We start from the raw sequence: 57,671 nt of genomic DNA on the forward strand, positions 1-57,671 counted from the left end.
CGCCTGGCCACCTGAGCGCAATCGGCCCTGCTGGTGCGGTTCGGGCCGCAAGTACAAGAAGTGCTGCGGATCCCCTTCCGCGCGCTGACCGGTCGACCCCGCCGCCATGGGCGCAAGCGGGCCGGTGCCGGTGAGCGGAGCGTCCCGTCGGACGGGGGTGACCTGGTCCAGGGGCCGGCCTCGCGGCCGTCGACCCGGGCAAAACCCGGGTATAGGTTCGCGTGATTCGTGGGGCTCATGCGTCAGCCGACTCACCATCGGGTAGCGGAGCGTGTGCGACGCAACCGAAAGTCATGGGCTGTAGCCGTGTGTCATATCGACGCGCGTCGGCAACCCGTACGCGTGAGGGAGAGCCATGGCCAAGGAAACCAACCCGATCAAGGCGGCGGTCGACAGGATCTCGGAGGCGGTCTCGGAGGAGAAGGACCCCGCCGCGGACATCCCCGGCCGCCCGACCGAGCAGCCTCCGCCCCTGGAGGAGCCGACCGAACCGCGGGCGCCCCTGCCGCCCAAACCCGACCAGGACAAGCCGGCCTCGTACACGGCGACGGGCCGCCCGGTGGAGGGTCTGGCCGACTCGCGCTCCCAGGAGAGCGCCTACCTGACCAATGCCCAGGGCACACGGCTGCCCGACTCCGACCACTCGCTCAAGGCGGGCCCCCGCGGTCCGGTGCTCCTGCAGGACCACCACCTGCGGGAGAAGATCATGCACTTCGACCACGAGCGCATCCCCGAACGCGTGGTGCACGCCCGTGGAGCGGGCGCCCACGGTGTGTTCAAGGGGTACGGCACGGCCGAAAGCGTCACCAAGGCCGCCTTCCTGCGCAAGGACGTGGAGACGCCGACGTTCACGCGGTTCTCCACGGTGGCCGGCTCCCGGGGGTCGATGGACACCGCACGCGACACCCGCGGCTTCGCCACCAAGTTCTACACCTCCGAGGGCGTCTACGACCTGGTCGGCAACAACATCCCGGTGTTCTTCATCCAGGACGCCATCAAGTTCCCCGACGTCGTCCACTCGGTCAAGCCGCACCCGGACCGGGAGATCCCCCAGGCCCAGAGCGCGCACGACAGCTTTTGGGACTTCCTGTCCCTGCACACCGAGGCGCTGCACCACACCATCTGGTTCATGGCCGACCGCGGCATCCCGCGCTCGTACCGGACCATGGAGGGCTTCGGCGTCCACACGTGGCGGTTGGTCAACGACGGTGGCGAGACCACCCTGGTCAAGTTCCACTGGAAGCCCAAGGCGGGTGTGCACTCCCTGGTCTGGGAGGAGGCACAGCTCGTCGCCGGCGCCGACCCCGACTTCCACCGCAGGGACCTGGCCGACGCGATCGAGGCGGGCGCCTACCCGGAGTGGGAGCTGGGCATCCAGACCTTCCCGGACACGCCCGACCAGACCTTCGAGGGCATCGACCTGCTGGACCCGACCAAGATCGTTCCCGAGGAGCTGGCGCCGGTCCAGCCGATCGGCCTGCTCACGCTGAACGCCAACCCGTCCAACTACTTCGCCGAGACCGAGCAGGTCGCCTTCCACCCGGGCCACCTGGTGCCCGGCATCGACGTCACCGACGACCCGCTGCTGGCCGGGCGCCTGTTCTCCTACCTGGACACCCAGCTCACCCGACTGGGCGGGCCCAACTTCGCGCAGGTGCCGATCAACCGTACGCACGCGCCCGTCAACGACATGCTGCGCGATGGCATGCACCAGACGGCGGTGCACGAGGGGGTCGCTCCGTACAAGCCCAACAGCCTGGACGGCGGCTGCCCCTTCTTCGCCGGCGCCGAAGAGGGCGGGTACGTCGAGGTCCCCGCCCGGGTGGAGGCCTCCCGGCGGGTCCGAGAGGCGCCGGAATCGTTCGCCGACCACTTCAGCCAGCCTCGCCTCTTCTGGTTGAGCCTGTCGTCGGTCGAGCGCGAGCACACCATCTCCGCGTTCACCTTCGAACTCGGCAAGTGCTACGAGGACGCGATCAAGGAACGCACCCTACGCGCGCTCGCCGAGGTCGACCCCTACCTGTGCGAGCAGGTGGCGGGCGGACTCGGACTCCCGGCGCCCAAGGCCACCCGGGAACTCGAATCGCCCGCGCCCAGTCCCGCGCTCTCACAGCTGGGCGGCACGTGGCCGACCAAGGGGCGGGTGATCGGCGTCATCGCCGACGATGGATCGGACCTGGACGTGGTCCGCGCACTCAGGGACGAGATCTTCGACGGTGGCATGGTGCCGCTCGTGGTCGGCCCCACCGGTGGGACGCTCGGCGCCTCGGGCGATGACCCGATCACCGTGCAGCGCAGCTTCGCCACCGCCCGGTCCATCGAGTTCGACGCGTTGATCGTGGCGGGGCTCCCCGCCGCGGGGGACGACGCCAACCCGTCCCGTGACGGCAAGGCGTGGACCGGAGGCGCCGACACCGCCGTCGATCCGCGGGTGTCGCTCATGCTCAACGAGGCCTACCGGCACGCCAAGGCGCTGGGCGCCCTGACCGTGGCCCGGCCGGCGCTCGACGCGGCGGGGGTTCCCGTGGAGTCGCTCGGTGTGGTCGTTGGGGACCAGGGCGGGACCATCCTGCGAGAGGTCGTCGACCTGCTCGGACGGCACCGGGTCTGGGACCGGTTCCCCACCCACGCCTGACCGGGGGTGGACGCTGTGGTCCCCGTGGAGTGAACGCTCCGCGGGGACCACAGTCCTGGTGGCCCTATCTGGCAACGAGCTCGTACGGGGCTTGGGGCACAGGGCCCGCCGATCACGGACGGTTCCTGCGATATCGTCGCAGGTGAATTCGGTGCCGGATTTCTTTTGGCGGCGGGTTCACAAAACCCTGGTGCGAGAAGACCGAATGGCGAACGCCAGGCTCTCGTGGCGCACCTCCTCCCGTCTCCTCACGGGGGCGAGAGCAAAGGAGCACGTGCACGGGTGCACTTCGTGCTCTCAGTCGCGCAGGCGGTCCAGTTCGGATCGCAGTTCGTCGACGAGGGACAGCGCTCGCTCCAACCCCGTGTCCGTGTCCGTGCCCGTGTCCAGGGTCTGGGCACGGCCCCGGTCGGGGCGGGTCAGGGACGGCCCCGGCGCGATGTTCACCTGTTCGGTGGACCCTGCGGCCTCGATGTCGAAGACCACCCGGTCCGACCGGTGCCAACTCTCGAACCACTCCAGCGGGGTACCGGACCGGTCGAAGGTACCGCCCTCCAGGAGCAGCAGCGGGGAGTTCTCGGCCACACCGAGTTCCCGGGCGATCCCCGGGTCGGCCGGGACCGCCCGGATCTGGCGTCGGCCACCGGAGGGCACCACGCCGAAGTGCGACTCCATGAGCCGGTGCAGCGAGGAGTCGGTGAGCATCTCGGCGTCCAGCCCGGCGAACCGGTCCGCGGGCAGCCAGGTGCGCACGTAGGACAGGGGGTCCCCGTCCACCGAACGCACCCGCTCCAGGCGGAGCAGGGAACGCGTGCCCAAGTGTTCCTCGGCCGAGGGCACCCCCGAACGCACCGGGTCGAGGGAGACCACCTTCGTGGAGAGGGCGAGCCCCTCGGCGGAGAACTGGTCGAACAGGCCGGTCACCCGCTGCACGAGACGGTGGTGTTCGGCGCGTACCGCGGCGACCGCCGCCCGACCGTGCGGGCGACGGACCACACCCTCGTCCTCCAGGGTCGACAGCGCCTGACGCACGACGCTGCGCGAGACACCGAAGCGTTCGCGCAGGGCGGCCTCGCTGGGCAGGGTCTCCCCGGGGGCGATCGTATGGTCCTGGATCTGCGCGCGCAGCACGTCCGACACCTGGGAGTGCAGTGGGCGCGGGTCGGAGCGGTCGACAGGCATGACGGCCATTCTAGGCAGTGCGCAGAGGCCACCAGCTCGCTGAACGGGTGGCCTCTGCGACGGGACGCGGAGCGCGGTGCGGCCCCGGGGTCAGGCCTCGGAGCGCGTGGCCCGCCAGACGTGGCCCCAGCCCGGGGCGAGTTCGGCGGCCCGACGCAGCGCCAACACCAGGCTCGCCTCACGGGCGATCCCCCGCCCGGCGATGTCGAAGGCGGTGCCGTGGTCCACCGACACCCGCACCACGGGCAGCCCCGCGGTGATGTTGACCCCGTCGTCGCCGTAGACCGCCTTGAACGGCGCGTGTCCCTGGTCGTGGTAGCAGACCGCCACCAGCTTCCAGTTTCCGCGAACCGCCGCCGGGATGAGGGCGTCGGCGGGGATCGGTCCGTGCGCGTTGATGCCCTCGGCGCGGGCGAGCTCGATCGCCGGCGCGAGGACGTCGGCGTCCTCGTCGCCGAACAGCCGGTTCTCGCCCGCGTGCGGGTTGAGTCCGGCCACGCCGATGGGTTCGTCCGGGGAGCCCTGCGCGCGGGCGAAGGCGTTCATCAGCCGCAGCACCTCAAGGGTGCGCTCCGGGGTGACGTCCTCGATGGCCCGTCGCAGCGACACGTGCGTGGTCAGGTGGAAGAAGGACAGCTCCCCGGCGGACAGCACGAGGCTGTAGTCGCGCACCCCGAACTCGTGGGCGAGCAGTTCGGTGTGACCCGGCCAGTCGTGCCCGCCCAGGTGCATGGCGGCCTTGTTCAACGGCGGGGTGACGATGCCCTCGACCAGGCCGCGCTTGGCCAGGTCGACCGCCTCGATCACGAACCGGGCGGCCCCGTCGCCGGCCTCGGCGCTCAGCTCACCGGTCGGGACGTGGCCCAGGGAGGGGCCGGTCTGCACGATGTCGATCACCGAGGGGTCGTCGGCCGCGTCGGCGGGAGACTCGACCGGGTTGACCGCCAAGGGGTCGCCGCCCACCGCGGTGACGGCGTTGCGCAGCGCGTCGACGTCACCGACGACCACCGGTCGGGAGTACTCGCGGACCTCCGGGTGGTGCAGGAGTGCCTTGGCGGTGATCTCCGGACCGATTCCGGCGACGTCGCCGAGGGTGACCGCGAGGGTGGGGCGGTGGCTCATGCGTGGGTGCCTTTCGTGTGGCGGACCGCGTCGGCGGCCTCGATGAGGGCGTTGGGACTACCGAAGCCCCCGGCCTTGGTGACGATGGAGTGCCCCTCGTGAGGGCCTCCGGTGAGGGTGCCCAGCGGGATACCGGGGGCGACCTCTCCGGTCAGGGTGATGGAACGTGCCCGCAGCGCCTCGGTGAGGGCTCGGGCGCCGTCGCCTCCTGTGACGACGAAACCGGACAGTGGGTGCCGCTCGGCCACGCGCGCCGCCAGCTCGCCGAACCGGCGGGCCACCAGAGCGGGGGACAGACCACCGTCACGGTCGTCGGGCGCGACCAGCGCGGTGTGCGGGCAGGCGGGATCGAACCCGGCCACGACCTTGTCGGACCAGGCCCGCCACGCCTGGTCGTCGCCCAGGTCTGTGGTCGTGGGCTGCTCCACCCGGGTCCACTCGTCCACGACCAACTCGTGCACCTGACCGCGTGCGGCCTGGTGCAGCGAGGTGACCACCACCAGTGCGGGTGCGGGCTCGCGGACCGGACGCCAGGACTCGGCGAGCCGTGTCGCCAGACCGGCCGAACCGACCGGGACGACCCGGTCGCCCAGGAGCGTGATGGCCGCGGCGATCCGGGCGAGGTCCTCGTCGCTTTCGGCGTCGACCACCGCGACCGGTCCGGCGGCGCGCAGCCGTTCGGCGTCCTGCTCGGGGTCGGTCCCGGTCAGGCGCACGTGCCGAGCACCCAACAGTTCGGCGACGCGGCTCTCGGTCACCGGGGAGACGGGGTCGGTGCCCACGGCGGTGCGGTGCACCTCCACACCGTCCACCAACAGGACCCCGTCACGGACGATACGACCGTTGGCGGGGAACGCCGTGCAGACCACCGCGACCGAACCCGGGTGCCAGGCCGCCAGGACGCCGTCGATCTCGGCCCGGATGGGGCCGCGCAGCGTGGAGTCGACCTTCTTGTAGAGCAGCCTCGTACCGGCCTCGCGCAGTCGACGAACCTCGGCGGAGGCCGTCGCCGCCGCCTGCTCGTCGGGCAGGGCCCGGGAGTCGGTGGTCACGGCGACGACGTCGGCGGTGGCGTGGGCCGCGGCCAACTGGAGTTCGGTGCGCCAACCGGCGCGCACGAACTGCACGGCGGTGTCGCCCGCGCCGGTGAGGTCGTCGGCGACCACGGCGATGTGCGGCGCGGATGACGCGTCGTGAGCGGTGGCGCTCATGACCGGTCCCCCTTCGTGACGGTGTCCGTGGGACTCTCGGCCCCGTCGAGTGCGGCCTGTTCGGCCCGCTCGGCCTCGGCGGGCCGGGCGCCGGCGCGGCGCAGTGCCCAGGTGGTGACCAGCGGCGCGAGCAGGGCGGTCACCAGCACGCTCGCGGCGACCTGGGAGGTGGCGGTGCCGACGTAGGCGGCGAAGGACGGGTCGGCGGCGGCGACGATGGCCGGGGTGGCCACGGCGTTGCCCGAGGTGGTCCCGGCGGCGAACCCGACGCCGGACTCACCACCGCGACGCAGCAGGAAGCGGTACCCCAGGTAGACCAGTCCGCCGGTGAACAGGACGATCACCACGCCCATGACGATGCCGCCGAGACCGCCGCGGACGACGTCGCCCAGGTCGATACCGGTGCCCAGGGCGAAGGCGAAGAACGGGATGACAATGCCGGGCACGGGCTTGAGCACCTCGCGCCACTTGGCGTCCACGTTGCCGATCACCACGCCCAGCAGGAACGGCAGGATCGCGGCGAGCAGGGTCATGAAGGGGATCTGACCGAGCCCGGAGGCGCCGATGAACAGCAGCGCGAAGAACGGGCCGTCGTTGACCGCGCCGGCGATGTAGGCGCCGCGGTCCTTGGTGCGCCCGTACTGGCCGGTGATGGCCAGCCACAGGCCGCCGTTGGCGTTGGTGGCGGCGGCGATCATCGCCAGGATCGACACACCGAGGATCCCCTCGGGGCCGGTGGCCATGGCCAGGGCGATGATGAGCAGGCCGGGCACGACGCTCTTGCCCAAGAGGACCACACCGGTGGTGGCCAGGACGGGGCCACTGGTGCGGAGGGTGACCTGGGTGCCGGTCGCGAAGATCAGCAGGGCGATGAGCGGCATGGCGCTGTCCTTGAACAGCGCGGTGGTGAAGCTGCCGATGTCGAGCGCGCCCGGGGCGAAGGTGCCCAGGATCGATCCCAACACCAGCGGGACCAGCATGGTTCCGCCGGGGATCTTGTTCAGCCAGTGGTAGAGGGGAACCACCGACCCGTGGTCGTCACGCATGAGTGTCCGTTCGAAAGGGCCCCTCGGGCGGCGAGTCTCGGGGCCGGGTCACATATTGTCCGTACAGAGTGTACGTACAATTTTGTTCCGCGCCACCCCCTACTCACATCCGGGCACGCCGAAGAGGGCCCTCCGACGCTCGGATCCCCGATGGGAAGGGCATTTCGAACAATGTGAATCGGACGGATCCGTCCGCGGCGCCCGGCCATCGGAAGGCGGACGGGCCTGCCGGCGTGGTTCGGGGCGCGAGTACGGGAAGTGCTGCGGTTCCCCTGCGGCGCGCTGAAGGTTTCCGGTGGACTCAGCGGGCGCGAAGGCGCGGCATGGGCGGGATGGGACGGTCTGGATGGAGAGGGCGTCCCGCCTGTCGGGGCGCCCTCCCTTCGCGGACACAGTCCAGAACCTCACCGGCGGCACACCGCCCCGCCTGCTCGAAACCCCACCGATTGGAGTCGACGTCGTGCCAGACGGCGTCACGCAACAGGACGCGCACGGTGTACGGAGGCGTTCCGCGTCCGCGCAGTCGCCACCCCTCCCGGAACCCGTTCTCGAACGCCGTGACGAATTCGCTGGGGATCGGGGCATCGGTACGCCGACGGGCTTCGTGGCACTCGGTGGGCAGGTCGTCGACGAACGCCACGGAGCCGGGAGCCGGGACATCCTCGGGAAGTGGTTCGGCGTCCAGCCACACCAGGGCGAAATGACCTGGACAGGCGGTCTGGACGATCTGCCGGACGAACACGCCGGTGACGGGTCGGGGGAGTGGGAGTGGTTCGACGGGCACGGGTCGCTCCGCTCCTTCGCGCGTTGGGTGGGAAACGTGACCCAAGGGTGCCTGAGATCCCCGCCCCGGGCCGGATGAGTTCGCTTCTCCCCGAAACGGCTGACGAGTGAATGAAAGAATCCCTGACCCCACGGGCCTCCGTTGCCCCGGTATGGCGGCCCTGCTCGAACCTATCGGTACGGCACTACCAGGGTCGTGATCAGAACCGGTCGTCCCCGACCGCACGAAAGGAATAGGCGCTCCCCACGAAACGGCCGTGGACACCGTTGTACTCCGGTTCGGGACCGGCGGACAGGATCGCGTACACCTCGCCGTCCTCACCGAGGAGAGCGCGCGCGAACACCTGGAAGGGACCATGCACGTCGTGCTCGTAGCGGTAGGAGAGCACCTCGTCCACCTCCTGGCCCTCTTCCGTGTCCTGGTCCTCCCGATCGAACTCGGGACGGGACCCCGCCTCGTGCTCCAACCGGTCCAGCGCCCGCCCGGGTGAGGTGACGTCGGGTCCGAAGGACCTGACCTGGATGAAGTGACGTCGAGCGTCCGGGGTGAAGAAGACCTTGAAGACGCCATCCTCGGGCGGCTCCTCCTCACGGCTCCAACGCTCGGGCACGTGCAGGAGGAAACCCTGATGGTCCTCCCAAACGCTGTAGCCGTCGGGTGCGGGATCCTCCTCGCCCCCACCTTCGTCCGCGCCTTCGTCCGCGCCCAGGGTGGGCACGTCATCGGGAGGGGAGGGCGGGGGGTTCTCCTCGGGTTCGGAGGTCCCGGCGGAGACGCTCTGCTCGTCCTTGTCGTCCTCGTCATCGTCGTCGGGGAGGACGAATATCGCGGTCAGCATCAGGACGATCAAGAACCCAAGGACCGTGAACGATCGGACCGGATAGGCGGACACCGACCGAACGGAGACTGCTCCACCCGAGGGCTCTGGGAAGGAGACCCAACGTTGCCGTTCGGCGTCCCAACGCAGGTTCTTCGACATCGGTCCTTCCTCAAGTCAGTAGACGTCGCGCCATGTCCGCCAGTGTGACCGCGGAGGCCAGGGCGCCCAGAGCCGTGTTCCCCGGGGCCAACCGCTCCCACAGTCGGCGCAACAGCCCTTGGTCGGCGCTGCCGCTCTGGGTGATCGCGAGCTCGGCCTCGGCCAGTTCGGCGTCGACCACGGTCACTTCGGAGGTGTCGGCGAGCAGGGGCAGTTGCCCGCGCAACAACCGGATCTGCTCCAGGAGCTCCTGGAACCGCTCGTCGTCGGGCGTGACGTCGGTTCGCGCCGTACTGTTCTCACCGGTGGCGATGGACACGCCCTCGGCGTCGCCGCCGATGACCACCGAACCGGCGGAGTGGTCCCCGGTCGGCGCGGGAGCGACCCGCCGGTCGGGTCGAGGCCGCGCGTCGTCTCGCCCCACCGGAACCGAGGTTCGGGCGTCGCCTCCGGTGCCGGTGGAGAACGCTCCACCACGCACCGACCCTCCGATGAAGACCGAGCCCGAGCCGGTCCGGTCGTTGTCGTCGTTGGTACTGGTCATCTCTACTCCTGGTCCGTGTGAGGGGGCGCGTCGGCGGTGTTGGCCCGGGCTCCGCTTCCGGTGGCGATCGATCCGGCCATGGACCCACCGACGAACACGCCACCGCCACCGACGTTGACCACCTGTTGTTGGAACTCGTCGGTCATGTAGCCGGCCTCTGCGAGGGCCTGGTGGGTACCGGAGGTGATGCGGTCCTGAATGGTGGTGACGTAGCGGTTGATGTCCATCTCCTGGAACATCGACCAGGTCTCGCGCGCCCCCACCTCCCGGATGCTGACCCGGGGCCCCTCCAGGGGAAGGTGGGAGGTGGCACGCCACCCTTCGCGCGTCCAGGAACGCAGGGCGTTGAACCCGGAGAACAGGGTGGCGACCGTCACCGCAGGGCCGGCCGCCAGAGTCGACATCCGTAGCCGGATCGAACGTTCGGTGAGGTCGTCCACCTGGTGGAAACTCGACCGCGGTGGGGCCAGCACGTAGGGCAGTACCTCCAGCACGAGGAGGTCGCCCTGGGTGTGCACGCGCAAGAAGACGGTGGTGACGACCTCCTCCTGCCAGCCGCCCACTCGGATGCGCAGGAAGTGCCGTCGCTGTTCGGCGCCTTCCCCGGTGGCCTCCGCCAGGTGCGCGTGCACGTCGGTGGCCCGGTAGGGCAGGGTGGCGCGGCGCAGATCCTCGGGCAGGTCGCTCGGCAGGAAGACGCACTCCCGCAGTTCCAGTTCGTTGAGCCGGTCCTGGCTGGTGCGAGTGGTGCGTTCGGTGAGTTCGGCCAGCCGGGGGATGATGAGGTCGAGCACCCGGCGGCCGGACAGGCGCCCGGGGGCGGTCGCCTGGCCGGGCCGCGGCCTCAGTTCCAGGGTCAGGGACCAGGGTTTGCGCGGCACCCCGGCGCCCAGGAACGGCTCGTCCGCGTTGTACAGGGCCAGGGGAGAGAACTGCTCGGTCTCGATCGCCGCCAGGATCCTCGCGCGTCGGGAGGCGAACGGCGTATGGGAGGTGTCCGGGGGGAACCCGGTGAACCGGTCGCGGGACAGCTCCGTCCACAAGATCCTGGAGATCGCGCTTCGGTGCCAGGCCCCCACCAGGAGCAGCAGCGCCGGTAGGGACAGGACCACCAGGCCCTCGACGATCTTCTCCGTGACGAAGGTCGACAGGATCACGTACGCCGAGAGGGCCATCAAGAACCAGGTGGAGAGGGGCAGGATCCCGAAGCGGAACCTGGCGAATCGTCCGGTCGGTGGATTGCCCGAGCCGTCGACCACCAGGGCGGACCGGCCCTGTCCGTACGGGGAGCGTCGGGCCAAGGAGAGCAGGCTCGCCACGGTGAAGAGCATCAGCGAGATCAGCAGGGCGCCGCCCAGGCCGGGCCCGGCCTGGTCCGGGTCCAGGCTCAGGTTCCAGTTCGTGACCGGGAGACTCAGCGTGATGATCGTCAGGCCGGTCACCCAGATCAGCAGGATCAGGACGGCGCTCCCCAGATCCAGGTTCCGGGCCCGCAGGGCGTGTCCGAGGACGGTCGAGGCGTCGTAGCCCAGGGAGGGCGGAACCAATCGTTCGGGGTGCTCGACCAGCTCGGTGATGACGGTGTCCCGGAACGCGGGGTCGAGGTAGGTGCCCGCGCTGAGCAATCGGGTGGCCTCACTGCGACGGTGCGGAGCGGTGTCGACGGGAGGAAAGGGGGAGGACGGTGCTTCCGGGGTGGGGGAGGCGTCATGGCCGTGGAGGGTCTGGTTCGGTGCTTCCATTCTTCCCTTCGTCCAGAGAAGTTTTCTTCCGCGGGAATGAACCAGAATTATAGGGCGCGGATTGGGGGATCGGACATCGAACGGAGTAATTCTCTGGGGCGAAAATCGAAATGTGTATGTTTGCCTTTTTGGGGAACTTGAGTGGATTCATGGTGTTCTTCGTCCGCCCTTCGGGTGCCGATGGTCCTGGTGAGTGCTCATGTGGGTGAAGCGGTTCTTCTTCGGGTGGGGGTGCGTGCGGGGCGCGTGTTCGATCAGGGGTGAAGGGGGGAATTCAGCGGGGGAATCCTTTGGTGGCCGGGATGGGACATCGCCTATTCCAGCCCGACCACGTGCTCGGATCACCTCAGTCGCGCAATCGGGAAAGGAGACTCGGCAGTTCTCGGTCGTGGGCCACGGTCAACCGGCGGGTGGCGCGGGTGACGGCCACGTACAGGTCGTTGGCGCCGCGGGGCCCGTGGAGCACCTCCTCGGGGCGCACCACGATCACCGAGTCGAACTCCAACCCCTTGGACTCGGTGGCCGACAGCACCACCACGGGCGCCGCCTCCTCGTCCCGACGCCGTTGGGGGCGGCCCGCTCCGGGCAGGGCCTCGGCCACCTCCACGAGGGAGGCCTCGGAGGTGATGACGGCGACCCGTCCCTCCACGATCGCCTCGGTCTCCTCGGCCACCAGGGCGGGCAGCCCGGACAGGTCCTCGGTGAGCCGCACGGCCCGGGGTGGGTCCCCGTCCTCGCGCACCGACTCGGGCACCTCCTGGTCCGGGGCGGCCACGCGCAGCACGTCGGCGGCGACCGCCATGATCGGCGCGGGCGTTCGGTAGTTGACCCGCAGCGTCTCCACGTGCACCTTGTCGCGGGCGTACGGTTCGAGCGCGGCGGTCCACGAGGAGGTGCCCGCGGCGCTGCCGGTCTGGGCCACGTCACCCACCACCGTCAGGGAACGGGTGGGGACCCGGCGCATGATCGACCGCCAGGCCATGGACGACAACTCCTGGGCCTCGTCGACGATGACGTGTCCGTAGGTCCAGGCCCGGTCCGCCCCGGCCCGGTCCGCGGTGGTCGTCGCCGGCCCCGAAGCCCGGTGACGGTCGGCCAGGGACGCGGCGTCCAGCCCCAAGAGTTCCTGTTCGGCCAGGCCGGTGAACTCCAGCACCCCCTGGGCGTAGCGTTCGGCCTCGGCGCGCTCGGCCTCCTCCCGCCGATCGCGAGCGCGTTCGGCGCTGTCGTCGTGGCCCAGGAGCTCGGCGGCCTCGTCCAGCAGGGGGACGTCCTCCACCGTCCACGGGGACCCGTTAGGGCGGTACAGGGTGGTGGCATCGGGCACCTTGGACGCGGTCGCCACCCGGGCCAGGGCCTCGTGGTCGGCGAACAACTCACCGAGCAGCCGCCCCGGGGTCAGGTCCGGCCACAGGGCGTCCAACGCCCACCGGACGGGGTCCTCGTGCCAGAGGCGTTCGCCGATGAAGGGCAGGTCCTCCTCGACCACCGGGCGGCCCAGCAGGGTGGCCTCGGCGCGGGCGAGTTCGGTGAGCAGGGTGGTGACCACGTACTTGCGGGCCACGTTGTGCGACAGCCGCAGGCCCCGGGCGGTGGTCAGGACCCCCTCGCACACCGGCCCGGGGACCACGAGGTCGCCGGCGTCGGTCCTCACCCGCAGGTCCTCCTCGCCGAACGCCCGCGATGGGGTGCGCCGTCGGTCGTCGATCGCGGCGCGCACGAAGTCCGCCATGGCCACGGACCCCTTGATCGCGGCGACGTCGTGGCCCTCGCGCGCGGTGGCCTCCACCCCGGGCAGGAGTTCGCCCACGGTGCGCATCACCACGTCGGTCTCGCCCAGGGAGGGCAGCACGTCGCCGATGTAGCGCAGGAACGCCGGGTTGGGGCCCACCACCAGCACACCGCGCCGTTCCAGGACCGCGCGGTGGGTGTAGAGCAGGTAGGCGGCTCGGTGCAGGGCCGCCACGGTCTTGCCGGTGCCCGGCCCGCCCTGGACCACCAACACCCCGGACAGGGCGGAGCGGATGACCCGGTCCTGTTCGGCCTGGATGGTGGCGACGATGTCGCCCATCCGACCGGTCCGGCCGCGATCGAGCGAGGCCAACAGCGCGGCCTCGCCGACCAGTTGCCGCCGGTCGCCATCGCTGAGACCGTCGGGGTCGAACACCTCGTCGTCCAGGCCGATCACCGTGCGGCGACGGATCCGCAGGTGGCGGCGGCGGGTGATCCCCTCGGGCGCGCCCGGGGTGGCGGCGTAGAAGGGGCGGGCGGCCGGGGCGCGCCAGTCCACGAGGATGGTCTCGTACTCGCCGTCGCGCAGGCCGATCCGGCCCACGTACCGGGCCTCGGTGTCCCCGTCGGAGTGGGCGAGGTCGATCCGGCCGAAGCACAGGCCCTCCTCCACCGCGTTCAGCTGTGCGCCGCGCAGGGCCTGTTCCTGGGCACGCGTCTCCCGTTCCACGATCGCGGCGTAGCCGGAGCGGTCCTCCTGGAGATGGACGGCGGCCAACCGCTCGCCGGCCCGGGCGCGCAGCACGTCCAGGCGCTCGTACATCGTGGTGACGCGTTCCTGCTCGGTGGCGATCGCCGCGGCCTCCGTCGCCGTGACGGAAGGACCATCTTGACGGTCTTTGTTCAAGCTGCTATCCTTGCGGTGAGAAGTTAGCGAATAGCTCTATTTTTGCGGATGGATAGAGAACTCTAACAGAGGCGCTCCCTCCTCGGCCACCCCTTCGCGCACGCCACCCTCACCCATCACGGGCGAGGGTTTTTTCGTGTCCCCGTCCCACCGGCTCGTCACAGCCGCTACACTCGGCCCCATGCGAACCGAACCGATCAACGGACAGTGGTGGCGCCGCACCTAGGCGGCGCACCGATCAGTTCGCATTCAACGAACAGCGACCGCCCGGACCGGCGGTCGTTTTCTGCTTTCGAGGCGACCCCGGCCGGTGATGACCACCCGACCGTAGAGCGCCCCGAAGGACCGGCCGTGAAGCCCAGCGACGCCCAGAACAGCACTTACAGCACCCCCGCCGGGGTGAGGGTCCACCGCGGCGCCACCCCGTGCGACCCCGAGATCCTCACCGAACTCGTCAGCTCCGTCGAGTTCCGCCGAGGCGGTGTGCTCTCCTCGGGAATGGAGTACCCCGGCCGCTACGACCGCTGGCACCTGGGCTACGTCGACCCCTGTCTGGAGGTCGCCACCCGAGGGCGACGGGTCACCGCCACCGCCCTCAACGAGCGGGGCCGCGTCCTGCTCCCCGTCGTGGACCAGGCGCTGCGCACCGCCGGCGAGGCCGTGGCCGCCGGCCCCGACCAGGTCACCGTGACCGTGCCCGAAGCCGACCCGGGGGAGTTCTTCACCGAGGAGGAACGCAGCCGCCGGCCCAGCGTCTTCACCGCCGTGCGCGCCCTCCTGGACGCCCTGCGCAGCCCCGAGGACACCAACCTCGGCCTCTACGGCGCCTTCGGGTACGACCTCGCCTTCCAGTTCGAACACATCGAACGGCACATCGACCGCGACCCCGGCGACCGCGACCTGGTCCTGCACCTGCCCGACGCCATCGTGGTCCGCGACCGCAAGCGCGAGACCTGCGTGCGCTACACCTACGAGTTCACCGTCCCGGCCCAGGGCGATCGGCCCGAGGCCACCACCGAGGGCCTGCCCCGGACCACCGAACCCACCCCGCCGGTGGTGGCCACCGAGGTGCCCGCGGGGCCCGAACCCGGCTCCTACGCCGAGATCGTGGCCGAGGCCAAGAAGCGCTTCCGTCGCGGCGACCTGTTCGAGGTGGTGCCAGGACACCGGACCTACGCCCGCTGCTCCTCCCCGGCCCGCTTCTACGAGAACCTGCGCGAGCGCAACCCCGCCCCCTACGAGTTCTTCTTCAACCTGGGGGAGGGCGAATACCTGGTGGGCGCCTCCCCTGAGATGTTCGTACGGGTCAGCGGCGAACCCGGAACCGGTCAGCGGGTGGAGACCTGCCCCATCTCCGGCACCATCCGCCGCGGCGATGACGCCCTGGGTGACGCCGAGAACATCCAGGAACTGCTCTCCTCGGTCAAGGAGAAGTCCGAGCTGACCATGTGCACCGACGTGGACCGCAACGACAAGTCACGGGTGTGCGAGCCGGGCAGCGTCAAGGTGATCGGCCGGCGGCAGATCGAGATGTACTCACGCCTGATCCACACCGTCGACCACATCGAGGGCACCCTGCGCAAGGAGTTCGACGCACTGGACGCCTTCCTCACCCACATGTGGGCGGTCACCGTCACCGGCGCGCCCAAGACCTGGGCGATGCGCTTCATCGAACAGCACGAGACCAGCCCTCGCCGCTGGTACGGCGGGGCCGTCGGCGTGCTCAACTTCGACGGTTCGATGAACACCGGGCTCACCCTGCGCACCGCCCACATCCGTGACGGGGTGGCTGCGGTGCGGGTCGGCGCGACCCTGCTGTACGACTCCGACCCCGAGGCCGAGGAAAAGGAGACCTTCCTCAAGGCCCGCGCCCTGATGGAGACCCTCGCCCAGGGTGAGGAGCAGCACGCCCGGGAATCGCAGCCGTCGCCGGTCGTCGAGGAACCCGAGCCCGCTCCGCTGCCGGGCGCCGGCATGCGTGTTCTGCTGGTCGACCACGAGGACTCCTTCGTCAACACCCTGGCCGACTACGTGCGCCGCCACGGCGCCGAGGTCACCACCGTCCGCTACGGGTTCGACCACGCCCTGCTGGACCGGTTCGCCCCCGACCTGGTCGTCCTCTCGCCCGGGCCCGGTCTGCCCGTGGACTTCGCCATGAGCGACCTGCTCGACGCCCTGGCGACCCGCGGACTGCCCGTGTTCGGTGTGTGCCTGGGTCTGCAGGGCATGGTCGAACACGCCGGCGGTGAGCTGAGCACCTTGGACGCCCCCGTGCACGGCAAGCCCGGCCGGGTCGAGGTCTTGGGCGGGGACCTGTTGGCCGGCCAAGGTGAGGACGGCCGATTCCAGGCGGCCCGCTACCACTCGACCTACACGGTGCCCGAGGCGGTGAAGCACTTCGAGGTGACCGCCGTTCTGGACGGGGAGGAGGGGGAGCCCCCGGTCGTCATGGCGATCGAGGACCGTGCGGCGCGCTGGTACGCCGTGCAGTTCCACCCCGAGTCCATCCTCACCGCGGCGGTCGGCGAGGGCATCGTCTCCCGCGCCCTGGAACTCGCCCGTGAGGCGGGTTGAGGCCTTCAACGGTTGAGACACGGGCGTTCGCGTGGGACGGATCTCGTCCCACGCGGGCCTTCTCACCTGGGACGACTTGAAGAAGTGAAATGCAACCCCCGTGGGGCTGGTTTGATCAAACTGTTACCGGACAGGGGGTTGGTATGAGTATTTTGCTGCTGATCCTCGGAATCATCCTCATCGTCGCCGGCGTGATGGGCCTCCTGCGCGGGCAGCTCCTCTGGGGCATCGTTCTCATCGTCGTCGGAGTGATCCTCTCGCCCGGCGGTTTCGTCCTCGGCCTCTAACGAGCGACCGAACCCTTCCAGCGAGCACTGTTCCACGATGAAACCGGCCAAGGGATCGGGTGTCCGACACGCGCACGAGCGTGGTCGGACACCCGATCCCTCGGCCGTGTCCACACCCTCGCACGGGAGGCAGGTCCTACCCCCGGGTCGGACGTGTACCCTCGTGGGAGGCCGAATCGGCCCAACCCCATCGCGTGTACCGTTCCCCGATCAGATCCCCGGGTGACGGGATCGAAGCGTGCCATGGGTCGGGGGAGTTGCTAGGAGAGGGTGCTGTGAAGAAGGTCGATCCCCAGGTCCGCCTGGTCGCACGTCCGCAGGTGGACTACGACGCCATCACCGACTACCTCAAGGAGGTCGGAGGAGAGGCGTGGATCGAGCGGTTCGACCGGGGTGAACTCGATGCACACCTCAACGACTCCCAGAACCTCGCCGAGTTCGCCGGGCGACTGTGCTATCGCTCCTGGGAGCCGGGGCTCAACCCCAACGTCACCCGGGTGCGCAAGGACCAGGACCAGTACCTGGGCAACCTGTTGGCCAGCCTGCACGGTTCGGTGCTCGAACACATCAGCTTCAGCTTCGTGCTGCACAACGTCTCGCGTGTGCTCACCCACGAACTCATCCGTCACCGCCCCGGCGTCGCCGTCTCCCAGGAGTCGCTGCGCTTCGTGCGCCTGACCGACCTGCCGTTCTGGTTCCCGGACTGGGCCGAGGAGGACCCGGAGCTGATGGAGCGCGCCACGGCGATGCTCCAGCAGATGGAGGAGTTCCAGTTCTGGATGGCCGAACACTTCGGTCTGGACGACGAGGGCGTGAAGTTCGCCGAGAAGAAGCACAAGACGTCGTTCATGCGTCGCTTCGCCCCCGAGGGCGTGGCCACCGGTCTGGTGTGGACCGCCAACGTGCGCACCCTGCGGCACACCCTGGAGGCCCGCACCGCTCCCGGTGCGGAAGAGGAGATTCGCCTGCTTTTCCACCTCATCGGTGAGACACTGAAGGAGGAGGCCCCCGCGCTGTTCGGCGACTACGTCGTCGAGGACGGCGCCTGGGTGCCCCAGTGGCGCAAGGTCTGACCGACCTCCCATGACCGCCCGCCCCGGCCTCTGCCCGGGGCGGGCTCCTTTGTGCCCATCAGGCGTCCAGGCCGGCCATCCTGCGGTGATCTTGCTACCAGAAGCGAAAAAGGCACCTTTTTCGCTTCTGGTAGCAAGATCACCGCTTTTCGGTGCCGGTCCGTGTCCACTTCGTCCCGAAAGGGTCAAGGGGGCCTCGGGAATGGGCCAATGATTCCCGGGCCGCGCCAATAGCGAGCACGGATTCGGTTGGATCTCGCATAAGTCCTGGTGGGAGCATTCGTAGGGGTGTCCGGCGTGGGTAGGAGGCGAGGGCGAACGGAAGGCGAACAGCCCCGCCTCCCACGAACCAGGAAGGGGTTGCGCAGTGACCAGCGAACTTGTACCGGAGAACCTCATCGGGCACCAAGTACTCGACCCCGAAGGCAACAACATCGGGAAGATCAAGCAGGTCTTCCTGGACGACCGCACGGGAGAACCCAGTTGGGTCTCGGTCCACACCGGACTCTTCGGAATGAAGGAGACCCTGGTGCCGCTCCAGGGGGCCCGACCGATGGCCGAGGACATCCAGATCCCCTACGACAAGGCGACGGTCAAGGACGCTCCGCAGGTGGAGGCCGACCGTCACGTCGAGCCCGAGGACGAGGCCATCGTCCGCGACTACTTCGCCAAGCACGGTGGTGTGCCCCGACAGAGCGGGGGAGAGACCGACGACATGACCGGGACGCCGCCCATGGGTGAGAGGCGCCACGGGACCGACGAGGCCATGGGCCGGGAGACCGACTCCTGGACCGAGGAGGGTGACACGGTCGGCCGTGCCCGTTCGGGCGAACGCCTCGGTGGTCCGGTCGACCCCGAGGCCGAGGACGTCTCGCTGATCCGGCACGAGGAGCAGGTGGAAATCGGCGTCGAACGCCGAGAGAGCGGACAGGCGCGGATGCGCCGACACGTGGACGTCGAGCGCTTCGACGAGACCGTCCCGGTGCACCACGACGAGTTGGAGGTGGAGCGCCGGCCGATCACCGACCCCTCCCAGGTGACCGACGAAGGCGACCTGGAGGAGGGTGAGCAGACCTTCACGCTCTACGAGGAGCGTCCGGTGGTCTCCAAGCAGAACGTGCCGGTGGAGGAGATCCACGTTCGAAAGCGCGACGTCACCCGCGAGGAGCACGTCGAGGGCGAGCTTCGCAAGGAGCGGTTCGAGATCGAGGGTGAGGACGAGGACGGCACTTCGCCCTCCGGCCCCAGGTGATCGCGAGCGCCATCGTGCGCCGGGTGCCTTCGGGCGCCCGGCGCACCCTTTTCGTGCGGGGCCCGGTACCGGAGGGACGAAAGGAAACCGAAAGCCTTGCGCACTAGGTTTTCTGAACGAGGGGTGTCGGGGACGGACGACACCTCCTGGTCAGTCCTTCCCTGAGGCCCGCCGCCTCGGGGAGGGGGTACCTCTCGAACGGTGGCCGGTGGAGAGCGCCGGCCACCGTCACCCCTTCACCGATCGCCCACCCGAGCCCTGTCGGGGTGTCCTCCCAGGTCGGAGCCGGACGTGAGCTTAGGCTCGCATCTGTCGGCCGCCGACAGGAGCAGGGGGAACACGATGACCGAGGACGTGAACGGGGAGAGCGCCCGAGAAGAGGTCACCGGCGAGGAGACGGCCGGGCGCGACGCCGAACCCGAGCCGCGTGGTCGTGACGCCGAACCCGGCCGCGGACACACCCTCGTCCTGGGGGCCGGCATGTCCGGACTGGCGGCCGCCGACCGACTCGCCGAACAGGGGGAGCGGGTCACCGTACTGGAGGCCCGTGCCCGCACCGGCGGACGGATCCACTCCGTGCGCACCTGGGGCGGAGCGACCCTGGACGTCGGCGCCTCCTGGATGCGGGGGGAGGAGAACAATCCGCTCTCCCGCCTGGTCCGGGAGGCCGGCGCGCGTACGGCGACCTTCAACCGTGCCACCGAGACCGCCTACGACCCCAAGGGGCGCCGCCTCCTCTTCGACCGACACCGGCGCAACATGGAGGACGTCAACCTCCTCCACGAGCACATGTACTGGACCACGGTCGGCGCCGGCCGGGAGGAGTCCATGGAGCAGGGCATCGACCACGCCCTCTACGACGTCAACCTGGTCCGCGCGCGCGCCCGCGACGCAGCGGAGATCGTGCACCGCATCGCCGAGGCCGAACACGGGGCCGACGCCGAGGAGATCGCCTTCACGGCGGTCTCCGCCGCTCACGAGTTCAGCGGTGACGACGTCGTCTTCCCCGACGGGATGGGCCGACTCACCGACCACCTGGCCCGAGGGTTGGACGTGCGCTTCGAGCACGTCGTGTCGTCGGTGGACCACGGCGAGGACGGCGTCCGGGTCCGGGTGGACACCCCCGGCGGAGAGGAGACCCTCACCGCCGACCGCGTCCTGGTGACCCTGCCGCTGGGGGTCCTGCAGGCCGGCCAGGTCGACTTCGAGCCGCCACTGCCCCAGGACAAGCGCGAGTCGTTGGAGAGCCTGGGCAACGGCCGCTTGGAGAAGCTGTTCCTGCGCTTCGACGAGGTCTTCTGGGGCGACGCCGAGGTGATCGTGCACCTGGGGACCGAGGAGGGAACCTGGTTCCACTGGTACTCGGGACAGAACGTGTTCGGCGTGCCGGTCCTGGTCTGTCGCAACGGCGGCAACGCGGCGCGCTTCCTGGCCGGCAAGGACGACGCCGAGGTGGTCGAGCACGCCATGGAGTCGCTGCGGGGCATGTTCAAGAAGGCGCCGGACCCGGTGGACCACTACCTGACGCACTGGATGGACGACCCGTTCGCGCGAGGAGGGTTCTCCTTCACCGCGGTCGGCTCCGGTGACCAGGACCGGATCGCGTTGAGCGACCCGATCGGGGAACGCGTGTTCTTCGCGGGGGAGGCCACCGTCGTCGAGCACAGCGCCACGGTGCACGGCGCGTTGCTGTCGGGGCTGCGGGAGGCCGAGCGCATCCTGTCCCTGGACTGATCCCCTCGGCGGGAGGTTGTGCCCGGTGACGGGCGGGTAGTGCGTTTTCACGGGCCGCGCACCCCTTTGACCAGGGAAGTCGTGTGTGCGGGGTCGGCGGTGTCATTCATCGAACAGGAAACGGGGAGCCACGATGGGGACCGAACACGGTGTCGAGGGTCTGAAGACGATTCTGGGCCAGGTGCCCTTTCCCGCGGACAAGGAACGGATCCTGGACCGGGCTGCTTCTCTGGGGGCCGACGACGAGATCATGAGGGCATTGAGGGCGATGCCTCCGGTCGACTACGACCGACCCGACGACGTCCTGCGGTCGGTGCCCATGGACGAGTCCGACACGGACGCGCGCAAGGAGTCCGATCGGGCCCAGCAGCGGCGGGAACACACCAAACCCGGTCTTTCCGAGACGATGAAGGACACCGGGCCGGTGAACCCGATCGAAGAGGAGACCGGGGAGAACCGTAAGTCCTGAGCGGGCCGGGGCGGCGGGGCCGCCGCCGCACCCGCTGACGCGTTCGCCGGGAGAAGAGCCCGAACCGGAAGGTGGGTCCGTACAGGCTACGATTGGCGGGCGGCCGTTTCGCCGGGTCACGGGACATCGACGGAGCGCGCTGCGGTGGGAACGGAAGATCCCGCCCGTTATCGTGGTCGCCATGGGGCGATCCGCGCAAGAAGGCAGACACGAGGCGGGGGGCAGTGTGGCCGGCCCGGTGGTCACCGACCGCATCTGGACGGTTCCCAACCTGTTGAGCATGCTCCGGTTGTTGGGTGTTCCGCTGTTCCTGTGGCTCATCCTGGGACCCGAGGCCGACTGGTGGGCACTGCTCGTGCTCGCCTTCGCCGGGCTCAGCGACTGGCTGGACGGCAAGATCGCCCGAGCCTGGAACCAGGCCTCCAAGTTGGGTCAGTTCCTCGACCCGGCCGCCGACCGGCTCTACATCTTCGCGGCGCTGCTGGGACTGGTCATCCGTGGGATCGTGCCGTGGTGGCTGATGGCCATCCTGGTCCTGCGAGACGTCCTCATCCTCGGCGCCCTGCCGCTGCTGCGCCACTTCGGCTACGGGCCGCTTCCGGTGAACTTCGCGGGCAAGGCCGCCACCCTGTGCCTGTTGTACTCGTTCCCGTTGTTGTTCGTGGCCGAGTACGCGTCCATCGTGGGAGATGTGGCCAAAATTGTAGGTTGGGCGTTCGCGCTCTGGGGAACGGCTCTTTATTGGTGGGCCGGATTGCTCTACGCCGTACAGGGACTACGCCTGATCGGACAGTCCCGCCGTGCCGAACGCGCTGATCACGAGGGTGTGAGAACGGGAGACCCGGACAGCGACGAGGGGCACGGCAGGTTCACGGAACGGTAACGGGGCCTGATCCGTGACACCGACGGGCCGGCTCACCTGAGTCCTGTCGGATCGAAAGGGAGTGTCGTCTCCGTCATGAGAACATGTCCCACCGCGCGCGCCGGTGCGCGCTCCGAAGAACGCACATCCCCCATCGCCCCCCACGGCCAAGCCGTTCGGGGGGATCGGGGATGACCACACCCAACGAAGGGCCCGGGACCACCACGCCTCCGATGAAGGCCGTCGTGATGGCGGGCGGCGAGGGCACTCGCCTGCGCCCGATGACGGCCAACCAACCCAAACCGCTCCTACCGGTGGTCAACAAGCCCATCATGGAGCACGTGCTGCGCCTACTGCGCAAGCACGGATTCACCGAGACGGTCGTCACCGTCCAGTTCCTGGCCACGCTCATCCGCAACTACTTCGGTGACGGCGAAGAGCTCGGCATGAAGCTCCACTACGTCGCCGAGGAGGTCCCCCTCGGGACCGCCGGCAGCGTCAAGAACGCCGAGGAACACCTGCGCGGCGAGCCGTTCATCGTCATCTCCGGTGACGCGCTCACCGACATCGACCTCACCGACATGCTCCGCTTCCACCGTGAACGCGGCGCCAAGCTCACCATCGCCCTGAAGCGGGTCCCCAACCCGCTGGAGTTCGGCATCATCATCGTCGACGAGCAGGGCCGCATCCAGCGTTTCCTGGAAAAACCTACCTGGGGACAGGTCTTCTCCGACACCGTCAACACCGGCATCTACATCATGGAACCGGAGGTGTTGGAGAGAGTCGCCACCGGAGAGGTGGTCGACTGGTCCGGTGACGTGTTCCCCGAACTCCTGGCCGAGGGCGAACCCATCTACGGGTACGTCGCCGACGGCTACTGGGAGGACGTGGGCACCCACGAGAGCTACCTGAGCGCCCAGGCCGACGTGCTCTCGGGCAAGGTGGACGTCGACATCGACGGCTTCGAGGTCTCCCCGGGCGTGTGGGTGGGCGAGGGCTCCGAGGTCAGCTCCGAGGCCGTACTCAAGGGACCGCTCTACATCGGCGACTACGCCAAGGTCGAGGCCGGCGCGGAACTGCGCGAGTACACCGTGGTCGGCAGCAACGCCGTGGTCCGCGCGGAGGCCTTCGCCCACCGCACCGTGCTCCACGACAACGTGTTCATCGGCCGCGGCGCCAACCTGCGCGGCACCGTGATCGGCAAGAACACCGACGTCATGGCGGCGGTGCGGATCGAGGAGGGCGCGGTCATCGGTGAGGACTGCGTCATCGAGTCCGAGGCCTACCTGCACAACGACGTCAAGGTCTACCCGTTCAAGACCATCGAGGCCGGGGCGGTGGTCAGCACCAACGTCGTCTGGGAGTCACGGGGGCAACGCTCCCTGTTCGGTCCCCGTGGTGTGTCCGGCCTGATCAACGTCGAGATCACCCCCGAACTCGCGGTCCGGTTGGCCAACGCCTACGCCACCACCCTGAAGAAGGGTGCGATGGTCACGACCTCCCGCGACGTCTCGCGCGCCGCGCGCACGCTCAAGAGGGCCATCATCAGCGCGCTCACCGCGACCGCCATCGAGGTGCGCGACCTGGAGGTGGTGCCGCTGCCGGTGGCGCGCTTCCACACCTCCCAGAGCGGCGTCAGCGGCGGCATCGTCGTGCGCACCAGTCCGGGCGACCCCGAGTCGGTCGACATCATCTTCCTGGACGGTGAGGGGGCCGACCTGTCGCCGGGCGCCCAGCGCAAACTCGACCGGGTCTTCTCCCGAGCCGAGTACCGGCGCGCGTTCCCCGGGGAGATCGGCGAGCTGACCTTCGCCGCCCGCAACATCGAGAACTACTCCCACGACCTCCTACGGTCCGTGGACACCTCCGGGGTGGCCGAGGCGGAGCTGAAGGTGGTCGTGGACTGCGCGGGCGGCACGGGTTCGCTCATCCTGCCCTCGCTGCTGGGACGGATCGGCGTGGACGTGCTCACCGTCAACAACCGCCTGGACGAGGCCTCGCCCACCGACACGGTCGCCAGGAAGATGCGCGACCTGGAACGTCTGGGCGAGTTGGTGTCGGGTTCGGGGGCGGACTTCGGTGTGCGTTTCGACCCGGTCGCCGAACGCCTGTCCATCGTGGACGAGAACGGCGAGCTGATCGACGACGACCGCGCGTTGTTGGTGGTGCTGGACCTGGTGGCCGCCGAACGCGGTGCGGGCAAGGTGGCGCTGCCGGTGACCACCACCAGGGTGGCCGAGCGCGTGGCCGGTGCCCACGGTGTCGAGGTGCGTTGGACGGCCACCGCCACCCACGAGCTCACCAAGGCGGTCCGTGCCGAGGGTGACGCCATCATCTTCGCCGGTGACGGCCGGGGCGGGTTCGTCCTCCCCGAGTTCAGCTCCACCAGTGACGGCATCGCCGCGTTCGTGCGGCTGCTGGGTCTGGTGGCGCGGACCCGTCGCCCGATCGTGGAGATCGATCGGGCGATCCCTCAGGCGCACCTGTTGCGCCGTTCGGTGCCCACCCCATGGGCGGTCAAGGGCAGCGTCATGCGCGCGGTCGTGGAGGCCGCGCAGGACCGGGAACTGGACACCACCGACGGCGTGCGCGTGATCGAGTCGGACGGAAGCTGGGCGCTGGTCCTCCCGGACACCGCCGAAGCCGTCACCCATCTTTGGGCCGAAGGTCCTGATTCGGACAAGGCTCAGGCTCTGTTGGACGAATGGGCCTCCGTCGTGGAGCGTGCGGAGGGCTGAAATGGCAGGTCGTGGGCGTGGGCGGCGGTGGCCGTCCACGCCCACGTGCTTCGGTCCGTCCGTCGGTGGGGAAAAATCGCCCGGCAGGGCGGTCGAGCGGACGAATCGAGCGGAATCCCAGGTCAATCCACGGTCGGGAGGCCGACGAAAATCCACTCCGCGTTCAACAGAACCAAACCCCTCGGACGGGCATCTGCCCCAGAACAGGCGTTGATCTCTTCCGAGGTCCGGTGTGGCGGTGCCCCGGGTGCCGCCTCCATCGAGTCCGTCGCACGCCCGTGTCACGGGGCCGCGCGGCGGGCCACGGGGGAGCGAAACCCTGTCTGGACAGGGATATGGTTTAAAGTCGAGTGTTCCCTGAAGCATCTCGTCACCATCGACACAAGGGGTTCCGGCAACGGCGGACGTCCGTCGGGGTGACAAGGGGCAGAACATAGGGGATGAGACCTAGCGACCGACCGTGTGGGACGATCCGTTGCCGCGAAAGCGGAACGTCTCACCGTGTTCCGGACGTTGAGCGGGCACAGTGTCCGTCCGGCGAGCCGGAACGCGCCACCGATCAGCCGAATCAAGCACCGCCCCGTGCGGTAGGAGGCCGAGCCGACCTATGTCGAGCGTTTACTGCACGCAGTGCGGTCACGCCGTTGCGGATGATGCCCGTTTCTGCTCCCACTGTGGAACTCCCCTCCGCAGGGCCGACCAGCAGAATCCGCCGTCCAACACGGGCGGGGAGTCCGGTGGAGGGGACGTCACCTCCACCATCTCCATCTCCGGGATACAGGCCCTGGAGGATGAGGAAGCGGGTGAGGATCTCGGCGGCGACGACCCCGCCAGTGCCGATGCGTTGCCCCCGGGCACCGCGCTACTCGTGGTCCGCCGTGGCCCCAACGCCGGAAGTCGTTTCCTGCTGGACAGCGACGTGACCACCGCCGGGCGCCACCCCAACAGCGACATCTTCTTGGACGACGTCACCGTCTCCCGACGCCACGTGGAGTTCTTCCGCAGGGGTAACGGGTTCGGGGTCCGTGACGTCGGTAGTCTCAACGGCACCTACGTCAACCGGGAACCGGTGGACGAGGCCGAGCTGGGTGGTGGGGACGAGATCCAGATCGGCAAGTTCCGGATGATCCTGCTGACCAAGCCCCGCCGATGACGGATCGGTGACCACGGTCGACGGGGGTGGGAGGGCCGAAGAGGTTTGCGGCCCTCCACCTCCGGAGAGCTTTGTAACGAAGGGTGCCGATTTCGCCCTCGGGTCCTGATCCGACGGGGGAGCAGGGACGAGCGCCCAGCCGGCATGACGACTCGTGGGACGGAGACGCTGTGAAGCACATGGAGGTCGTCGGCGTCCGGGTTGAGATGCCTTCGAACCAACCGATTGTCCTGCTCAAGGAATCCGAGGGTGACCGCTACCTGCCGATCTGGATCGGCGGGGTGGAGGCCACCGCCATCGCCTTGGCCCAACAGGGGGTCGCGCCCGCCCGACCTCTCACGCACGACCTGTTTCGGGACGTGCTCGACGCCCTGGAGACCGGCCTGGAAACGGTACGGATCACGGGGCTGAGCGATGGCATCTTCTACGCCGAACTGGTCTTCAGCAATGGTGTCGAGGTCAGTGCACGACCCTCCGACTCCATTGCCCTGGCCCTGCGGACCGGAACCCCGATCTACGCGCACGAGGACGTGATCGACGAGGCGGGGATGCCGATACCCGACGAGCAGGAGGACCAGGTCGAGGCGTTCCGGGAGTTCCTGGACAACATCTCGCCCGAGGACTTCGGTCGACGCAGTACCTGAGAGATCGCAAGGGCGGGGCCCGCGCACGGCGTGGGCCCCTCTTCCTTGCCCGAGCGGGCCCATCGGCCCATGAGGCCGAGGACACGGCTGTGACCTGCGACTTCATTATCGGGGTCAGTGGTAGATTGGGATGAGGGAATGGACGCGGCGACCACAACCGAAAAGGCCCGGTCTCCTCGGGGCATCGGACGTACGGGTGGGTCGGAGCCGTCACCGCGCGTACTTGGCGACGCGCCGGGCGGCTTCGTTGACGCTGCCTTGGCGTCGCCCTACCGTCAGTGCTGTGGAACCTGCGGCGCGCCCATTCCCTGAGTGGACCTTCCCCTGTCGATGCCGCCGTGGGACGAGAAGCCGGAGGTCGGCGTGGCGGTAGCGAGCGGCAAGCGGGATCCCCATGACAGGCGGTCTGCGCTGCGGCTAGCGGGGCAGCAGGGCCTACTGTGCGAAGAGGACGTGATGGCGCTGCCTATGGACGTCGGGTATCGGGGCCCAGCGGCGTGTACGGCCGCCGGGATCACCTATCGACAGCTCGACTACTGGGCCAGAACCGGCCTGGTGGAGCCGAGCGTGCGCACAGGAGCCGAAAACGCCCCGCTGTACAGTCTTCCGGACATCCTGATGCTGAAGGTGGCCAAGCGTCTCCTGGACACCGGGATCTCCCTGCAGCAGATCCGCACGGCCGTCGACCACCTGCGCGGCCGTCCCGCCGGGGAGTTGGCCCGCATCACCCTGATGAGCGACGGTGTGAGCGTCTACGAGTGCACCTCCCCCGACGAGGTCGTCGACCTCATGCAGCGGGGCCAGGGCATGTTCGGGTTGGCGTTGGCGAACGTGGCCCGTGAGCTGGAGGAGGCGCTGGGGGTCGTCCCGGCCGAGGCCCGTTCCGACCTTCCCACCCCGGACCCCCGACCCGTCGACGAACTGGCCCGTCGGCGACGTGAACGCCGTACCGGTTGAGAGCGGTACGAAGGTGTGCCCTGGCTCCTCGTTCCGGAGTCCGATCGAGTACCTTCGTAACCACAACAGGGGTGAAAACCGACATTTCTCCCTGCTTGGATACATGTACAGAGCGTCAGCAGGCTTTTGATATCGCGCGGGAGAGACCCCGACGCTACGGGGCGCCGACGGGGCAATACTCCCCAGTAACCTCTCAGGCACCATGGACCGCGCGAAGGAGGCCGCTCTGGAGCCGGCATCGTCGTGCCCGGTGACAGAGGGGGAGACCGTGAGGAACACCGCCGATCGAATCGGCCCTGTCACCAGGAGGTCTCCGTGACTGACCCGTCGAACGCCTCGACCATGGGCGCACCCGCCCGGGTCTTCGCCGACCGGCACATCGGCCCCACGCCCACCGAGACGGCGGAGATGCTCAAGACCGTGGGCTACGGCTCCACGACCGAGCTCATGAGCGCCGCCGTGCCCGAGTCCATCCTCACCGGCCCCGGGCAGAGCGCCCCGCTGGCCCTGCCCGAGGCCGCGGGAGAGGCCGAGGCCCTGGCCGAGCTGCGGGAGTTGGCCGGTCGCAACCGCCCCCACACCACACTCATCGGCCTGGGCTACTACGACACGCTCACCCCGCCGGTCATCCTGCGCAACATCATGGAGAACCCGGCCTGGTACACCGCGTACACGCCCTACCAACCGGAGATCTCCCAAGGCCGGTTGGAGGCCCTCCTCAACTTCCAGACCGCGGTCTCGGACCTGACCGGTCTGCCCATCACCGGCGCCTCGCTGTTGGACGAGGCGACCGCCGCGGCCGAGGCCATGACCCTGGCCCGACGCGCCTCCAAGGTCAAGAGCGACGTCTTCGTCGTGGACGCCGACGTCTTCCCGCAGACCCTGCAGGTGTTGCGCACCCGCGCCGAGCCCCTGGACATCGAGGTCGTCGTCGCCGACCTGACCAAGGGCCTGCCCGAGGGCGAGGCCTTCGGAGTCCTGGTCCAGTACCCGGCCTCCAGCGGTGTGGTCCGCGACCCGAGCGCGGTCATCGAGCAGGCGCACGAGCGCGGCGCGCTGGCCGTGGTCGCCGCCGACATCCTCGCCCTGACCCTGCTGCGCAGCCCCGGTGAACTGGGCGCGGACATCGCGGTGGGTTCCACCCAGCGCTTCGGTGTGCCGCTCGGCTTCGGCGGCCCGCACGCCGGTTACATGTCCGTGGGCGAGAAGCTGCGCCGGCAGCTGCCCGGTCGTCTGGTCGGGGTGTCCGTCGACAACGTCGGCAGACCCGCCTACCGTCTGGCCCTGCAGACCCGTGAACAGCACATTCGTCGGGAGAAGGCCACCAGCAACATCTGCACCGCCCAGGTACTGCTGGCGATCATGGCCGGCATGTACGCCGTCTACCATGGCCCCGACGGGCTGCGGGCCATCGCCCGTCAGGTGCACACCCGCACCGCGTCCCTGGCCGACGCGCTCACCAAGCGCGGCTTCGAGGTCGTCCACGGCGCGTACTTCGACACCCTGCGCGTGCGCGTGCCCAGCGCCGACCGCGTCGTGGAGCGGGCACTGGAGTCCGGCGTCAACCTGCTCGCCACCGACCAGCACACGGTCGGTCTGAGCGTGGACGAGACCACCGGCGTGGACACCCTGGGCAAGGTCCTGGCCGCCTTCGGCGAGGCCGACCGTGGTGCCGAGCGCGGCCCGGTGACGGTGGACGAGTCCGCCGACCGCCTGCCCGCGGACCTGACGCGCGGCGTCGACTACCTCACCCACGAGGTCTTCAACACCCACCGCAGTGAGACCTCGTTGCTGCGTTACATGCGCCGTCTGGCCGACCGGGACCTGGCGCTGGACCGCACGATGATCCCGCTGGGCTCGTGCACCATGAAGCTCAACGCCACCGCCGAGATGGAGCCCATCACCTGGCCCGAGTTCGCCGGGCTGCACCCGTTCGCCCCGATGGACCAGGCGGCCGGCAGCGTGGCGCTCATCCGCGACCTGGAGGCCTGGCTGGTCGAGGTCACCGGCTACGACGCGGTGTCCCTACAGCCCAACGCCGGTTCCCAAGGTGAGCTCGCCGGCCTGCTCGCCATCCGCGGCTACCACCGCTCGCGCGGGCAGGCCCACCGGGACGTGTGCCTGATCCCCAGTTCGGCGCACGGCACCAACGCCGCCAGCGCCGTCATGGCGGGCATGCGTGTGTCCGTGGTGGCCTGTGACGACGACGGCAACGTCGACCTGGACGACCTGCGCGCCAAGACCGACAAGCACCGCGAGGAGCTGGCGGCCATCATGGTCACCTACCCCTCCACCGCGGGTGTGTACGAGGACACCATCACCGAGGTGTGCCGCCTGGTGCACGAGGCCGGAGGCCAGGTCTACGTCGACGGGGCCAACCTGAACGCCCTGGTGGGTTGGGCCAAGCCGGGCGAGTTCGGCGCCGACGTCAGCCACCTGAACCTGCACAAGACCTTCTGCATCCCGCACGGCGGCGGCGGCCCGGGCGTGGGTCCGGTCGCGGTTCGTTCGCACCTGGCGGGCTTCCTGCCCAACCACCCGGGCCAGCCGGAGGCCGGCCCGCACACCGGGGTCGGTCCCGTCTCGGCGGCGCCGTTCGGTTCGGCGGGCATCCTGCCGATCTCCTGGGCGTACGTGCGCATGATGGGGGAGAAGGGGCTGCGTTCGGCCACCGAGACCGCGGTGCTCTCGGCCAACTACATCGCCAAGCGCCTGGAGCCCTACTACCCGGTCCTGTACACCGGTGCGGGCGGACTGGTGGCGCATGAGTGCATCATCGACATCCGTCCGTTGCAGAAGACCAGTGGCATCAGCAACGAGGACGTCGCCAAGCGGCTGATGGACTACGGCTTCCACGCGCCGACCATGTCCTTCCCGGTCAACGGCACGCTCATGGTGGAGCCGACCGAGAGCGAGAATCTCGCCGAGTTGGAGCGGTTCATCCAGGCGATGATCGCCATCCGCGGTGAGATCGATAAGGTGGCCAAGGGGGAGTGGGGCGCCGAGGACAACCCGCTGTGGGGCGCTCCGCACACCGCGGAGGCGCTGACCGCCGACGAGTGGGGCCGCGGCTACACGCGCTCCGAAGCCGCCTACCCGCTGCCGTCGCTGCGCCAGGACAAGTACTGGCCGCCGGTCGGTCGGATCGACCAGGCCTACGGTGACCGCAACCTGGTCTGCTCCTGCCCGCCGCCGGAGGCCTTCGAGCTCTGAGGGTGGTGAGCGGGGTGTCGGCTTCGGTCGGCGCTCCGCTCTTTTCGGACCATAGCGAATCTACAACGTAAAGGCATCGCTTCGGGTGGGGCGACACGCGACATCCACTACCAGGGCGCAGCTCTCGTCATCGACCGGCAGGTTAGAGTTACGGCGAGCAGAACACTCGCGCCGCCCACCGCGTGATCCTCGCCCCCACGGAAAGTCGCACACCATGACCACGACGTCCGGATCTTCCGCACGCCCTGGACCCTCGGACCCGCAGCCCCAGGCCATCGACCCCGAAGACGTCGAGGACACCGGAACCGGTGGCGGGGACGCCGCCGACCTGTGCGATCGGGCCCGCGACCTGGCCGAGAACGGGCACCTCAAACGCGCCGCCAAGCTCTACCAGCAGGCGGTCACGGCCGACCCGCATCCCAGGGTGCGGGCACGGGCCCTGTTGGGGCTGGCCGTGGTCCAAGACCAGCGCGGCGACCTGGCCGCCGCGCGTGAGGCCGCCCGTCGGGCGCTGTCCACCGGGGACGCGCGTTACGCGCCACGAGCCGCCTACCACCTGGCGCTGTCCCTGGAGCAGGAGGGCTCGCACGGTGAGGCCGCCCGGGTGTGGGAACGGCTGCTGGGATCGGGTGGCGCGGCCTACGGCGCGGTGGCCCGCTACGGGTTGGCGCGAGAGGCCGAAACGCGGGGTGAGCACACCGAGGCGGAGGAGCACTGGGAGGCCGCGCTGGAACTGCCGCCCGAAGGCGAACCGATGAGCCGTCTGCACGCCACCACGGTCCAGGACGCCGCCAGGGACCTGGCGGGGCGCCTGTTGGACCGAGGACAGGTGGAGGGCGCCTCCGTGGCGGTCGAGCGCGGTCTGGCGGTGGGAGACGACCCGGGTCTGCGCCTGTTGCGCGCCGCCACCCACCTGGAGCGGGCCATCTCCGACGTCGCCGGGGTCGCCGAGCCGGGCACCGCCGACGAGGGGGCGCACCCGCGGGCGCGCACCTCGGGCGCCGCGGTGGAGCTTCTGGCCGGTCTGTTGGTCCTGCGGGGCGAACCGGACGAGGCGGCCCGGGCCTGGCGTACCGGGTTGGAGAGCCGGGACACGGAGACCGCCGAAGAAGTGCGGTGGCGGCTGCGCCGCTCCTTCGCCCAAGCCGGGGACGAGGACGGTGAGGAGACGCCCGAACCCTGGTGGGAGGGGTACCTGGAGGAGGCCGTGGCGACCTCCAGCGCGTCCGTGCTCGCCGGGGAGCTCTTCGCGACGGTGACTCAGATGCACGCCCTGTTGGCGGTGCCGGTGGTGGAGGGCGAGTCACGCCCGGCCGCGCTGCGCGCCGCCATGGAGCAGGCCCTGCGAGCCCCGAGCGAACTGGTGTGGGGCCCGGACGTTCACGCGGACTTCCGGCGTCGGCTCGCGGAGGCGATGGGGGAGGACGTGCTCCCCCAGGGTTGGCCGGACGGTCCCTGACCGGTTCGCGCACACGTCACCGCCCGGGATTTCGCGGTTCCCGGGCGGGAGAGGTCGAGGGATCAGGGGATCGGACATTCGGTGGGGGCCACGAGGTCGGTGGAAATCGTGGCCGGGTGCCGGTCGAGGACCGGTGGTCGGTCGCTTCAGGCCGCGGCGCGGGGGCGGTGCGGGGCCACGACCGCCCCGTCGGGGAGGAGTTCACCGGTGTCGTCGAAGAGGACGACGCCGTTGCAGAGCAGACTCCATCCCTGTTCGGGGTGGCTGGAGACGACGCGGGCCGCCTCGCGGTCGGTTTCCTCGGCGGTGGGACAGGAAGGCTTGTGGCTGCACATGGATGGACCCTTTCGGTCGTGTGCCGGTTGAGGCCAACAGTAGTGGCTGACATCACATGATGTTGTCGTTTCAGGCCGATGACAAAGGTGCCGCTCTGCTGTTGTTCGCTCTCAACAGGTGAGACTCCCGCCCCGGCGAGCAGGTTCTCCCCGAAATGTCGTGGGCGTGTCCGAACCCGGACACGCCCACGGGGAATCAGTAACCGCCGCGTGTGCGTCGGGCGGCCGGACGACTGCGCATCCCCGCACCCGCCAGACCACCGCGCTGGAAGGCCCGGACCAGTTCGCCACCGAGGTTGACCCCGGCGCCCAGCGCGAGCGCCACCGTGATGGCCTCGGCGAGACTGAGCATCCCCGCCACGGCTGTGCCCTGGGTCATCTCGATCAGGCCCCGGTAGAGGATGCTGCCCGGCAGTAGTGGGGCGATCGAGGGGATCAGGTAGGGCAGGACCGGTCGTCTGGTGCGACGGGCCAGCCAGTGCCCGACCACGCCCACGGCGACCGCGCCCACCACGGTGCCCACCACCGGGGGAACGTCCACCAGTGAACGCAGCCCCGCGTAGGTCACCCAGATCATGACGCCCATGACGCCGATGCTGGGGAGCATCCTGGGTGGTACCGCCAGTGAGATGGCGAAGGCCATGGCGATGCCGGCGGCGCCCACCAGCACCGCGACGTCCAGGGTGGTGCCCGCCGCCGGCAGGTTCTCCAGGTCCATGTTCACGCCCAGACGCACCGCCGTGTAGGCCACCGCGCCCACACCCGAGACGATCGCGCCCAGCGTGAAGAAGGTCTCCAACAGGCGTGCCGCGGCGGAGACGTAACTGCCGCTGATGCCGTCCTGGAGACTGGAGACCAGGGGACGACCGGGCAACAGCGCCATGATGTTACCGGTGATGATGGCGCCCGCCTGGAGGCCGAGGTCGAGTGAGGTGCTCACCCACAACAGGCCCACGCCGATGGAGGCGGCCACGGTGGCGGCGGCGACCATCTGGTAGAACTCCGCCACACCGCGGTTGGCGAGGAACACCGATGTGCGGTCGCCCAGCACGGTGGCCATGAACGCCACGGTGGCCACTATCAGACCACCGCCCACCATGAGGCTGGCGCTGGAGGCGATGAGTCCGAAGCCCACCGCGATCAACCAGTTCGGGTAGGGCATGGGGGCTCGCCGGATCTGCTCCAGCCTGGCCGCGGCGTCCTCCAGCTCCAACAGCCCGAGGGCGGCCTGCTGGACCAGGGTGTGCAGCTCGTTGACGCGGAAGTAGTCGAGGGTACGGCGACGCACCACGCGTTCGCCGGTCACCGGTGGACTGTCGCCGCCCGGGTGGGTGGACAGGGAGATGGTGGTGAAGGTGACCGACACCTCCGAACGGGGCAGGTCGAAGGCGATCGACAGGCTCAGCATGGCCTCGCTGACCGCTTCGGTGCTCTCCCCGCTGGCCAGCATCAGTTCGCCCACGCGCAGGACCAGGTTGATGGCTCGCGCGTCGGGAAGGTTGGTGTCCTCGTCGTCGAGGTTGTCCGGGGTCAACTCACGCTCGTGCTCGGCGCGCCAGTCGCGCATCCGGCTGAGCATGATCTCCTCGCTCGGCGGCCCCGACCGCCCCCGCTTGCTCGGCATGACTGTGCTCCGTCTCCCCCTCTTCGTCCGCGCCCCGTGGTGGCGTTCGGCTTTTGATGGCCACCAAGGGGACGCCGTACCCAACGGCGGGGTTCGCCCTTCCGGGTCGGATGGCGCCGGTGAGTTCGATCACCCCGGCCATCCTGTCAACGCCCGCGGTCGTGCTCTACGGTCGACGCGCCGTCACCTGGCGGCCTGCGGTGGGTCCCCGCCCGGGGTGACCAGGCCGTTCTCATAGGCATACACGACGGCCTGGACCCGGTCGCGCAGTTCCAGTTTGGTGAGGATGCTGCCCACGTGGGACTTGACGGTGGTCTCGCCGAGGAAGAGGTGGCCGGCGATCTCGGAGTTGGATCGGCCGCGGGCGACCAGTGCCAACACCTCATGTTCGCGATTGGTGAGGGGGTCGGTTTCGGGTTCGGTCTCGGACTCGGGGGCGGGCATCAGGGGGACGAAACGGTCCAGGAGACGGCGCAGGACGGTGGGGGAGACCACGGAGGAACCGTCGGCGACCAGGTCGATGGCGGCGATCAGGTCGGTGGGCGGGACGTCCTTGAGCAGGAAGCCGGAGGCGCCGGCGCGCAGGGCTTCGACGGCGTACTCGTCCAGGTCGAAGGTGGTCAGGGCCAGGACGCGTACCCCGTGCCCGAGGCCCTTGGCCCACTCGACGATCTCGCGGGTGGCCTGGATCCCGTCGACGCCGGGCATGCGGATGTCCATGAGGACGATGTCGGGGAGCAGGCTTCGCACGGCTCGTGCGGCCTCGCGGCCGTCGGAGGCCTCGCCCACCACGGACAGGTGGGGTACGGATTCGAGGATCATGCGGAAGCCGGCACGGACGAGGGGTTGGTCGTCGACCAACAGGACTGAGACGGGCACGGGGCCGATTCTGCCGTATGGGGTGGAGTGCCGGGGTCGGTTCAGGCGGTGGGGAGCGGGGGCGGGGTGCCACCGAACTCGGGGCACAGGGCCTGGTGTTCGCACCACCCGCAGAGCTTGCTGCGCTTGGGTTCCCAGCGTCCCGCGCGTCCGGCGGCCTCGATGCGCGCCCAGATGTCACCGATCTCGGCCTCGGCCGCGACGAGTTCCTCCTGGGTGGGGTCGTACCAGCGCACGGAGCCGTCGCCCAGGTACATGAGTTGGAGCCGGGCGGGGACCACGCCGAGGTCACGCCAGATCATGACGGCGTAGAAGAAGATCTGGAACTTGGCCTTGTCCTCGAAGCGGGGGTGGGGCGACTTGCCGGTCTTGTAGTCGACGACACGGATCCGGTCATCGGGTGCGACGTCGAGGCGGTCGACGTAGCCGCGCAGGCGCAGGCCGGTGGGCAGGGACACCTCTAGGCGCATCTCGCGTTCGCGCGGTTCGAGGTTGGCGGGGTTCTCCAGGTCGAAGTAGCGCTGGACGAGGTCGCGGGAAGACTGGAGCCAGTCGTCGAGGCCCTCTCCTTCGGGGAAGAGGTGGTCGGCGACGTCGGGCTTCTTGTCGCGGATCTTCTTCCACTGGGGGTCGACGAGGCCGAGCGCGGTGCGCGTGGTGCGGGTTTCGGCGGGGAGTTCGTACAGACGTTCCAGGCAGGCGTGGACCAGGGTGCCGCGCAGCGCGGCGGCGCTGGGGGCCTCGGGGAGGCGGTCGATGGCGCGGAAGCGGAACAGTAGCGGGCACTGGAGGAAGTCGGATGCTCGCGAGGGCGACAGGGCGCTCGGCAGCGTCGGCACGGTGGTCATACCCGCCAGCCTATGAGAGCCGGCGCCCGGTGGGGGCGGGTGTGGTGGGACCCGTCGCCGGTGGGGTCATAGTGTGGGGCCTGTGAGCAACGGCAGTGAATCCTCCGAGACCCGGCCCGAATCCCGTTCCCGGAAGGCGGGGTTACTGCTCGGACGGCCGTTCGGCGTTCCGGTGTACGTGACGTCGTCGTGGTGGATCGTGGCGGTGCTGATCACCCTGGTCTATGGGGGCATCGTCCAGACCCGGTTGGCGTTGGGGCCCTCGGCGTACCTGTTGGCGTTCGTCTTCGCGATCCTGTTGTACGCCTCGGTGCTGGTGCACGAGTTGGCGCACTCGGTGGTGGCGCGTTCGTACGGGTTGCCGGTGCGGCGGATCGTCCTTTACGTGCTGGGCGGGGTCTCGGAGATCGATCGGGAGGCGCCCACCCCAGGCAAGGAGTTCTGGATCGCCTTCTCGGGGCCGTTGTTGTCGCTGGTGTTGGCGGGGGGCGCGTTCGGGTTGGCGTTGTTGGCGGACCCGTTCAGCATCCCCGGTGAACTGATGTTCCAGTTGTGGATCGCGAACCTGTTGGTGGGTGTGTTCAACCTGTTGCCCGGGTTGCCGTTGGACGGTGGTCGTCTGTTGCGCGCCGGGGTGTGGAAGCTGACCGGGCGCCCGCACACCGGGAGCGTGGTGGCGGCCTGGGGCGGTCGGGTACTGGCGTTGGTGGTGGCGGCCTTGCCGTTCCTGTTCGCGTGGAGCGCGGGTGGCACTCCGGGTCCGTGGGCCATCGTGTGGGGTGTGGTGCTGGCCGGGTTCATGTGGATGGGCGCCACGGAGGCCCTGCGCAACGCGCGGGTGCGGGCCCGTGTCCCGGGGCTGCGCGCCCGGGACCTGGCGCGCCGGGCCGTGGTGGTGCCCGCGGACCTGCCGCTGGCGCAGGTGGACGTGCGTGCTCGGGAGGCGGGCACGGAGGCGGTGGTGGTGACCGACTCCGGGGGCACGCCGATCGCGGTGGTCCATCCCACCGCGGACGAGGCGATCTCGAAGGCGCGGCGGGCCTGGGTGCCGGTCTCGGACGTGTCCCGGGCGTTGACCGGGAATTCGGTGGTGTCGGTGGGGCTGGAGGGTGAGGAGCTCTTGACCGAACTCACCCGGCACCGGTTGCCGGAGTACCTGGTGGTGGCCGAGGACGGTGGGGTGTTCGGGGTGATCCGGGCCTCGGACGTGAACGCGGCGATGGCGGGACGGGAGCGGACCTAGGTCCGCGACGGCCGAGGTTCACCCCGTCGCGGCGTTCGGCACGGCACCTCGCCTCGCCGCGCCGGGAGTGGTGTCGGTTTTTCGCCGTGGGGTCAGCGACGGGCGCCTTGGGGCCACAGGACGATGACGGGGCGGCTCAGGGCCCGGGCGTAGGCGACCACGTCGGCGGTGCCGCCGGGGCCGCGGGCGGGTAGTCCGTCCCAGACGGCGATGAGCCGGTCGCTCTGTTCGACGAGGAGACGACCCGCGGCCATGTGGGAGTGGGGGTCGGAGACGGCGTGCGGTAGTTCGTGGACCAGGACGGAGCGGGCCAGGAGCCGGTCGTAGACGGGGTGGTGTCGGGCGGGTAGCGCCGAGCGGTAGCCGGCGGCGGGGATGACGGCCTCCAGGGGGGCTCCGGCGTCCAGGACGGCCTCGGCGAAGAGGGAGTCGGCGCCGTCGGCGAGGCAGGACAGGCCCACCATGGCGTGTCCGTAGGGCTCCAGATGGTCCTTGACCAGCGCGGCGACGTGTTCGTTCACGTCAGGGGTCAGGTTGCGGTGCCCGGTGATGCCGATGCGGATCACATGACCTCCCAGTTCGTTCGCTTTCGCCGCGTTTCTACCCACTGGGGAGGCCGGTAACGAGGGCGGCGAGACGGGTGTCGAGTTCGTTGACACGGTCGGCGTGGGGGCCGCGGTAGCGCCGGCGGAAGGAACGCACGCGGGCCACGACGCGTTCGGAGGCGAAGCGCACCCCGGTGTCGAGGGCCTCCTGGGCCAGGCGGAAGGCCTCGTCGATGTCTCCGGCCTCGGCGTGGGCGGAGGCCAGTTCGACCTTGAGCACCGCGGACTGCTTGACGTTGCGGGAGGGCGGGGCGACGGCGTCTGCGAAGGCGGCGCGTGCCTCGTGCGGGGTGCGCAGGCGTACGCCCACCAGGGCGCGGTAGCCGGCGACCTTGGCCTCGTCGAAGGCGAACACCCAGGGCCAGGGCGGTCGGGCGTTGTCGGGACGGTGGACGTCGCGTTCGGCGCGGCGGATGGCGTTCGCGGCGGAGGCGCGGTCGCCGATGCCGGCGTGGGCGAGGGCGCCGACGCAGGCCAGCCAGGCGCGGGCGGTGGGGTGGGAGTCGGGTCCCAGGACGTGTTCGGCCTCTTGGACCAGCCCCAGTCCGAGTTCGGGATCCTCGGCGGTCTCGATCTCGAAGGAGGCCAGGGAGCCGAGCATGTAGACGTCGAGCAGGCGCATGCCGGCCTGGCGGGCGCGTACGACGGCGGTGCGGTAGTGCATGCGGGCCGATCCCATGTCGCCGAGGTCGGCGTTGAGCCAGGCGGCGAACCCGGAGGCTTCGCTCGCCGCGGCGCTGAGTTCGGTGTGGAAGGGCGTCACGCGCGCGTTCGCGAGCATCTGCTCGGCCAGGTGCACATGCGCGATCGCGCCGGGCAGCAGGTGGCGCGCGGGCGAGGTCGCGTCCATGCGTCGTTGGCCGCCGGTGATGGCCCGCAGGGAGGGTGCGGTGTCCTCGTCGATGCCGTGGTGGACCTCCGGTCCGACGATGGGTCGCGCGGTGGAGGCCAGGAGTCCGCCGGCGGCGACGGCCTTTCCGAAGTCGCGACGTCTGGTGGGAGGTATCGCCTTGGTGGTGGGACCCTCCTTCACTGTTTCTCCGCCGAAGCGGATCAGGTGCAACGGGATGTCGAGTCGCCGTGCCAGGTCCTGGACCTGGCTGATGGTGAGCGACTGCTGGCCGTTGACCACTCGGGAGACCCAACTCTGTGAGTAGGTGAGTTCCCGCGCGAGGTCGCCCTGGGACCAGCCGCGTGCGGTGCGCACGCTTTCGATGACCGTCGGCATGTCGCATTCGGCGAGGGCGTCGGCCACGCGGGGTCGGGTCCACAGGTCCTGGGGAAGGCCGTCTGGTTGAGGCATGAGCCCAGGTTAGGGATCTCGGCTCGTCTTGGTGGCTATGTGTGAAAAAGAAGGTGTGATGCGTGATCCGCATACTGGTCATGCGGGCCCTTCGGCATGGGGCAGAGTGAACTTGTCGTTGGGTCCGGCGGCGGTGGTCGCCGGGGCCGTGAGGAAGGAGAACACGTGACGGTGCGGACGTCGCCGGCGGAGAGCCCGGGTGTGTCGGACCATGATGGTCCGGCGTCCTTGGCGCTGCGGGGTATGGCGGACGAGCTGCGTTCACGTGGGATCGACGCGTGGGAGGACGGGGTGTGCGGGATCGTGCACGCCGGGCCGATCGCGCAGGGTCGGCGTGCGGTGCTGCGTCCCCACCGGGGGGACCTGTGGTGGTGGATGCGCTGGTCGCTCCAGGAGGGGACCGCGGCGGTCCTGCCCGGGGTTCCGCTCTCTCCGGCCTCACGGACCTCCGACGCCGCCCGCAGGATCATGGGCGTCATGTCGGCCGCCGAGGGCGGCTGACGTAGAAGACTCACGTGGGAGAGGTCTCACGTGGCTGGACGGGTCGTACAGCGGTGCGACCCCGGGTGTGGGGTGGTGTTCGGGTGGTGGCCCGAACCCGTTTCTCCCTCTGTGCGGGCTCCGAACCCGCCCGACACCCGAATCACCCGCTCCGGAGCGTGACCGGGGCGGCCGCCTCCACCCCCGGGCGCCTGGCGGTGCCGTCCCCACGAATTCGCCAGGCGCCCCTTTCCCTTCCCCGGCTTCAGGGACGGGTCCTGTTGTCCCAAGCCCGTAGTAGGACACCCAGGTCGTGGACGTTCATGGTCCGTGCGTGCTCCGGTCGCGGCAGCGCAGGTGTCCTGATCAAGGTGACCGGTACCGAATCCAGCCCCAGGCGTAGGGCCACGGCGATCCGGTGGTTGCCGTCGAGCGTGCCGAAGGCGGGGTTGAAACCCAGTCGTAGTGGGGTGCGGATTCCGTGTCGGGCGATGTCGGCCGTCAAAGCGTCCAGGTGGCGTGGTGTGTCCAGCAGGGCCGAACCCACGACCTCGCGGTCCACGGCCCGGTAGCGCGTCACCAGGGCCGTGGGGAGTGGCGTCGTGGGGGAGGGGGTCACGGCACCTCCAGGCCTTGGGCGGCGGCCAGGGTGGCGCCCACGATGCCCGCCGTGTTGCGCAGGACGGCGGGCACGATCGGGGTGCGGATGTCGAGCAGGGGCAGGAACTTGTGGGCCTTGCGGCTCACCCCGCCGCCCACCACGATCAGGTCCGGCCACACCAGGTCCTCGATCACCCGGTAGTAGCGCTGTAGGCGCTCGTTCGCCCACTCGGGGTAGGAGAGGCCGTCGCGTTCCTTGGCGCCGGAGGAGGCCCGTGACTCGGCGTCGTGGCCGTCGATCTCCAGGTGCCCGAATTCGGTGTTGGGCACCAGACGGCCGTCCACGACCAGGGCGGATCCGATGCCGGTGCCCAGGGTGGTCATCAGGACGGTGCCGCGCACGCCCTTGGCCGCGCCGTAGCGGGCCTCGGCCAGGGCGGCGGCGTCGGCGTCGTTGAGGACCCGGACGGGGCGTCCCACGGCTTCGGTGAACAGGGCACGGGCGTCGGTGCCCACCCAGGCCTTGTCCAGGTTGGCGGCGGTGTGGACCGTGCCGTTCTGCACCACTCCCGGAAAGGTGACGCCCACGGGACCGCGCACGGTCTCGGGGAAGTGGTCGGCGATCCGCGAGACGATGTCGGCGACGGCCTGGGGCCCCGAGTCCTCGGGGGTGAGCACCTTGTGCCGTTCGTGGAGGAACTCACCTGAGTCCAGGTCGACGGGGGCACCTTTGATGCCGCTGCCGCCGATGTCGATTCCCAAGCCCGTGTTCGGCTGTGACATGGGTGGTGTCTCCCGTGGTCCTCGTGTGCTGTCGGGGTCGGTGGCCGGGCCACATGCCTGATACTGCCCAACGGCGTCGGGTTTCGCACGCCGAAGGGGCGGATGTGGTCGGCGCGCCGGACGGTTCGGCGCGGTGCCGGAGGCCGATACGCTGGACGACTGCCCGACCCGAACGCGATGTGGGAAGACGAGAGCGACGTTGACCGGTATCCATGGCCGCCGCGGCCCCTTCACCGATGGCGACACCGTGCAGTTGACCGACCCCAAGGGTCGCATGCACACGATCACCCTGCGTGAGGGTGGCGCCTTCCACTCGCACAAGGGCAAGGTCGACCACGACGATCTCATCGGTGAACCCGAGGGCAGCGTGGTCGTCTCCAACACCGGCACGGCCTATGTGGCCCTGCGCCCCCTGCTCATCGACTACACGCTGTCCATGAAGCGCGGGGCGACCATCGTCTACCCCAAGGACGCGGCCCAGGTCCTGGTGGAGGCCGACATCTTCCCGGGCGCGCGCGTGGTGGAGGCGGGCGCGGGCTCGGGTGCGATGTCCAACTGGCTGCTGCGCGCGGTCGGGGAAAAGGGCATGGTGCACTCCTATGAGCGGCGGGCCGACTTCGCCGAGATCGCTCGCAAGAACGTGGAGAACTTCCACGGTGGTCCGCACCCGGCGTGGCGGCTGACCGTGGGCGACCTGGTCGAGGAACTCGACGAGACCGACGTGGACCGGGTGTTCCTGGACATGTTGGCGCCTTGGGAGTGCCTGGACGCGGTCGCCAAGGCCCTGATCCCCGGTGGGTTGGTGTGCTGCTACGTGGCCACCACGACCCAGCTGTCCCGTGTGGTGGAGGAGCTGCGTGAGGACGAGCGGTTCTACGAGCCGCGTTCGTGGGAGACCATGTTGCGGACCTGGCACGTGGAGGGGTTGGCGGTGCGTCCGGACCACCGGATGATCGGTCACACCGGTTTCCTGGTGGTGGCGCGTCGTCTGGCCGACGGTGTGGCGGCGCCCGAGCGGCGTCGTCGTCCGGCCAAGGGCGCCTATGGCAAGGACTACGAGGCCGCTCGGGCGGCCGGTGCCAAGGGCACGGCCGGTTCCGCCGAGGGTGTGTCCGACATGCCCGAGAAGGAGACGGATCGACCCGCCGAGTAGCGTTCTCGGTACTCGTGAAAGCCCGTTTCCGGACATGGTCCGGGGCGGGCTTCGTTGTTTTTCGCGAAGTGGTGTTATCGCCGCCCAAGCCTGGGGAAACGTCTGGAATGCACTTGCCCGACCCCCGCCACGGAGGTTACTTTCTCATTACGTCGGGTCATCCGCTGCGGCCATGACCTGCGTGGACGCCAGGTGTGAAAGTGAGGCCCAGGACACTCCTCGAAGCTGGGAGGTTAGGAAAGGGGCAGGGGTAGGTAGGTTCCCGAGTAGTCGTCCTTCTCATAGGGAGGTGGCGGACGTGGCCGAGCGCGAAGACGAGCGTCAAAACGACCAGGACCGTGAAGTCGCTGAACTCACGGCTCAGGTCTCCTACATGGAAAAGGAACTCAGCGTGGTTCGGCGTAAGCTCGCCGACTCGCCCCGACATGTGCGTCTGTTGGAAGAGCGGTTGCGGGAGGCCCAGGCCAACCTGGCCGCCGCCAACGGGCAGAACGAACGGCTCGTCTCCACACTGAAGGAGGCGCGCGAGCAGATCGTGGCACTCAAGGAGGAGGTCGATCGGCTGGCGCAGCCACCGTCGGGCTTCGGTGTCTACCTTGGGTCGCGCGAGGACGAGACCGTCGAGATCTTCACCAATGGCCGCAAGATGCGGGTCAACGTCAGTCCATCCGTGGATCTGGACGCGTTGCGCCCGGGCCAAGAGGTCATGCTCAACGAGGCGTTCAACGTCGTCGAGGTGGAGTCGTTCGAGACCGTCGGCGAAGTCGTCATGCTCAAGGAGGTCCTTGAGGACGGCGAACGCGCCCTGGTGATCTCGCATCACGACGATGAGCGGATCGTGCGGTTGGCGGAGCCGCTGCGCGACGAGCCGATCAGGGCCGGGGACTCACTGCTGTTGGAGTCCCGGTCGGGTTACGTGTACGAGCGCATCCCCAAGTCCGAGGTCGAGGAGCTCATCCTCGAAGAGGTCCCCGACATCGCCTACAGCGACGTCGGTGGTCTGTCGGGACAGATCGAGATGATCCGCGACGCGGTCGAGTTGCCCTACCTGTACAAGGAGTTGTTCTTCGAGCACCGGTTGCGCCCGCCCAAGGGTGTGCTGCTGTACGGGCCGCCCGGGTGCGGTAAGACGCTCATCGCCAAGGCGGTCGCGAACTCGTTGGCCAAGCAGGTCGCCGAGCGCACCGGCAAGGACGTCGGCAAGAGCTTCTTCCTTAACATCAAGGGTCCGGAGCTGCTGAACAAGTACGTGGGTGAGACCGAGCGGCACATCCGCCTGGTCTTCCAAAGGGCCAGGGAGAAGGCCTCCGAGGGAACCCCCGTCATCGTGTTCTTCGACGAGATGGACTCGATCTTCCGCACACGTGGTTCGGGTGTGTCCTCCGACGTGGAGAACACGATCGTCCCGCAGATGCTCAGTGAGATCGACGGTGTCGAGGGGTTGGAGAACGTCATCGTCATCGGCGCCTCCAACCGCGAGGACATGATCGACCCGGCGATCCTGCGGCCCGGCCGTTTGGACGTCAAGATCAAGATCGAGCGGCCCGACGCCGAGGCGGCCCGCGACATCTTCGCCAAGTACATCACCGAGGAGTTGCCGCTGCACGAGGAGGACCTGGCCGAGCACGGTGGTTCCAGCAAGGCCACGGTGGACGCCATGATCCAGCGGGTCGTGGAACGGATGTACACCGAGGGCGAGGAGAACCGCTTCTTGGAGGTCACCTACGCCAATGGGGACAAGGAGGTCCTGTACTTCAAGGACTTCAACTCCGGCGCGATGATCGAGAACATCGTCTCGCGGGCCAAGAAGATGGCGATCAAGGACTTCATCGACAGCCGGTCCAGGGGCATCAGGGTCTCGCACCTGATGCAGGCCTGCGTCGACGAGTTCAGTGAGAACGAGGACCTGCCCAACACCACCAACCCGGACGACTGGGCGCGCATCTCCGGCAAGAAGGGCGAGCGGATCGTGTACATCCGTACGCTCATCACCGGCAAGACGGGCTCCGACTCGGGCCGATCCATCGACACGGTCGCCAACACCGGCCAGTACCTGTAAGAACGCTCGCCGCGGTCACGTACCGCCTCGGGGCCCGCCGGAGGTCTTTCTCCGGCGGGCCCCTACGCGCGCGATTGCGGGACCTTCGCCCCTTACCGGGGCGCGGTCCGGTGTTTTGCGCGCGCCCCGTCGTCACTTTATGGCGAATCCGCCGAAAGGCTCCATGACCTGTGCGGACACGCCGGGTGGAGGTCTTTGGAAACGCCCGGGAAGACGGCGCTTAGGCCACAATTGGCGCGGAAGCGTTCAAGAGGCCGCCCGGGCGGATAACCTCTCATCATGAGTGTGCGGCGGATTATGGGTATCGAGACCGAATACGGGATCTCCGTGCCGGGAAACCCCGGGGCCAACGCGATGGTCACCTCCACCCAGGTGGTCAACGCCTACCTTGCCGCCTCGGCGGCGCGGGCCCGGCGAGCACGTTGGGACTTCGAGGAGGAGAACCCGCTACGGGACGCGCGCGGCTTCGACCTGGCGCGAGAGGTGGCCGACCCCACCCAGTTGACCGACGAGGACCTGGGGTTGGCCAACGTCATCCTCACCAACGGCGCGCGGCTGTATGTGGACCATGCCCACCCGGAGTACTCGGCCCCCGAGGTCACCAATCCGCGTGACGCGGTGCTGTGGGACAAGGCCGGGGAGCGGGTCATGGCCGATGCCGCGGCGCGGGCCGGTTCCACGCCCGGCATCGAACCGATCCAGCTGTACAAGAACAACACCGACAACAAGGGCGCCTCCTACGGGTGCCACGAGAACTATCTGATGAACCGGTCGACGCCCTTCGGGGACATCGTCCGCCACCTCATCCCCTTCTTCGTGTCCAGGCAGGTGATGTGCGGGGCCGGCAAGGTCGGCATCGGTTCGGATGGGAACGGCAGCGGCTTCCAGCTCTCCCAGCGCGCCGACTTCTTCGAGGTCGAGGTGGGGTTGGAGACGACCCTGAAGCGTCCCATCATCAACACACGGGACGAACCGCACGCGGACCCGGACCGGTACCGGCGTCTGCACGTGATCATCGGTGACGCCAACATGAGCGAGCTCTCCACCTACCTGAAGATGGGGACCACCGCGCTGGTGCTGTCGATGATCGAGGACGGGTTCTTGCAGGAGGACCTGTCGTTGGAGACGTCGGTGGCGGACCTGCGGGAGATCTCCCACGACCCGGGGCTGACGCACCGGGTGCGGTTGCGCGACGGGCGGCGGATGACCGCCCTGGAGTTGCAGGGCGAGTACCTGGACCAGGCGCGCAAGTACGTGGAGGAGCGATACGGCACGGACGTGGACCCCGACACCGCCGACGTGCTGGACCAGTGGGAGACGGTGCTGACCGGGCTCGGGCGGGATCCGATGGACCTGGCCGACCGGTTGGACTGGGTGGCCAAGCTCAAGCTGTTGGAGGGCTATCGCTCGCGTGATGGCCTGGAGTGGTCGAGCCCGCGGTTGCAGATGGTGGATCTGCAGTACTCGGACGTGCGCCAGGACCGGGGCCTGTACAACCGGTTGGCGGCTCGTGGGCGGGTCCGTCGGTTGTTGGAGGAGCCGGAGGTGACCCGGGCGATCACCGAACCGCCGGAGGACACGCGCGCCTACTTCCGTGGTCGTTGTCTGGCCAAGTACGCCGACTCGGTGGCGGCGGCCTCCTGGGACTCGGTCATCTTCGATCTGCCCGGTCACGACTCGTTGCAGCGGGTGCCGACCCTGGACCCGCGGCGGGGCACCAAGGAGCACGTGGGTGCCCTGCTGGCCGCCTCGGACACCGCCGAGGACCTGGTCGCGGTACTGGGCGGCGGTAAACGCGGGGACTGACCCCGCGCGAAAGCGGACGTCCCCGCCCGCGCGAAAGCGGACGGGGACGTCTTGTGCGGTGTAGGAGACGGATCAGGTCCGCAGGGTCAGGCCCCAGGTGTTGAGCATGGGGTTGACCTCCTGGTAGTAGGTGGTGCCACCGAAGGAGCAGTTGCCCGAACCACCGGAGGTGACGCCCTGCGCCTGGCTTCCGGAGATGAAGGAACCACCGGAGTCACCGGGTTCGGCGCACACGTTGGTGCGGGTCAGGGCCTGAACGGTGCCCTGTGGGTAGTTCACCGTCTGGTTGCGGGCCTGGATGGTGCCGCAGTGCCAGCCGGTGGTGGAGCCGGAGCGGCAGACCTGGGAGCCGATCGCGGCCGCGCTGGAGCCGCTCACGGTGGCGTGTCCGCCGCTGTTGTAGCGGCTGACCAGGTTGGTCAGGGTGAAGTTGGAGGTGCCGCGGACGAAGGCGGCGTCGTTGCCGGGGAAGATGGAGCGCTCGAAGACTCCCCGACCGTTGCCGATGCTGACGGCGGTGCCGACGCTTCCGCAGTGGCCGGCGGTGACGAAGCCGGGCTGGCCGGAGGAGTTGGTGGCGGCGAAACCGACCGAGCAACGTCCGCCCATGGTGTAGGCCAGACCACCGACGATGTCGGCGTACAGCTCGGGCTGTTCGGTGGTGGTCTGCACCGTGACGTCGGCGGAGTCGACACCGGAGTCGGCGAGGAGGGCGTCCACGTCGGCCTCGGAACCCTCCAAGACCTCCAGGACGACCGTGTCGCCGGCGATGTCGGGGTACCAACCCACGACGCCCGAGTCGGCCTGGGAGGCGTTGAGTTCGTCGACGATCTCCTCCAGACCCTCGATGCCGTGGGTGACGACCTCGGCCCGGGCGCCGGCGGCCTCGACCGCGTCCACGGCGGAGGCGTCGGTGACCAGGACGGTCAGTTCGAGGGCTTCGGTGTCGAAGATGGAGCCGCCGTAGGCCTCGGCCGCGGCCTCGGTGGCGGCGGCGTCGATCTCGAACGATTCGGCCTGGGCGTCGAGCAGTTCGTCGGCCTGGGACGGGGACAGGCCAAGGTCGCGCTGGAGGGCCTCGGCCATGGTGGTGGCCTCGGCGTCGGGGGACTGGGGGACGGGTGCGGTGGGAGTCGCGGCAGCGGGGGTGGTGCCCAGGGCCAGACCGAAGGCCAGGGCTCCGGTGCCTATGGCGGAGACAACGGGGGAGGGTCGCATGGTCCCTACTCTCCTTGGGGGATTTGCGGGGGATCGGTGACCGAGTCGCTTCGGTCGCCGTTGTTCACCGAGACATCCGGTAAACAATGCCCAACCATAAGTGCACGTTTTGGCGAGGGAAAGAGCGTCAGGCGGGAAAAGCATTCAAGACGAAATCCGGTGATGGGGTGATGGGGCGGTTCCGGTCGCTGTCAGTCGCGGTCCACGGCGCCACGTCAGGATCACCGCAGGCGGCCGGTCACAGACCGAAATGGTCGTTATTCCACAAGAGGGGCAAAATGGCCACATACGGACGCCGGTATCGGGTACCGGTCGTGGCCGATCGGACACACTCCCGTAACCGTTCTGGTCACGGGCGTGCCCAGGGCGTGCGGGGTGCGGATGGTCGTGCACTCGATGAGAGCCGGCCGGGTATCGGTGGTGGCCGGATACGGACACCTGGAAACGAAAGACGCCCCCGCCCGCTGGAAAGCGGACGGGGGCGTCGGTGCGATGCCGGACGGATGGAGCTATCCGGTCACCAGCGAGAGGTTCCACGAGCTGAGCACCGGGCCGACCTCCTGGTAGTACGTCGTACCACCACTGGTGCAGTTGCCCGAGCCGCCAGAGGTCATGCCCTGGGCCTGGTCGTCACTGATGAACGAGCCACCGGAGTCACCCGGCTCGGCGCAGACATCGGTGCGGGTCAGGTCGTTGACGGTGCCCTCGGGGTAGCTCACCGTCTGGCCGCGGGCCTCGATGGTCCCGCAGTGCCAACCGGTGGTCGAACCCGAACGGCACACGGCCGAGCCGACCGGGGCCTGAGCGGAACCGGCCACCGTCTGGGTGTCACCCGCGCTGTACATGTTGACCAGGTTGGTGACGGTCCAGTTGGAGCTCGCCGACACGTACGCCCCGTCGTTGCCGGGGAAGACCGACTCGGCGAAGGTGCCCGAGCCGGAACCGTCCTCGCTCTCGGCGGAGGTGCCGACGGTGCCGCAGTGACCGGCGGTCACGAAGCCGTCGCCGCCGGAGGCGTCGGTGGCGGCGAACCCGATGGAGCAGCGGCCGCCGCCCATGTAGTACGCGTCTCCACCGACGATGTCGGCGAACAGCTGCGGCTGCTCGGAGGTGCCGCGCACCTCCACGGCGGAGGCGTCCACGCCCGCGGCCTCGATGAGGCTCTGTGCGTCGTCGCCATCGAGGGCCTCGATCACGACCGTGTCGGAAGTGACGTCGGGGTACCAGCCGACGACGCCGGGCTGGGTGCCGGCCGCGTCGAGCTCGTCCATGATCTCGGCCAGGCCCTCGGTGCCGTATGAGACCACTTCGGCCTCGGCTCCGGCGGCCTCGACGTCCGACACGGCGGAGGTGTCCGTCACCAGGACGGTCAGCTCCAGGGTGTCGGTGTCGAACACCGAGCCCGCGTAGGCGTCACCCGCGGCGTCGGCCGCGGCCTCGTCCAGGCCGAAGGCGGCCGCCTGGGCGTCGAGCAGTTCCTCGGCCTCGAACGGGGTGAGGCCGAAGTCGCGCTCAAGCGCTTCTTCCATGGTGGACACCGAGTCGTCCTGCGTGACGGGCTCGGTCGGCACGGTCGCGGCTCCGGCGCCCGGGGCCACGGAGAGCGACAGCCCGAAGGCCAGCGCTCCCGTGCCGATCGCGGAGATAACGGGGGAGGGTCGCATTGATCCCTACTCTCCTAGGGGGAATGGGGCGGGGTCTCGGAAGGCGCCTCGTCCGCTCGGGGGTGGACGATGCGCTCCGAGGCGGGACCCCGATGGGGGCGGGTCCCTTCCGTTCACCGAGACACTCGGTAAACGGTTCCCCACCATAAGTGCACATCTTGGACAACTGGAACCCCGGAAAGCTGATACTTCAGCGAGCGGACAAAGGGGTCATCCGATGACCGGATGTCTTGAAGTTCTGGTCATCGGGAGGCGACCCATCTGACCTTGACTTTTCCGAAGAGATCGGATGTGAATCAGAAACTCGCCGGTAAGTCAAGGGATACATGTTGGCCGGATCCGGACACTGAAACCGCGTACCAGTAGCGATGGTTCGGACACGTAGACGTAACCCGCGTGGTCAGGCCGCCGTCCTGGGTGAAGATCATGTTCGCAAGGCGAATACATGTGCGCATGTCGCGAAAACGATCTTCGTGGGCGTGCGGGGGGTCGACCCCGGGGACACGCCCGACCCCGTGACGGCGTCGAATTCGTGAGCACCCGACCGCACCCGTTCGCCTCTCGCGCGCACGCGCGGTGATGACGCCGAGCCCAGAGGTAACTAGCGGGTATCGGGCCCGGGGAACGGGGTTGAGTCGGGGGTCGTTGGGCCAAGATAAGGGCGAGAGCTCCGAACGGGAGGTTGCAATGGCGACGAAGGACACCGGCGGCCAGAAGCACGGCACCCGCCGCGACGAAGAGGTCGAGGAGACCGAGGGCGCCGCGGAGGCCAAGGAACGCGACGAACAGTTGGATGAGGACGTCGACGACATCCTCGACGAGATCGACGACGTTCTGGAGAGCAACGCCGAGGACTTCGTGCGGCAGTTCGTGCAGAAGGGCGGTCAGTGACCGTCATCGGACGGTTCGCTGACAGCGCACACGGGAGCCGGTGGCCCCCGGGCGCACAGGGTTAGGGTCGACACGTCGGCCGGGGTGGGAAAGCCCGGCCGACGTGCAGGCCGACAACAAACGGATGAGCAGGCGCCCCATCCGCCCCCGAGACGGGGTGGGGCGCCAGTGGAGGGAGTCGCGTGTTCGAAGGGTTCGAGGGCGGACGGATGCCGGCCGCTTTCATGAGTGCGGGTACTTCGTCCTTCACCGAGTTCCTCCGGGCGGTCAACCCCGAGTTGCTGCCCGGAAGGCATCTGGACGCCGCCGGAGGGGTCACCGAACACCTCACCCCGGACGCGACGACCATCGTCGCCATGACCTTCCCCGGGGGTGTCCTGCTGGCCGGTGACCGCAGGGCGACACAGGGCAACGTCATCGCCAACCGGGACATGGACAAGCTCTACCGGACCGACGAGTTCTCCGCGGTGGCCATCGCGGGCTCGGCCGGGATCGGTATCGAACTGGCCCGCCTGTACCAGGTGGAGCTGGAACACTACGAGAAGCTGGAGGGTCGCTCCCTCTCCCTTGAGGGTAAGGCCAACAAGCTCGCCCAGATGGTCCGGGGCAATCTGGGCATGGCCATGCAGGGATTCGTCGTAGTCCCCCTGCTGGTGGGCTTCGACGAGGTCACCGAGGAAGGCCGGGTCTTCAGCTACGACGCGGTCGGTGGACGCTACGAGGAGCAGCGCTACCACTCCATCGGCTCCGGCTCGGTCTTCGCCAAGGGCTCCATCAAGAAGCTCTATCGCGACGACCTGGACGAGACGACAGCGATCAAGGTCGCCCTGGAGTCGCTCTACGACGCCGCGGACGAGGACTCCGCCACCGGCGGACCCGACCTGCATCGGGGGATCTTCCCCCTGGTCGACGTCATCACCGAGGACGGCCACCGCCGTATCTCCGGCGAAGAGGTCGCCCGTTTGGCCACGGAGGTGGTCCAGGGACGCTCCGTCCACCCCGACGGACCAAGGGCCCGGCTCGACTGACCGGCGGGCCATGACCGGCCCGGCCGATCCGGGCCGGGCGCCCCTCACCACCAGACCTCTCCCGACCAGGTAAGGAAACGATCCGCGGTGTCGATGCCCTTCTACGTCGCCCCCGAACAGCAGATGAAGGACAAGGCGGACTACGCGCGCAAAGGGATCGCGCGCGGCCGCAGTGCCGTCGTCCTGCAGTACGAAGGCGGCATCCTCTTGGTGGCGGACAACATGTCCCGCACCCTGCACAAGATCAGTGAGCTCTACGACCGCATCGGCTTCGCCGCGGTCGGGCGCTACCCCGAGTTCGAGAACCTACGCCTGATGGGCGTCCGTTTCGCCGACGTTCGCGGGTACCAGTTCGACCGTCGTGACGTCAGCGGACGCCAGCTCGCCAACATCTACGCCCAGACCCTGGGCACCGTCTTCAGTGAGAGCCTCAAGCCGTGGGAGGTCGAGATCGTCGTCGCGGAGGTCGGCGACACCGCGGACGACGACGAGATCTACCGCATCACCTTCGACGGGTCGATCGTCGACGAACAGGGCTTCGTCGCGGTGGGCGGCTCCTCCGAGCACGTGTCCAACCAGCTCAAGGACCGCTTCGACGCGAGGGCCCCGCTCAGCGCGGCGCTCAACGCCGCCACCCACGCGCTGGCGCACGAGAACGGGGAGGAGCGTGAGCTGGAGGCCACCAACCTGGAGGTCGCCGTGCTGGACCGCTCCCGACAGCACCGCAAGTTCCGTCGCATCCACGGTGACCGCCTGACCTCCCTCATCGAGGAGGGCAAGCGAGGTGCCACCACGAAGGCCGCCACGAGCACGGACGCCTCCGAGGACACGAGCGCCGGTGGGGACGAGGCCGACCAGGACTGAAGCTAGGGACGACGGTGCGGCGCCACCGGGGCGCCGCACCGGCCGGGCGGGTGTGGACGACGTGGCCCCGTCGTCGGCACCCCGGTGACGGAAGTTGGTGAGGCCGCGTGGAACGACGGATCTTCGGGCTGGAGAACGAGTACGGGGTCACGTGCACCTTCCGGGGACAGCGCCGCCTGTCGCCGGACGAGGTCGCCCGCTACCTCTTCCGACGGGTGGTCTCCTGGGGACGCAGCAGCAACGTGTTCCTGCGCAACGGGGCCCGTCTGTACCTGGACGTGGGAAGCCACCCCGAGTACGCCACCCCCGAGTGCGACAGCCTCCTGGACCTGGTGGCCCACGACAAGGCCGGCGAACGCATCCTGGAGGGGCTGCAGATCGACGCCGAGCAGCGCCTGCACGAGGAGGGCATCGCCGGCGACATCTACCTGTTCAAGAACAACACCGACTCGGCGGGCAACTCCTACGGCTGTCACGAGAACTACCTCGTGGGTCGGCACGGGGAGTTCGGGCGCCTGGCCGACGTGCTCATCCCCTTCCTGGTCACGCGGCAGATCATCTGTGGCGCCGGCAAGGTCCTGCAGACGCCTCGGGGCGCCCTGTACTGCGTGAGCCAGCGCGCCGAGCACATCTGGGAGGGTGTCTCCTCGGCCACCACCCGCTCGCGGCCCATCATCAACACCCGCGATGAGCCCCACGCCGACGCCGAACGCTTCCGGCGCCTGCACGTCATCGTGGGCGACTCCAACATGAGCGAGACCACCACCCTGCTCAAGCTGGGCGCCACCCACCTGGTGCTGCAGATGATCGAAGCCGGTGTGGTCATGCGCGACTACACCCTGGAGAACCCCATCCGGGCCATTCGCGAGGTCAGCCACGACATGACGGGGCGGCGCAAGGTGCGTCTGGCCAACGGGCGCGAGGCCAGTGCCCTGGAGATCCAGCGCGAGTACCTGGAGAAGGTACAGAGCTACGTGGATCGGCACGGCACCGACGCCGTGGGCAAGCGGGTCCTGGACCTGTGGCAGCGCACCCTGGAGGCGGTGGAGACCCAGAACCTGGAGATGGTCTCTCGGGAGATCGACTGGGTCACCAAGTACCTGCTGTTGGAGCGTTACCGGGACAAACACGACCTGTCGCTGTCCTCGCCCCGGGTGGCCCAGCTGGATCTGACCTACCACGACATCCACCGCGATCGCGGCCTGTTCTACCTGATGCAGAACCGCGGCCAGATGGATCGGGTGGTGAACGACCTGAAGATCTTCGAGGCCAAGTCGGTGCCACCGCAGACCACCAGGGCGCGGTTGAGGGGCGAGTTCATCCGCAGAGCCCAGGAACAACGCCGCGACTTCACCGTGGACTGGGTGCACCTCAAACTCAACGATCAGGCGCAGCGGACCGTGCTGTGCAAGGACCCGTTCAAGTCGGTGGACGAGCGGGTGGAGAAGCTGATCGCCGGCATGTGAGCGGACGGACTCCGAACGGTCGATCCGGGCCCCGGCGGGAGGTGCGCGGCGCCACCCGACGGGGCCCGTGACCTTCGGTGCATTCCCAGGGGTGGCCGGACTTGTGCTTTTCGGTAGTGTGAGCCTGTCCTGAGCCGGAAATCAGAGGTTGTGACCCATGCACCGACGTGCCGCCGCTCTCGCGGTGCCACTGACCGCCATCGCCTTGGTGGTCTCAAGCTGCGGATCGATCCCAGAGGATTGGAAGACTCCCGCCTTCCTGCGCATGAACGCGGAGGAGCTGGACCCGCGGCTGCCCGACGTCACCGGCGAGGTCGGTGAGGAACCGCAGATCACCTTCCCCGACGCGGAACCTCCGGAGGAGGAGATCTCCGGCGTCGTCAGCAAGGGCTCGGGGGAGGACGTCCTGGTGGGCGCGGACGACCTGGTGGTCGCCAACGTCGCCCAATACCAGTGGACGGCCCCGGGCGAGGGCGAGGCGATGGAGGGCCAGTCCAGCTACGAGTCCGGTGCCCCCGACCTCGTACGCATGAACGAGATGCCCGAGTACATCACCGAGACGCTGGTGAGCCAGCCGCTCGGCAGCCGTGCGGTGTACGTGTTCCCGCCGTTGACCCCGGAGGAGATCGAGCAGGCCCAGGGCATGGGCCAGGAGGTTCCCGAGGGCGCCAGCGTGCTCGTCATCGACGTGATGGACCGCTACGCCCAGGGTGCCGTGGTGCCGGGCGAGCCGGTCACCGACGGTGGCGACGGTCTGCCCACGGTCACCCAGGACGGCCACAGCCGCCCCGAGATCGAGGTCCCCGAGGGCGACGCCCCCGAGGACCTGGAGGTCGTCCCGCTCATCGAGGGCGAGGGCCCCGAGGTTGAGGAGGGGCAGCAGGTCATCGCCCAGTACACGGGTGTGCGCTGGGACCCCGAGGAGGATGGCGGTCACCAGGTCTTCGACTCCACCTGGGATCGCGGTGGCGCGCCCTTCGACACCACCATCGGTGACGGCGCGGTGATCGAGGGCTGGGACGAGGGCATCGTCGGAGCCAACGTCGGTGACCGCCTGATGCTGGTCGTCCCCGGTTCCATGGCCTACGGCGAGACCGAGGAGGAGGCGATGGGCGGTCCCGTGGGCACCCTGGTCTTCGTGATCGACGTCCTGGGCGCCTACGACAACCCGCCGCCGCCCGAGCCGGCGGAGGGCGCCGAGGGTGAGGCGGCCGACCCCGAGGCCCAGGCCGAGGACGAAGAGGCCTCCGAGGAGGAGTAACCGCCCCGACGTACCCGCGGTTCGTTCGCGCTGCGACGCCCCCGTCATCCGGCGGGGGCGTCGTCGTGTTCGGGGTCCTGACACGCGGGGTGGGCACATCTGCGGGGGAGTGGGGCGATCGCTGCGTAGAGTCGTCACCCTGAGTGATTTCTGGCGAGGGGGAGCCATGCCGGAGGGACGGCGGTTCTGCTATGTGTCCGGTCTGCGCCTGGGGGTGCCGGCGTTGGAGGAACTCTGTGCCCAGGGGCGTCCACCGGATCTGGTGGTGTCCTATCCTGCCGAGTTGGCGCACCGTTGCGGCTATGTCGACTACGAGTCCGTGACCCGTCGACTGGACCTGCCGCACCTGCGCGTGGCCGACGTCAACGGTGATGAGGCGCGTGACGCCCTGGCCTCGCACCACATCGACCTGATGGTGGTGGCCGGGTGGTCGCAACTGGTCCAGGAGGAGGTTCTGGCCTCGCTTCCGTTGGGCGCCGTGGGCATGCATCCCTCCCCGTTGCCGGTGGGGCGCGGACGTGCGCCCATTCCCTGGACGATCCTGCGCGACATGCGGGCCAGCGCGGTGACCCTGTTCCACCTGGCCCGTGAGGTCGAGGCCGGTGACATCGTGGATCGGATCCGTTTCGAGGTGGCCGCCGACGCCACCGCCACCGGCCTGTACGAGCGGGTGGGGCGTTTGCAGGCCGAACTGATCGTGCGCAACCTGGACGCCCTGTTGGAGGGGCGTGCTCCTCGACGTCCCCAGACCGGACACGTGTCGGTGTGGCCCCGTCGTCGTCCCAGTGACGGACACCTGGACCTGGCCGCCGCCGGGCGCGACGTGGACCGGATGGTGCGGGCGTTGGCGGCCCCCTACCCGGGGGCGTTCGCGATGTTCGGGGGCGCGCTCATCACCTTCCATTCGGGGGAGTTGTCCACCGAGGCGGTGGGCGGCGATCCCGGGCAGATCGTCTCCGCCGGTCCCGGCAGGAAATGGGGGGTGACGTGTGGGGACGGTGCCGTGTTCGTGCCGGAGCTGGTGAGCGTGGACGAGGGGGTCGTGGCCGACCCGGCCTCCCTGGCCATGTTCCGGCCCGGGAGGTACTTCGACGCTCCGTCCGAGCACATGCTCGCGGCCACCCGTCGCACTCCGGTGCCCGGTAACGGCGACGCCGAACACCGGCGTCCCGCCACGTGGCTGCCCAGGACCGTCGATCGTTGAAGGGTGGGTGCGCGGTCGTTCAGGGGGCCAGGAGGGTGGCGGCGTACCGTCCGGCCGCCGCCGCGCTCAGGAAGGCGGCCGGGTCCTGTTCCAGGCCGCGCCCCATCGTCGACGGTCTCACCGGCGACGAGAGCAGTTCGCCCTCCAGTCCGGTCGTGGAGACCTCCACCAGTGTGTGCCGCTCGCCGAGGGGCCAGGCCTGGCCGCGTACCCTCTCCCCGAACTCTCCGGGAAGGACGGGTACGACCACGTCGGCGGGGGCCAGGGCGACCTTGCCGTAGGCCGTCAGACTGTGGTGGGAGACCCCGTGGTGACGGGGACGCGGGTCTGCCTCGCTGACCCGCAGGGCGGCCACGGGCAGGCCGCCCAGGGCCGCGACGGCGTTGACGGCCTCGCCGCAGGCCACACCCGAGAAGCCCCAGGGGGTTCCGGTGCCCAGGTTGCCCGGTCCCTGGCACACCACGGTGACGTCCGCCCCCAGGACGTGCCTGGCCGCCAGCAGGCCCGAGTGCACGGTGGCCGTCTCCAGGTCGCCGCCGAACGCCTGGCCGGTGGTCACACAGCCCGCCAGGAGGCCGTCCTCGCGCAGCGTGCCCAGGTTCTGAGAGAACATCGCCGGTAGCGCGCCGCCGTCCAGCATCACGTTGACGACCCGGGCGCGGGGACGTTCGGCGCGTACCCCCGCCAGCACGGCCGGTAGCGACGAGTGCAGGTCGGCGACCACCACCGGCATTCCGTCGACCCCCCGAGCGGTACGCAGTGTCTCGTGGTGGGGTGATCCCTGTTCGTCGGCGCCTTGGACGGTGGCCTGGAGCGGGGTGTAACGGGCCTTGACCAGGTGGCCGGGGCCCTCCCGATCGGCGGGTAGGCGGTCGGGCAGGGCCACCACCAGCGCGTACCCGCCGGTGCCCAGCCCAAGGTCGAGGGCACCGGTGTTGAGTAGCACCTCATCGCCCACGCGTGGTTCACCGACCAGATCGGTGTAGGCCAGGGCTCGGCAGGTGGACGGGGGAGCGGTGTCGGGGCCGGTGGCCAGATCGACCGCGCACACGTGGACCCCGGTCCAGGAGGGCAGGAGTGAACGCACTTGGCCACGACGCCACCGGATCATGGTCGGCACGGTACCGTCAGTGCTGAACCGAAGGTGGGAGGACGCGCCCTCGCGGCCCCGCCCGGCGCATCATCCCAGGGTGAAGGAGTGGCGACGATGTCGCGCAGGAAGACCGAACGACAGCTCAACCTGGTCATCTGCCTGTTGTCCACCCGGCGCCACCTGACGGCCCAGGAGATCCGGGCGACCGTCCAGGGGTACGCGGAGGCCGAGACCGAGTCGGCGTTCAAGCGCATGTTCGAACGCGACAAGCGAGAACTGCGCGACAGCGGTATCCCGATCCAGGTGGGCACCGGTGACGCCTTCAGCGGCGAGGAGGGCTATCGGATCTCGCGGTCGGACTATGAGTTGTCCGAGATCGAGCTACGGCCGGACGAGGCGCTGGTGTTGGGTCTGGCGGCCCGTGCCTGGCGGCACGCCTCCCTGGGCGAGGCCGCCGCCAACGCCCTGTTCAAGCTCCGTTCGGCCGGGGTGCCGGTGGACGCGGAGGCCGCGCCCGGGCTGACCCCGACCATGCGCACCGACGAACCCGCCTTCGGGCCCGTCTGGCAGGCGATCCGTGACCGCCGGCCGGTGGTCTTCTCCTACCGCCGGCCCGGCCAGACCGAAGCGGTGCGTCGCGAGGTCGAACCGTGGGGCGTGGTCAACCAGGACGGCCACTGGTACGTGGTCGGTCACGACCGGCTGCGCGAGGCTCGCCGGGTCTTCCGACTCGGACGCATCCAGGGACAGGTGACGGTGGTGCGCACCGGTCCCGACGTCGAGGTGCCCGAGGGTGTGGACCTGCGTTCGGTGGTCTCCTCGCAGCGGCCCGACCCCGACCACGCCGCCACCGTGCGGGTGCTCGTCGACTCCGCGCACGCCCTGCGCCGCAGTGCCCTGCGCGTGGTCCCCGGTGAACGGGAGGCCGCCGGGCCGGTGTGGGACACCCTCACCCTGCCCTACACC

At 69.3% G+C, this 57,671-nt stretch carries 47 protein-coding genes and 1 riboswitch (1 of these 48 running past the window's edge); of the genes, 27 read left to right on the forward strand and 20 right to left on the reverse strand.

The window, feature by feature from the left end; genetic code table 11:
- Both ABZ717_RS17930 and ABZ717_RS17935 read left to right on the forward strand, forming a co-directional pair.
- Nucleotides 1–88 (forward strand): SEC-C metal-binding domain-containing protein (locus tag ABZ717_RS17930; RefSeq protein ID WP_358511698.1); only part of this gene is annotated, 88 nt, incomplete at its 5' end.
- Nucleotides 89–355: 267 nt separating this feature from the next.
- Nucleotides 356–2,635, forward strand: coding sequence for a catalase (locus ABZ717_RS17935; protein ID WP_358511559.1), 2,280 nt, complete (start codon nucleotides 356–358; stop codon nucleotides 2,633–2,635).
- Nucleotides 2,636–2,932: 297 nt separating this feature from the next.
- Here the strand turns inward: ABZ717_RS17935 and ABZ717_RS17940 are convergent, their stop codons facing one another.
- The 9 genes from ABZ717_RS17940 to ABZ717_RS17980 all read right to left on the reverse strand — a co-directional run bounded on the left by ABZ717_RS17940 (nucleotide 2,933) and on the right by ABZ717_RS17980 (nucleotide 13,883).
- The gene (locus ABZ717_RS17940; protein ID WP_358511562.1) at nucleotides 2,933–3,826 is read right to left on the reverse strand and encodes a GntR family transcriptional regulator; all 894 of its coding nucleotides are present in this window, start codon (nucleotides 3,824–3,826) and stop codon (nucleotides 2,933–2,935) included.
- A gap of 81 nt (nucleotides 3,827–3,907) precedes the next feature.
- Nucleotides 3,908–4,939 (reverse strand): 4-hydroxythreonine-4-phosphate dehydrogenase PdxA, encoded by a 1,032-nt coding sequence (pdxA, locus tag ABZ717_RS17945; RefSeq protein WP_358511565.1) that lies wholly within the window; start codon nucleotides 4,937–4,939, stop codon nucleotides 3,908–3,910.
- On the reverse strand, nucleotides 4,936–6,150 hold the full coding sequence (locus ABZ717_RS17950; protein WP_358511568.1) for a four-carbon acid sugar kinase family protein: 1,215 nt from the start codon (nucleotides 6,148–6,150) through the stop codon (nucleotides 4,936–4,938). The genes pdxA and ABZ717_RS17950 overlap by 4 nt, the downstream gene beginning before the upstream one ends.
- Complete coding sequence (locus tag ABZ717_RS17955; protein WP_358511571.1) at nucleotides 6,147–7,196, reverse strand: 2-keto-3-deoxygluconate permease; 1,050 nt, start codon at nucleotides 7,194–7,196, stop codon at nucleotides 6,147–6,149. Before ABZ717_RS17955 ends, ABZ717_RS17950 begins: the two co-directional genes overlap by 4 nt.
- A gap of 301 nt (nucleotides 7,197–7,497) precedes the next feature.
- Complete coding sequence (locus ABZ717_RS17960) at nucleotides 7,498–7,980, reverse strand: hypothetical protein (protein ID WP_358511574.1); 483 nt, start codon at nucleotides 7,978–7,980, stop codon at nucleotides 7,498–7,500.
- A gap of 199 nt (nucleotides 7,981–8,179) precedes the next feature.
- Nucleotides 8,180–8,959: a hypothetical protein gene (locus ABZ717_RS17965; protein WP_358511577.1), complete on the reverse strand. Its 780-nt coding sequence runs from the start codon at nucleotides 8,957–8,959 to the stop codon at nucleotides 8,180–8,182.
- Nucleotides 8,960–8,969: 10 nt separating this feature from the next.
- Complete coding sequence (locus ABZ717_RS17970; RefSeq protein WP_358511580.1) at nucleotides 8,970–9,503, reverse strand: hypothetical protein; 534 nt, start codon at nucleotides 9,501–9,503, stop codon at nucleotides 8,970–8,972.
- 2 nt (nucleotides 9,504–9,505) lie between these two features.
- Entirely contained in the window at nucleotides 9,506–11,245 is a 1,740-nt protein-coding gene (locus ABZ717_RS17975; RefSeq protein ID WP_358511583.1) for a hypothetical protein, read from the reverse strand.
- 346 nt (nucleotides 11,246–11,591) lie between these two features.
- A complete protein-coding gene (locus tag ABZ717_RS17980; protein ID WP_358511586.1) occupies nucleotides 11,592–13,883 on the reverse strand; it encodes an ATP-binding domain-containing protein in 2,292 nt (763 codons plus the stop codon).
- Nucleotides 13,884–14,234: 351 nt separating this feature from the next.
- On the opposite strand from ABZ717_RS17980, the gene ABZ717_RS17985 reads away from it, so the two are divergent.
- From ABZ717_RS17985 to ABZ717_RS18045, 13 genes are all read left to right on the forward strand, one after another.
- Nucleotides 14,235–16,457, forward strand: a complete 2,223-nt coding sequence (locus ABZ717_RS17985) for an anthranilate synthase component I (protein WP_358511589.1) — start codon at nucleotides 14,235–14,237, stop codon at nucleotides 16,455–16,457.
- A gap of 143 nt (nucleotides 16,458–16,600) precedes the next feature.
- The gene (locus ABZ717_RS17990; protein WP_200816126.1) at nucleotides 16,601–16,744 is read left to right on the forward strand and encodes a GPGG-motif small membrane protein; all 144 of its coding nucleotides are present in this window, start codon (nucleotides 16,601–16,603) and stop codon (nucleotides 16,742–16,744) included.
- A 275-nt stretch (nucleotides 16,745–17,019) separates the two neighbouring features.
- On the forward strand, nucleotides 17,020–17,817 hold the full coding sequence (thyX, locus tag ABZ717_RS17995; RefSeq protein ID WP_358511593.1) for an FAD-dependent thymidylate synthase: 798 nt from the start codon (nucleotides 17,020–17,022) through the stop codon (nucleotides 17,815–17,817).
- A 367-nt stretch (nucleotides 17,818–18,184) separates the two neighbouring features.
- A complete protein-coding gene (locus ABZ717_RS18000; RefSeq protein ID WP_358511596.1) occupies nucleotides 18,185–19,069 on the forward strand; it encodes a PRC and DUF2382 domain-containing protein in 885 nt (294 codons plus the stop codon).
- Nucleotides 19,070–19,411: 342 nt separating this feature from the next.
- Nucleotides 19,412–20,803, forward strand: coding sequence for an NAD(P)/FAD-dependent oxidoreductase (locus ABZ717_RS18005; RefSeq protein WP_358511599.1), 1,392 nt, complete (start codon nucleotides 19,412–19,414; stop codon nucleotides 20,801–20,803).
- 133 nt (nucleotides 20,804–20,936) lie between these two features.
- Nucleotides 20,937–21,272, forward strand: coding sequence for a DUF2795 domain-containing protein (locus ABZ717_RS18010; RefSeq protein ID WP_087096765.1), 336 nt, complete (start codon nucleotides 20,937–20,939; stop codon nucleotides 21,270–21,272).
- Nucleotides 21,273–21,498: 226 nt separating this feature from the next.
- The gene (locus tag ABZ717_RS18015) at nucleotides 21,499–22,155 is read left to right on the forward strand and encodes a CDP-alcohol phosphatidyltransferase family protein (protein ID WP_358511701.1); all 657 of its coding nucleotides are present in this window, start codon (nucleotides 21,499–21,501) and stop codon (nucleotides 22,153–22,155) included.
- A gap of 212 nt (nucleotides 22,156–22,367) precedes the next feature.
- Entirely contained in the window at nucleotides 22,368–24,872 is a 2,505-nt protein-coding gene (locus ABZ717_RS18020) for a mannose-1-phosphate guanyltransferase (protein ID WP_358511704.1), read from the forward strand.
- A gap of 607 nt (nucleotides 24,873–25,479) precedes the next feature.
- Nucleotides 25,480–26,025 (forward strand): FHA domain-containing protein, encoded by a 546-nt coding sequence (locus ABZ717_RS18025; RefSeq protein ID WP_358511602.1) that lies wholly within the window; start codon nucleotides 25,480–25,482, stop codon nucleotides 26,023–26,025.
- A gap of 170 nt (nucleotides 26,026–26,195) precedes the next feature.
- Nucleotides 26,196–26,669, forward strand: coding sequence for a bifunctional nuclease family protein (locus ABZ717_RS18030; protein WP_358511605.1), 474 nt, complete (start codon nucleotides 26,196–26,198; stop codon nucleotides 26,667–26,669).
- Nucleotides 26,670–27,137: 468 nt separating this feature from the next.
- Nucleotides 27,138–27,626 carry a MerR family transcriptional regulator gene (locus ABZ717_RS18035; RefSeq protein ID WP_358511707.1) on the forward strand — a complete coding sequence of 163 codons (489 nt, stop codon included), beginning with the start codon at nucleotides 27,138–27,140 and terminating at the stop codon, nucleotides 27,624–27,626.
- A gap of 127 nt (nucleotides 27,627–27,753) precedes the next feature.
- Nucleotides 27,754–27,846, forward strand: a riboswitch (glycine riboswitch).
- A gap of 122 nt (nucleotides 27,847–27,968) precedes the next feature.
- Nucleotides 27,969–30,839 (forward strand): aminomethyl-transferring glycine dehydrogenase, encoded by a 2,871-nt coding sequence (gcvP, locus tag ABZ717_RS18040; RefSeq protein ID WP_358511710.1) that lies wholly within the window; start codon nucleotides 27,969–27,971, stop codon nucleotides 30,837–30,839.
- 214 nt (nucleotides 30,840–31,053) lie between these two features.
- Complete coding sequence (locus ABZ717_RS18045; RefSeq protein ID WP_358511608.1) at nucleotides 31,054–32,298, forward strand: tetratricopeptide repeat protein; 1,245 nt, start codon at nucleotides 31,054–31,056, stop codon at nucleotides 32,296–32,298.
- Nucleotides 32,299–32,444: 146 nt separating this feature from the next.
- Here ABZ717_RS18045 and ABZ717_RS18050 read toward each other — a convergent pair whose 3' ends face one another.
- The 4 genes from ABZ717_RS18050 to ABZ717_RS18065 all read right to left on the reverse strand — a co-directional run bounded on the left by ABZ717_RS18050 (nucleotide 32,445) and on the right by ABZ717_RS18065 (nucleotide 35,984).
- Nucleotides 32,445–32,633, reverse strand: coding sequence for a DUF5999 family protein (locus ABZ717_RS18050; protein ID WP_358511611.1), 189 nt, complete (start codon nucleotides 32,631–32,633; stop codon nucleotides 32,445–32,447).
- A gap of 196 nt (nucleotides 32,634–32,829) precedes the next feature.
- Nucleotides 32,830–34,257, reverse strand: coding sequence for a threonine/serine exporter family protein (locus tag ABZ717_RS18055; protein ID WP_358511614.1), 1,428 nt, complete (start codon nucleotides 34,255–34,257; stop codon nucleotides 32,830–32,832).
- A 183-nt stretch (nucleotides 34,258–34,440) separates the two neighbouring features.
- Nucleotides 34,441–35,136, reverse strand: a complete 696-nt coding sequence (locus ABZ717_RS18060; RefSeq protein WP_358511617.1) for a response regulator transcription factor — start codon at nucleotides 35,134–35,136, stop codon at nucleotides 34,441–34,443.
- Nucleotides 35,137–35,177: 41 nt separating this feature from the next.
- Nucleotides 35,178–35,984, reverse strand: a complete 807-nt coding sequence (locus ABZ717_RS18065) for a PD-(D/E)XK nuclease family protein (RefSeq protein WP_358511620.1) — start codon at nucleotides 35,982–35,984, stop codon at nucleotides 35,178–35,180.
- Between the two features lie 82 nt (nucleotides 35,985–36,066).
- Between ABZ717_RS18065 and ABZ717_RS18070 the strand changes: the two genes are divergently transcribed.
- Nucleotides 36,067–37,227: a site-2 protease family protein gene (locus tag ABZ717_RS18070; RefSeq protein ID WP_358511623.1), complete on the forward strand. Its 1,161-nt coding sequence runs from the start codon at nucleotides 36,067–36,069 to the stop codon at nucleotides 37,225–37,227.
- Between the two features lie 92 nt (nucleotides 37,228–37,319).
- Here the strand turns inward: ABZ717_RS18070 and ABZ717_RS18075 are convergent, their stop codons facing one another.
- Both ABZ717_RS18075 and ABZ717_RS18080 read right to left on the reverse strand, forming a co-directional pair.
- A complete protein-coding gene (locus tag ABZ717_RS18075) occupies nucleotides 37,320–37,793 on the reverse strand; it encodes a hypothetical protein (RefSeq protein WP_358511626.1) in 474 nt (157 codons plus the stop codon).
- Nucleotides 37,794–37,827: 34 nt separating this feature from the next.
- A complete protein-coding gene (locus ABZ717_RS18080; RefSeq protein WP_358511629.1) occupies nucleotides 37,828–39,135 on the reverse strand; it encodes a helix-turn-helix transcriptional regulator in 1,308 nt (435 codons plus the stop codon).
- A 165-nt stretch (nucleotides 39,136–39,300) separates the two neighbouring features.
- On the opposite strand from ABZ717_RS18080, the gene ABZ717_RS18085 reads away from it, so the two are divergent.
- Entirely contained in the window at nucleotides 39,301–39,636 is a 336-nt protein-coding gene (locus ABZ717_RS18085) for a hypothetical protein (RefSeq protein ID WP_358511632.1), read from the forward strand.
- Nucleotides 39,637–39,880: 244 nt separating this feature from the next.
- Here the strand turns inward: ABZ717_RS18085 and ABZ717_RS18090 are convergent, their stop codons facing one another.
- The gene (locus ABZ717_RS18090; RefSeq protein ID WP_358511635.1) at nucleotides 39,881–40,234 is read right to left on the reverse strand and encodes a hypothetical protein; all 354 of its coding nucleotides are present in this window, start codon (nucleotides 40,232–40,234) and stop codon (nucleotides 39,881–39,883) included.
- Nucleotides 40,231–40,998, reverse strand: a complete 768-nt coding sequence (gene ppgK, locus ABZ717_RS18095; RefSeq protein ID WP_358511638.1) for a polyphosphate--glucose phosphotransferase — start codon at nucleotides 40,996–40,998, stop codon at nucleotides 40,231–40,233. The genes ABZ717_RS18090 and ppgK overlap by 4 nt, the downstream gene beginning before the upstream one ends.
- Nucleotides 40,999–41,197: 199 nt before the next feature.
- Here ppgK and ABZ717_RS18100 point away from each other — a divergent pair, with 199 nt between their 5' ends.
- The 3 genes from ABZ717_RS18100 to dop all read left to right on the forward strand — a co-directional run bounded on the left by ABZ717_RS18100 (nucleotide 41,198) and on the right by dop (nucleotide 46,016).
- The gene (locus tag ABZ717_RS18100; RefSeq protein ID WP_358511641.1) at nucleotides 41,198–42,151 is read left to right on the forward strand and encodes a tRNA (adenine-N1)-methyltransferase; all 954 of its coding nucleotides are present in this window, start codon (nucleotides 41,198–41,200) and stop codon (nucleotides 42,149–42,151) included.
- Nucleotides 42,152–42,440: 289 nt separating this feature from the next.
- On the forward strand, nucleotides 42,441–44,210 hold the full coding sequence (arc, locus tag ABZ717_RS18105; RefSeq protein WP_358511644.1) for a proteasome ATPase: 1,770 nt from the start codon (nucleotides 42,441–42,443) through the stop codon (nucleotides 44,208–44,210).
- A 279-nt stretch (nucleotides 44,211–44,489) separates the two neighbouring features.
- The gene (gene dop, locus ABZ717_RS18110; RefSeq protein ID WP_358511647.1) at nucleotides 44,490–46,016 is read left to right on the forward strand and encodes a depupylase/deamidase Dop; all 1,527 of its coding nucleotides are present in this window, start codon (nucleotides 44,490–44,492) and stop codon (nucleotides 46,014–46,016) included.
- A 72-nt stretch (nucleotides 46,017–46,088) separates the two neighbouring features.
- Here the strand turns inward: dop and ABZ717_RS18115 are convergent, their stop codons facing one another.
- Both ABZ717_RS18115 and ABZ717_RS18120 read right to left on the reverse strand, forming a co-directional pair.
- Nucleotides 46,089–47,234 carry a S1 family peptidase gene (locus ABZ717_RS18115; protein WP_358511649.1) on the reverse strand — a complete coding sequence of 382 codons (1,146 nt, stop codon included), beginning with the start codon at nucleotides 47,232–47,234 and terminating at the stop codon, nucleotides 46,089–46,091.
- Between the two features lie 509 nt (nucleotides 47,235–47,743).
- Nucleotides 47,744–48,898 carry a S1 family peptidase gene (locus tag ABZ717_RS18120; protein WP_358511652.1) on the reverse strand — a complete coding sequence of 385 codons (1,155 nt, stop codon included), beginning with the start codon at nucleotides 48,896–48,898 and terminating at the stop codon, nucleotides 47,744–47,746.
- Nucleotides 48,899–49,585: 687 nt separating this feature from the next.
- Between ABZ717_RS18120 and ABZ717_RS18125 the strand changes: the two genes are divergently transcribed.
- From ABZ717_RS18125 to ABZ717_RS18150, 6 genes are all read left to right on the forward strand, one after another.
- Complete coding sequence (locus tag ABZ717_RS18125) at nucleotides 49,586–49,789, forward strand: ubiquitin-like protein Pup (protein WP_304079557.1); 204 nt, start codon at nucleotides 49,586–49,588, stop codon at nucleotides 49,787–49,789.
- Nucleotides 49,790–49,971: 182 nt separating this feature from the next.
- Nucleotides 49,972–50,817 (forward strand): proteasome subunit beta, encoded by an 846-nt coding sequence (gene prcB / locus ABZ717_RS18130; RefSeq protein ID WP_358511655.1) that lies wholly within the window; start codon nucleotides 49,972–49,974, stop codon nucleotides 50,815–50,817.
- A gap of 87 nt (nucleotides 50,818–50,904) precedes the next feature.
- Complete coding sequence (prcA, locus tag ABZ717_RS18135) at nucleotides 50,905–51,681, forward strand: proteasome subunit alpha (RefSeq protein ID WP_358511658.1); 777 nt, start codon at nucleotides 50,905–50,907, stop codon at nucleotides 51,679–51,681.
- A gap of 107 nt (nucleotides 51,682–51,788) precedes the next feature.
- The gene (gene pafA, locus ABZ717_RS18140; RefSeq protein ID WP_358511661.1) at nucleotides 51,789–53,147 is read left to right on the forward strand and encodes a Pup--protein ligase; all 1,359 of its coding nucleotides are present in this window, start codon (nucleotides 51,789–51,791) and stop codon (nucleotides 53,145–53,147) included.
- Nucleotides 53,148–53,304: 157 nt separating this feature from the next.
- Nucleotides 53,305–54,408 (forward strand): FKBP-type peptidyl-prolyl cis-trans isomerase, encoded by a 1,104-nt coding sequence (locus ABZ717_RS18145; protein WP_358511663.1) that lies wholly within the window; start codon nucleotides 53,305–53,307, stop codon nucleotides 54,406–54,408.
- 166 nt (nucleotides 54,409–54,574) lie between these two features.
- On the forward strand, nucleotides 54,575–55,612 hold the full coding sequence (locus ABZ717_RS18150; RefSeq protein WP_358511666.1) for a formyltransferase family protein: 1,038 nt from the start codon (nucleotides 54,575–54,577) through the stop codon (nucleotides 55,610–55,612).
- A gap of 19 nt (nucleotides 55,613–55,631) precedes the next feature.
- On the opposite strand, the gene ABZ717_RS18155 is transcribed toward ABZ717_RS18150, so the two are convergent.
- Nucleotides 55,632–56,723, reverse strand: a complete 1,092-nt coding sequence (locus tag ABZ717_RS18155) for a DUF3866 family protein (protein WP_358511669.1) — start codon at nucleotides 56,721–56,723, stop codon at nucleotides 55,632–55,634.
- A gap of 96 nt (nucleotides 56,724–56,819) precedes the next feature.
- Between ABZ717_RS18155 and ABZ717_RS18160 the strand changes: the two genes are divergently transcribed.
- Nucleotides 56,820–57,671: the beginning of a WYL domain-containing protein gene (locus tag ABZ717_RS18160; RefSeq protein WP_358511672.1), read on the forward strand. Its footprint extends 1,194 nt past the window's final position; the window shows 852 of its 2,046 coding nt (coding positions 1–852); its start codon is at nucleotides 56,820–56,822; the stop codon falls past the right edge of the window.

This window comes from Nocardiopsis sp. NPDC006832, from assembly GCF_040635885.1.
Classification (GTDB): domain Bacteria; phylum Actinomycetota; class Actinomycetes; order Streptosporangiales; family Streptosporangiaceae; genus Nocardiopsis.

What these genes read in the sequence shown, in the direction of transcription:
- ABZ717_RS17935 (WP_358511559.1), top strand. Translation starts at nt 356, where the DNA reads ATGGCCAAGGAAACCAACCCGATCAAGGCGGCGGTCGACAGGATCTCG.
- ABZ717_RS17940 (WP_358511562.1), bottom strand. Translation starts at nt 3,826, where the DNA reads ATGGCCGTCATGCCTGTCGACCGCTCCGACCCGCGCCCACTGCACTCC.
- pdxA (WP_358511565.1), bottom strand. Translation starts at nt 4,939, where the DNA reads ATGAGCCACCGCCCCACCCTCGCGGTCACCCTCGGCGACGTCGCCGGA.
- ABZ717_RS17950 (WP_358511568.1), bottom strand. Translation starts at nt 6,150, where the DNA reads ATGAGCGCCACCGCTCACGACGCGTCATCCGCGCCGCACATCGCCGTG.
- ABZ717_RS17955 (WP_358511571.1), bottom strand. Translation starts at nt 7,196, where the DNA reads ATGCGTGACGACCACGGGTCGGTGGTTCCCCTCTACCACTGGCTGAAC.
- ABZ717_RS17965 (WP_358511577.1), bottom strand. Translation starts at nt 8,959, where the DNA reads ATGTCGAAGAACCTGCGTTGGGACGCCGAACGGCAACGTTGGGTCTCC.
- ABZ717_RS17970 (WP_358511580.1), bottom strand. Translation starts at nt 9,503, where the DNA reads ATGACCAGTACCAACGACGACAACGACCGGACCGGCTCGGGCTCGGTC.
- ABZ717_RS17975 (WP_358511583.1), bottom strand. Translation starts at nt 11,245, where the DNA reads ATGGAAGCACCGAACCAGACCCTCCACGGCCATGACGCCTCCCCCACC.
- ABZ717_RS17990 (WP_200816126.1), top strand. Translation starts at nt 16,601, where the DNA reads ATGAGTATTTTGCTGCTGATCCTCGGAATCATCCTCATCGTCGCCGGC.
- ABZ717_RS18005 (WP_358511599.1), top strand. Translation starts at nt 19,412, where the DNA reads ATGACCGAGGACGTGAACGGGGAGAGCGCCCGAGAAGAGGTCACCGGC.
- ABZ717_RS18010 (WP_087096765.1), top strand. Translation starts at nt 20,937, where the DNA reads ATGGGGACCGAACACGGTGTCGAGGGTCTGAAGACGATTCTGGGCCAG.
- ABZ717_RS18020 (WP_358511704.1), top strand. Translation starts at nt 22,368, where the DNA reads ATGAAGGCCGTCGTGATGGCGGGCGGCGAGGGCACTCGCCTGCGCCCG.
- ABZ717_RS18025 (WP_358511602.1), top strand. Translation starts at nt 25,480, where the DNA reads ATGTCGAGCGTTTACTGCACGCAGTGCGGTCACGCCGTTGCGGATGAT.
- ABZ717_RS18035 (WP_358511707.1), top strand. Translation starts at nt 27,138, where the DNA reads ATGGACGTCGGGTATCGGGGCCCAGCGGCGTGTACGGCCGCCGGGATC.
- gcvP (WP_358511710.1), top strand. Translation starts at nt 27,969, where the DNA reads ATGGGCGCACCCGCCCGGGTCTTCGCCGACCGGCACATCGGCCCCACG.
- ABZ717_RS18045 (WP_358511608.1), top strand. Translation starts at nt 31,054, where the DNA reads ATGACCACGACGTCCGGATCTTCCGCACGCCCTGGACCCTCGGACCCG.
- ABZ717_RS18050 (WP_358511611.1), bottom strand. Translation starts at nt 32,633, where the DNA reads ATGTGCAGCCACAAGCCTTCCTGTCCCACCGCCGAGGAAACCGACCGC.
- ABZ717_RS18055 (WP_358511614.1), bottom strand. Translation starts at nt 34,257, where the DNA reads ATGCCGAGCAAGCGGGGGCGGTCGGGGCCGCCGAGCGAGGAGATCATG.
- ABZ717_RS18065 (WP_358511620.1), bottom strand. Translation starts at nt 35,984, where the DNA reads ATGACCACCGTGCCGACGCTGCCGAGCGCCCTGTCGCCCTCGCGAGCA.
- ABZ717_RS18080 (WP_358511629.1), bottom strand. Translation starts at nt 39,135, where the DNA reads ATGCCTCAACCAGACGGCCTTCCCCAGGACCTGTGGACCCGACCCCGC.
- ppgK (WP_358511638.1), bottom strand. Translation starts at nt 40,998, where the DNA reads ATGTCACAGCCGAACACGGGCTTGGGAATCGACATCGGCGGCAGCGGC.
- dop (WP_358511647.1), top strand. Translation starts at nt 44,490, where the DNA reads ATGAGTGTGCGGCGGATTATGGGTATCGAGACCGAATACGGGATCTCC.
- ABZ717_RS18115 (WP_358511649.1), bottom strand. Translation starts at nt 47,234, where the DNA reads ATGCGACCCTCCCCCGTTGTCTCCGCCATAGGCACCGGAGCCCTGGCC.
- ABZ717_RS18120 (WP_358511652.1), bottom strand. Translation starts at nt 48,898, where the DNA reads ATGCGACCCTCCCCCGTTATCTCCGCGATCGGCACGGGAGCGCTGGCC.
- ABZ717_RS18125 (WP_304079557.1), top strand. Translation starts at nt 49,586, where the DNA reads ATGGCGACGAAGGACACCGGCGGCCAGAAGCACGGCACCCGCCGCGAC.
- ABZ717_RS18145 (WP_358511663.1), top strand. Translation starts at nt 53,305, where the DNA reads ATGCACCGACGTGCCGCCGCTCTCGCGGTGCCACTGACCGCCATCGCC.
- ABZ717_RS18150 (WP_358511666.1), top strand. Translation starts at nt 54,575, where the DNA reads ATGCCGGAGGGACGGCGGTTCTGCTATGTGTCCGGTCTGCGCCTGGGG.
- ABZ717_RS18155 (WP_358511669.1), bottom strand. Translation starts at nt 56,723, where the DNA reads ATGATCCGGTGGCGTCGTGGCCAAGTGCGTTCACTCCTGCCCTCCTGG.